The sequence below is a fragment of the Paraburkholderia sp. C35 genome (assembly GCF_003121405.1).
Classification (GTDB): domain Bacteria; phylum Pseudomonadota; class Gammaproteobacteria; order Burkholderiales; family Burkholderiaceae; genus Paraburkholderia.
On the sequence record NZ_QBUY01000006.1, the window covers coordinates 57,672 to 114,808 of the forward strand.

The 57,137-nt window shown below is 59.4% G+C and carries 55 protein-coding genes (2 of these 55 cut by a window edge); 33 read left to right on the plus strand and 22 right to left on the minus strand.

Going from position 1 to position 57,137, the window contains the following annotated elements; translation table 11 throughout:
* The 3 genes from DK391_RS05790 to DK391_RS05800 all read right to left on the minus strand — a co-directional run.
* Positions 1-1,467, minus strand: partial view of an ATP-binding protein gene (locus tag DK391_RS05790; RefSeq protein WP_109477037.1) — the 5' portion only. It extends 156 nt beyond the left edge of the window; only the first 1,467 of its 1,623 coding nucleotides appear in the window; the start codon lies at positions 1,465-1,467; its stop codon lies off the left edge, out of view.
* Positions 1,468-1,515: 48 nt separating this feature from the next.
* The gene (locus tag DK391_RS05795) at positions 1,516-2,193 is read right to left on the minus strand and encodes an esterase (protein ID WP_109477038.1); all 678 of its coding nucleotides are present in this window, start codon (positions 2,191-2,193) and stop codon (positions 1,516-1,518) included.
* Positions 2,194-2,401: 208 nt separating this feature from the next.
* Complete coding sequence (locus DK391_RS05800; RefSeq protein WP_109477039.1) at positions 2,402-3,598, minus strand: MFS transporter; 1,197 nt, start codon at positions 3,596-3,598, stop codon at positions 2,402-2,404.
* 369 nt (positions 3,599-3,967) lie between these two features.
* Here DK391_RS05800 and DK391_RS05805 point away from each other — a divergent pair, with 369 nt between their 5' ends.
* Entirely contained in the window at positions 3,968-4,879 is a 912-nt protein-coding gene (locus DK391_RS05805; RefSeq protein WP_162600694.1) for a LysR family transcriptional regulator, read from the plus strand.
* 247 nt (positions 4,880-5,126) lie between these two features.
* On the opposite strand, the gene DK391_RS05810 is transcribed toward DK391_RS05805, so the two are convergent.
* On the minus strand, positions 5,127-5,924 hold the full coding sequence (locus DK391_RS05810) for an SDR family oxidoreductase (protein ID WP_109477041.1): 798 nt from the start codon (positions 5,922-5,924) through the stop codon (positions 5,127-5,129).
* A gap of 113 nt (positions 5,925-6,037) precedes the next feature.
* On the opposite strand from DK391_RS05810, the gene DK391_RS05815 reads away from it, so the two are divergent.
* The 5 genes from DK391_RS05815 (at position 6,038) to DK391_RS05835 (ending at position 10,992) form a co-directional block, all read left to right on the plus strand.
* A complete protein-coding gene (locus DK391_RS05815) occupies positions 6,038-6,976 on the plus strand; it encodes a GlxA family transcriptional regulator (RefSeq protein ID WP_109477042.1) in 939 nt (312 codons plus the stop codon).
* A 500-nt stretch (positions 6,977-7,476) separates the two neighbouring features.
* Positions 7,477-8,181 (plus strand): isochorismatase family protein, encoded by a 705-nt coding sequence (locus tag DK391_RS05820; RefSeq protein ID WP_109477043.1) that lies wholly within the window; start codon positions 7,477-7,479, stop codon positions 8,179-8,181.
* Between the two features lie 42 nt (positions 8,182-8,223).
* Positions 8,224-8,961: a 3-oxoacyl-ACP reductase family protein gene (locus tag DK391_RS05825; protein ID WP_109477044.1), complete on the plus strand. Its 738-nt coding sequence runs from the start codon at positions 8,224-8,226 to the stop codon at positions 8,959-8,961.
* A 127-nt stretch (positions 8,962-9,088) separates the two neighbouring features.
* On the plus strand, positions 9,089-10,288 hold the full coding sequence (locus DK391_RS05830; RefSeq protein ID WP_109477045.1) for an MFS transporter: 1,200 nt from the start codon (positions 9,089-9,091) through the stop codon (positions 10,286-10,288).
* Between the two features lie 80 nt (positions 10,289-10,368).
* The gene (locus DK391_RS05835) at positions 10,369-10,992 is read left to right on the plus strand and encodes a TetR/AcrR family transcriptional regulator (protein ID WP_109477046.1); all 624 of its coding nucleotides are present in this window, start codon (positions 10,369-10,371) and stop codon (positions 10,990-10,992) included.
* Positions 10,993-11,026: 34 nt separating this feature from the next.
* Here DK391_RS05835 and DK391_RS05840 read toward each other — a convergent pair whose 3' ends face one another.
* The 4 genes from DK391_RS05840 to DK391_RS05855 form a co-directional block, all read right to left on the minus strand.
* Complete coding sequence (locus tag DK391_RS05840) at positions 11,027-11,683, minus strand: response regulator (protein WP_109477047.1); 657 nt, start codon at positions 11,681-11,683, stop codon at positions 11,027-11,029.
* A gap of 16 nt (positions 11,684-11,699) precedes the next feature.
* Positions 11,700-12,086, minus strand: coding sequence for a response regulator (locus DK391_RS05845; protein WP_109477048.1), 387 nt, complete (start codon positions 12,084-12,086; stop codon positions 11,700-11,702).
* Positions 12,087-12,215: 129 nt separating this feature from the next.
* Positions 12,216-14,342, minus strand: a complete 2,127-nt coding sequence (locus DK391_RS05850) for a PAS domain-containing sensor histidine kinase (protein ID WP_109477049.1) — start codon at positions 14,340-14,342, stop codon at positions 12,216-12,218.
* Between the two features lie 219 nt (positions 14,343-14,561).
* Positions 14,562-16,046, minus strand: a complete 1,485-nt coding sequence (locus DK391_RS05855; protein WP_109477169.1) for an NAD-dependent succinate-semialdehyde dehydrogenase — start codon at positions 16,044-16,046, stop codon at positions 14,562-14,564.
* 327 nt (positions 16,047-16,373) lie between these two features.
* Between DK391_RS05855 and DK391_RS05860 the strand changes: the two genes are divergently transcribed.
* Both DK391_RS05860 and DK391_RS05865 read left to right on the plus strand, forming a co-directional pair.
* Positions 16,374-17,285, plus strand: a complete 912-nt coding sequence (locus DK391_RS05860) for a LysR substrate-binding domain-containing protein (protein ID WP_109477050.1) — start codon at positions 16,374-16,376, stop codon at positions 17,283-17,285.
* 88 nt (positions 17,286-17,373) lie between these two features.
* Positions 17,374-17,922, plus strand: a complete 549-nt coding sequence (locus DK391_RS05865) for a methylated-DNA--[protein]-cysteine S-methyltransferase (protein WP_109477170.1) — start codon at positions 17,374-17,376, stop codon at positions 17,920-17,922.
* Positions 17,923-17,955: 33 nt separating this feature from the next.
* Here the strand turns inward: DK391_RS05865 and DK391_RS05870 are convergent, their stop codons facing one another.
* Positions 17,956-18,459 carry a DUF1993 domain-containing protein gene (locus DK391_RS05870; RefSeq protein ID WP_109477051.1) on the minus strand — a complete coding sequence of 168 codons (504 nt, stop codon included), beginning with the start codon at positions 18,457-18,459 and terminating at the stop codon, positions 17,956-17,958.
* A gap of 148 nt (positions 18,460-18,607) precedes the next feature.
* On the opposite strand from DK391_RS05870, the gene DK391_RS05875 reads away from it, so the two are divergent.
* Positions 18,608-19,303: an isochorismatase family protein gene (locus DK391_RS05875; protein ID WP_109477052.1), complete on the plus strand. Its 696-nt coding sequence runs from the start codon at positions 18,608-18,610 to the stop codon at positions 19,301-19,303.
* A gap of 64 nt (positions 19,304-19,367) precedes the next feature.
* Here the strand turns inward: DK391_RS05875 and DK391_RS05880 are convergent, their stop codons facing one another.
* Complete coding sequence (locus DK391_RS05880) at positions 19,368-20,018, minus strand: TetR/AcrR family transcriptional regulator (protein ID WP_109477053.1); 651 nt, start codon at positions 20,016-20,018, stop codon at positions 19,368-19,370.
* 327 nt (positions 20,019-20,345) lie between these two features.
* On the opposite strand from DK391_RS05880, the gene DK391_RS05885 reads away from it, so the two are divergent.
* Genes DK391_RS05885 through DK391_RS05895 form a run of 3 tightly spaced genes read left to right on the plus strand, consistent with a single transcriptional unit; the run spans position 20,346 to position 26,268 of the window.
* The gene (locus tag DK391_RS05885; protein ID WP_109477054.1) at positions 20,346-21,608 is read left to right on the plus strand and encodes an efflux RND transporter periplasmic adaptor subunit; all 1,263 of its coding nucleotides are present in this window, start codon (positions 20,346-20,348) and stop codon (positions 21,606-21,608) included.
* The gene (locus DK391_RS05890) at positions 21,605-24,796 is read left to right on the plus strand and encodes a multidrug efflux RND transporter permease subunit (RefSeq protein WP_109477055.1); all 3,192 of its coding nucleotides are present in this window, start codon (positions 21,605-21,607) and stop codon (positions 24,794-24,796) included. The genes DK391_RS05885 and DK391_RS05890 overlap by 4 nt, the downstream gene beginning before the upstream one ends.
* A complete protein-coding gene (locus DK391_RS05895) occupies positions 24,793-26,268 on the plus strand; it encodes an efflux transporter outer membrane subunit (RefSeq protein WP_109477056.1) in 1,476 nt (491 codons plus the stop codon). The genes DK391_RS05890 and DK391_RS05895 overlap by 4 nt, the downstream gene beginning before the upstream one ends.
* Positions 26,269-26,352: 84 nt before the next feature.
* Here the strand turns inward: DK391_RS05895 and DK391_RS05900 are convergent, their stop codons facing one another.
* Positions 26,353-26,712 (minus strand): hypothetical protein, encoded by a 360-nt coding sequence (locus tag DK391_RS05900; protein ID WP_239482716.1) that lies wholly within the window; start codon positions 26,710-26,712, stop codon positions 26,353-26,355.
* A gap of 371 nt (positions 26,713-27,083) precedes the next feature.
* Between DK391_RS05900 and DK391_RS05905 the strand changes: the two genes are divergently transcribed.
* The 6 genes from DK391_RS05905 to DK391_RS05930 all read left to right on the plus strand — a co-directional run bounded on the left by DK391_RS05905 (position 27,084) and on the right by DK391_RS05930 (position 32,173).
* Entirely contained in the window at positions 27,084-27,896 is an 813-nt protein-coding gene (locus DK391_RS05905) for an isocitrate lyase/phosphoenolpyruvate mutase family protein (protein WP_109477057.1), read from the plus strand.
* Between the two features lie 94 nt (positions 27,897-27,990).
* Positions 27,991-28,872, plus strand: coding sequence for an aldo/keto reductase (locus tag DK391_RS05910; protein WP_109477058.1), 882 nt, complete (start codon positions 27,991-27,993; stop codon positions 28,870-28,872).
* 45 nt (positions 28,873-28,917) lie between these two features.
* Positions 28,918-29,388 carry a MarR family winged helix-turn-helix transcriptional regulator gene (locus tag DK391_RS05915; protein WP_109477059.1) on the plus strand — a complete coding sequence of 157 codons (471 nt, stop codon included), beginning with the start codon at positions 28,918-28,920 and terminating at the stop codon, positions 29,386-29,388.
* A gap of 207 nt (positions 29,389-29,595) precedes the next feature.
* Entirely contained in the window at positions 29,596-30,183 is a 588-nt protein-coding gene (locus DK391_RS05920) for a TetR/AcrR family transcriptional regulator (RefSeq protein WP_109477060.1), read from the plus strand.
* Between the two features lie 456 nt (positions 30,184-30,639).
* Positions 30,640-31,821, plus strand: a complete 1,182-nt coding sequence (locus DK391_RS05925; RefSeq protein WP_204117299.1) for an MFS transporter — start codon at positions 30,640-30,642, stop codon at positions 31,819-31,821.
* A gap of 97 nt (positions 31,822-31,918) precedes the next feature.
* Positions 31,919-32,173, plus strand: a complete 255-nt coding sequence (locus DK391_RS05930) for a DUF1272 domain-containing protein (RefSeq protein WP_109477061.1) — start codon at positions 31,919-31,921, stop codon at positions 32,171-32,173.
* 27 nt (positions 32,174-32,200) lie between these two features.
* Here the strand turns inward: DK391_RS05930 and DK391_RS05935 are convergent, their stop codons facing one another.
* Entirely contained in the window at positions 32,201-32,689 is a 489-nt protein-coding gene (locus tag DK391_RS05935) for a helix-turn-helix domain-containing protein (RefSeq protein ID WP_343225295.1), read from the minus strand.
* Positions 32,690-33,067: 378 nt separating this feature from the next.
* Between DK391_RS05935 and DK391_RS05940 the strand changes: the two genes are divergently transcribed.
* Positions 33,068-33,931 carry an alpha/beta hydrolase gene (locus DK391_RS05940; protein WP_239482723.1) on the plus strand — a complete coding sequence of 288 codons (864 nt, stop codon included), beginning with the start codon at positions 33,068-33,070 and terminating at the stop codon, positions 33,929-33,931.
* Positions 33,932-34,021: 90 nt separating this feature from the next.
* Here DK391_RS05940 and DK391_RS05945 read toward each other — a convergent pair whose 3' ends face one another.
* Positions 34,022-34,312, minus strand: coding sequence for a cupredoxin domain-containing protein (locus DK391_RS05945; RefSeq protein WP_239482724.1), 291 nt, complete (start codon positions 34,310-34,312; stop codon positions 34,022-34,024).
* A gap of 92 nt (positions 34,313-34,404) precedes the next feature.
* Positions 34,405-35,343, minus strand: coding sequence for a metallophosphoesterase (locus DK391_RS05950; protein ID WP_109477063.1), 939 nt, complete (start codon positions 35,341-35,343; stop codon positions 34,405-34,407).
* 253 nt (positions 35,344-35,596) lie between these two features.
* Here DK391_RS05950 and DK391_RS05955 point away from each other — a divergent pair, with 253 nt between their 5' ends.
* Together DK391_RS05955 and DK391_RS05960 are read left to right on the plus strand one after the other, a co-directional pair.
* A complete protein-coding gene (locus tag DK391_RS05955; RefSeq protein WP_109477175.1) occupies positions 35,597-35,812 on the plus strand; it encodes a hypothetical protein in 216 nt (71 codons plus the stop codon).
* 89 nt (positions 35,813-35,901) lie between these two features.
* Complete coding sequence (locus tag DK391_RS05960; protein WP_109477176.1) at positions 35,902-36,597, plus strand: hypothetical protein; 696 nt, start codon at positions 35,902-35,904, stop codon at positions 36,595-36,597.
* A gap of 15 nt (positions 36,598-36,612) precedes the next feature.
* On the opposite strand, the gene DK391_RS05965 is transcribed toward DK391_RS05960, so the two are convergent.
* Positions 36,613-37,008: a DoxX family protein gene (locus DK391_RS05965; protein WP_109477064.1), complete on the minus strand. Its 396-nt coding sequence runs from the start codon at positions 37,006-37,008 to the stop codon at positions 36,613-36,615.
* 259 nt (positions 37,009-37,267) lie between these two features.
* Here DK391_RS05965 and DK391_RS44145 point away from each other — a divergent pair, with 259 nt between their 5' ends.
* From DK391_RS44145 to DK391_RS05990, 5 genes are all read left to right on the plus strand, one after another.
* The gene (locus DK391_RS44145) at positions 37,268-37,405 is read left to right on the plus strand and encodes a hypothetical protein (protein WP_162600695.1); all 138 of its coding nucleotides are present in this window, start codon (positions 37,268-37,270) and stop codon (positions 37,403-37,405) included.
* A 193-nt stretch (positions 37,406-37,598) separates the two neighbouring features.
* Positions 37,599-38,588 (plus strand): HEXXH motif-containing putative peptide modification protein, encoded by a 990-nt coding sequence (locus DK391_RS05975; RefSeq protein WP_162600696.1) that lies wholly within the window; start codon positions 37,599-37,601, stop codon positions 38,586-38,588.
* A complete protein-coding gene (locus DK391_RS05980) occupies positions 38,581-39,303 on the plus strand; it encodes a class I SAM-dependent methyltransferase (protein WP_162600697.1) in 723 nt (240 codons plus the stop codon). Before DK391_RS05975 ends, DK391_RS05980 begins: the two co-directional genes overlap by 8 nt.
* 12 nt (positions 39,304-39,315) lie before the next feature.
* On the plus strand, positions 39,316-40,653 hold the full coding sequence (locus DK391_RS05985) for an ATP-grasp domain-containing protein (RefSeq protein ID WP_109477068.1): 1,338 nt from the start codon (positions 39,316-39,318) through the stop codon (positions 40,651-40,653).
* Positions 40,650-41,747, plus strand: coding sequence for a hypothetical protein (locus DK391_RS05990; protein WP_109477069.1), 1,098 nt, complete (start codon positions 40,650-40,652; stop codon positions 41,745-41,747). The genes DK391_RS05985 and DK391_RS05990 overlap by 4 nt, the downstream gene beginning before the upstream one ends.
* A gap of 13 nt (positions 41,748-41,760) precedes the next feature.
* Here the strand turns inward: DK391_RS05990 and DK391_RS05995 are convergent, their stop codons facing one another.
* Both DK391_RS05995 and DK391_RS06000 read right to left on the minus strand, forming a co-directional pair.
* The gene (locus DK391_RS05995) at positions 41,761-42,231 is read right to left on the minus strand and encodes a hypothetical protein (protein WP_239482717.1); all 471 of its coding nucleotides are present in this window, start codon (positions 42,229-42,231) and stop codon (positions 41,761-41,763) included.
* 68 nt (positions 42,232-42,299) lie between these two features.
* Complete coding sequence (locus DK391_RS06000; protein ID WP_109477071.1) at positions 42,300-44,351, minus strand: alkyl sulfatase dimerization domain-containing protein; 2,052 nt, start codon at positions 44,349-44,351, stop codon at positions 42,300-42,302.
* Positions 44,352-44,773: 422 nt separating this feature from the next.
* Between DK391_RS06000 and DK391_RS06005 the strand changes: the two genes are divergently transcribed.
* Positions 44,774-46,186 carry a DUF2252 domain-containing protein gene (locus tag DK391_RS06005; RefSeq protein ID WP_109477072.1) on the plus strand — a complete coding sequence of 471 codons (1,413 nt, stop codon included), beginning with the start codon at positions 44,774-44,776 and terminating at the stop codon, positions 46,184-46,186.
* Positions 46,187-46,234: 48 nt separating this feature from the next.
* Entirely contained in the window at positions 46,235-47,332 is a 1,098-nt protein-coding gene (locus DK391_RS06010) for a transporter substrate-binding domain-containing protein (protein WP_162600698.1), read from the plus strand.
* A 43-nt stretch (positions 47,333-47,375) separates the two neighbouring features.
* Here the strand turns inward: DK391_RS06010 and DK391_RS06015 are convergent, their stop codons facing one another.
* A complete protein-coding gene (locus DK391_RS06015) occupies positions 47,376-48,188 on the minus strand; it encodes an alpha/beta hydrolase (RefSeq protein ID WP_109477074.1) in 813 nt (270 codons plus the stop codon).
* Between the two features lie 30 nt (positions 48,189-48,218).
* A complete protein-coding gene (locus DK391_RS06020) occupies positions 48,219-48,752 on the minus strand; it encodes a 2,4'-dihydroxyacetophenone dioxygenase family protein (RefSeq protein WP_109477075.1) in 534 nt (177 codons plus the stop codon).
* 229 nt (positions 48,753-48,981) lie between these two features.
* Here DK391_RS06020 and DK391_RS06025 point away from each other — a divergent pair, with 229 nt between their 5' ends.
* Together DK391_RS06025 and DK391_RS06030 are read left to right on the plus strand one after the other, a co-directional pair.
* Entirely contained in the window at positions 48,982-49,605 is a 624-nt protein-coding gene (locus DK391_RS06025; protein WP_109477076.1) for a TetR/AcrR family transcriptional regulator, read from the plus strand.
* 82 nt (positions 49,606-49,687) lie between these two features.
* Complete coding sequence (locus tag DK391_RS06030; RefSeq protein WP_109477077.1) at positions 49,688-50,410, plus strand: SDR family oxidoreductase; 723 nt, start codon at positions 49,688-49,690, stop codon at positions 50,408-50,410.
* Between the two features lie 26 nt (positions 50,411-50,436).
* Here DK391_RS06030 and DK391_RS06035 read toward each other — a convergent pair whose 3' ends face one another.
* The 3 genes from DK391_RS06035 to DK391_RS06045 all read right to left on the minus strand — a co-directional run bounded on the left by DK391_RS06035 (position 50,437) and on the right by DK391_RS06045 (position 54,667).
* Entirely contained in the window at positions 50,437-52,878 is a 2,442-nt protein-coding gene (locus DK391_RS06035) for a c-type cytochrome (protein ID WP_109477078.1), read from the minus strand.
* 7 nt (positions 52,879-52,885) lie between these two features.
* Positions 52,886-53,389: a (2Fe-2S)-binding protein gene (locus tag DK391_RS06040; protein ID WP_109477079.1), complete on the minus strand. Its 504-nt coding sequence runs from the start codon at positions 53,387-53,389 to the stop codon at positions 52,886-52,888.
* A gap of 114 nt (positions 53,390-53,503) precedes the next feature.
* Positions 53,504-54,667, minus strand: a complete 1,164-nt coding sequence (locus DK391_RS06045) for an FAD-dependent monooxygenase (protein ID WP_109477080.1) — start codon at positions 54,665-54,667, stop codon at positions 53,504-53,506.
* 306 nt (positions 54,668-54,973) lie between these two features.
* On the opposite strand from DK391_RS06045, the gene DK391_RS06050 reads away from it, so the two are divergent.
* The 3 genes in view from DK391_RS06050 to DK391_RS06060 are tightly spaced (at most 42 nt apart) and all read left to right on the plus strand, a layout consistent with a single transcriptional unit that may run on beyond the window.
* Entirely contained in the window at positions 54,974-55,726 is a 753-nt protein-coding gene (locus DK391_RS06050; protein ID WP_109477081.1) for an Asp/Glu racemase, read from the plus strand.
* Between the two features lie 42 nt (positions 55,727-55,768).
* On the plus strand, positions 55,769-56,623 hold the full coding sequence (locus tag DK391_RS06055) for an alpha/beta hydrolase (protein ID WP_109477082.1): 855 nt from the start codon (positions 55,769-55,771) through the stop codon (positions 56,621-56,623).
* Between the two features lie 27 nt (positions 56,624-56,650).
* Positions 56,651-57,137, plus strand: the 5' portion of a protein-coding gene (locus tag DK391_RS06060; RefSeq protein WP_109477083.1) for a 2,5-dihydroxypyridine 5,6-dioxygenase. 545 nt of this gene lie beyond the right edge of the window; only the first 487 of its 1,032 coding nucleotides appear in the window; the start codon lies at positions 56,651-56,653; its stop codon lies off the right edge, out of view.

Here is a 57,137-nt window from a genome sequence, read left to right on the forward strand (position 1 = left end):
GTCGTCGAGATCCGCGCCCAGTTGCACGGAAAGCAATTTCCACAAGCGGAGCGCGTCGGCTTTCGGCGGCGTCTCATAGTGAATCTTTGCAATGCAGCGCGACAGAATGGCATCGTCGACATCGTCGATGCGATTGGTCGTCATGAACAGCAAGCCGTTGAAGTATTCGAGCGTGCGCAGAAACTCCGCGACGATTGCGTTGTGTTCCAGATCGTTGTCGCGGCGGCGGATATAGACATCGGCTTCATCGAGCAACATGATCGCGTCCCAGCGCGTCGCGCGCTGCAGGATGCCCGATAGCGCCGCGCCGACCGATGCCGCCGTCGTGCCGAGTTGCCCCGAATGCACGCGATACAGCGGCTTGCCGACCACTTCCGAGTAGACCTCCGCAGTCAGTGTCTTGCCAAGGCCAGGTGCGCCCTGGCAGAGAATCGTCGTGCCGCCCGATTTGCCCGGCACGAAGTCCTGCACGAAGACATTGGTCTTCGACGTGAGAATGTCGATCAGATCGCGATGATGCGCGGGCAAGACCAACTTGTCGCGCAGTTCGGGCTGATAGCGATACGCGTTCATGTGCTGCACATGCACCCAGATATTGCGGTGCCACTCCAGATGAAACAGGCACACGTAACAATGCAACGGCACCTTGTCGAAGCCGCTCGCGAGGCCCGCACCACGCCAGAACTCTGCATCGGCCGTCATCTGGAAGCGGCGCTCGAGTGTCTCTTCGTCGTTCACGCACTTCGCGCTCACGCCGTCGGGAATACGGATTAACTCGGCACCCGCTTTTGCATCGACGATATAGGCAGCCTTCGACACGACGAACTGCGCACCAAACCGCGGCTGATAGTCGAGGAAACGCTGTGCATGCCGTTCGTATTCGAGCTTGAATTCAGGGCATTCCTTGTAAAAGCCGAACTCCGCGAGCAACTCGGGAATCGTGCGGTTCACGATGTCATGCCGGTTGATGACGAGCGAGGTCGTCATGCCGGAGAGCCGCATGTGATGCTCCGTGCGTTCCGAGTTGGCCGACTGCATCGTGTTGGCCAGCATATCGACGACGACATACGGCATGCCCTGGTCCGGCTCGACCACGCGCATGCGACGCACGAGCCACGGCAGGAGCGTGCCGTCTTTCGCGCGGCTATAGAGCCAGCCGTCGATCGCATCGCGCGACAGATACGCGATCAGGCCCGGCACGAGTTGATCGAGGCCCGGAATGCAGCGCGCTTGCGGCGCGTTGTAGATATTGTCGAGCGCGAGCATCTGGAACATCAGCGCGCGTTCGTTGTTCGCCTTGCTCAGCGAGTACAGCGTATTCAGCGAGCGCGAATCGAATAGCGCACTCGACACCACGAGGCTGCCGTGACATGTGCCGTGCTGATTGAGTTGCATGGCGAGCGGCGAACCGGATTCGATCATCGCGAGCAGAGGATGCACCAGTGATTCCGGTATTTCAAAGTCCATAGACGCACTCGTTGTCTGAAGGTGGCGCGGCTGACGGCAGAGCGCGCATCAGGCGAGAAAGAACTGCACCGCCATGCCGACGATGGCAGGCTGAATGGCATGCGGTCCATTGAATTCGACGTATTGCACGTCATAGCCCGCCGCTTTCAGCTTTGCCGCGTTCGCGCGGCCGCTGGTTTCGATGGGCAACTGCTCGTCGGCGAGGCCATGCGCGATCATCACCCTGGGCGCGCCTTCCTGCATGAAAACCGACATAAAGCCACCGGACATGGCGATCACATGGCTCGCAATATCGCCGTTCGTAATGCCGATGGACAGCGCGTAGCTCGCGCCGTCCGAAAAGCCGGCGAAGGCGAGATGCGCACTGTCGATGCGGTAGCGTGCGCTAACTTCGCCAAGTGCGCGAGCGAGTCGCTCCAGATCCGGCCCGCTACCGCCGATCACGATGTCCCATGTCGGATAGAGCGAATGTGGCGCGAGCACGAGAAAGCCGTCGCGCTCCGCGTGCTCTTCGAAGAAGGGTAGAACCTTTTCCGGAAAGCCGCCCGCGCCGTGGAACATCACCAGCAAGGGCACAGGCTTGCTCGTGTCGAGGTGCGTGGGAACGTAAAGGACAGCGTCGCGTTCGCCGGCGATGCCGAGCCGGTTGCGGCCGGGCGGCAACGGCGCTTTTGATACGTCGACGGGAACGAACGACAGCCGGCCAAGCAGCGATGGATCGAACATGGTGGAACCCGGATTGAGCGCGCACCGCGCGCACGAATGAACATTCCTGCCAGTTGCGCCTACGGTTCGCGCAGGCGGCAAACGTCCGCCGCCTGACTTGGTTACGGGGCGGTTAGCGCTTTGATATGCAATATATCATGACACGGCTGGGGAGCTGTCAAAGGGGGATGTAATCGCGTGTGTGGCGACGGGCTGATCCGCCCTGCTACTACTTCGCCTCCACGGCATCCATGCACCCCACGATGATCACCATCACCATGGCGAGGGCCAGGATCGACGAGCCGAGCCACATGGACGCGTGCAGATTGATGTGATCGACCACCACCGAACCCATCAGCGAACCCAGCGTGATCGAAAGCTGGAACACGGACGTGTTCATCGATTGCGCCGCTTCGGGCGCGTGTTTCGTGGCATTGAACAGCCACAGTTGGGTGCCCACGGGCGTCATGCCCCACGCCACTGCCCAGAGCATCAGGCTGATGGTTGCGATAAGCGGACTGTGCGCAAACGCAGACATCGCTAGCAGCGCACCCAGAAACAGTGCGACGTTGCCATAAACCGTTTTGTGAAGATCAAGCCCGGCGAGCGTGCCGCCAATGAAGTTGCCGACAACCGCCACCAGACCGTAAGCAAACAGCAGCACGCTGATCGTGGTCGTGTCGAACCTCCCAAGTTGCATGAGGTAAGGCGTCACGAAGGTATAGCCCGCGAACTGCCCCGACACGCAAAAAACAATCGCGAGATAGATCGCGACTATCCTGCGCGACTTCAGCAGGCTCAAAAAGTCGCGCGCTGCCACGCCGCGCTCCATTGCGATCCGGGGCAACGCAACCAGTTGCAGAAGGAACACCGCTATCGACAGCACGCTTGCCGCGATAAACCCAACTCGCCAGTCATAGTGAGTGGCAATGAACGAGCCCATTGGAACAGTCACGACCGTGGCAACGGAAATACCCGCGAATACCAATGAAGACGCTTTGTGCACTTTGTCCGTTGGCACCAGCCGTGCAGCAGCAGGAATCGAAATCGCCCAGAACCCGCCCACGCCGATACCGATAATCACACGTGCAAGTAACAGGAGCTCGAAGTTCGGCGCGAGCGCCGACAGCAAGCTTGAAATCACGACGAGCGATGACAGTCCGAGCAGAACGATACGACGATCCAACCTGCCGACGGACAGTGCGGTTACGGGCGCCGAGATAAACCCACAGGCCGCCGTGACGGTAACGGCCAGACCGGCTGTTCCCTCTGAAATGCCGAGGCCTTTCACCATTCCCGGCAACAAACCGATCGGAAGGAACTCTGTGACGACGAGAGCGAAAGCGCCCAACGCGATGGCCGCCACGCCAAGCCCCGAAGGTGCGGGGACAGCCTGTTCGCCGTTTCGCGTGGGTGATGTCGACATGCATTCTCCCGGGATTCTGCAAACGGAGCGTCGTCTTAGGCGGTGTGAACCGTTGAGATGACGAACTCAATTACTCCACGCGCCCAGTCAAATGACAATTGGACGAAAGTATTGAGCGTCATCGTGCATGCACGTTTTTAGATTCGGGCGCTTAGCGGCAACAAGAATTTCCTGGTTGGCACGTAGAATCGGTCTTGCAAAATTTCGCGCGCGACGCTTCTCAGATCGTTTTATACGAAGAATTGATGCAGCTTCTCAGCACGGGAGTCTCAATCGACACTCCTGATTAATGTATTTTCAATACATATTACAGCCCGACAACAAACCATTTACTATCAGAAATCTTCTGGAAGGCGACGGGAGGAGCAGGTGAAATTCAAGCTTCGGCAAATGGAAGTGTTCCGCGCCGTGATGCTGACTGGCACTGTCAGCGGGGCCGCGCGAATGCTGTATGTTTCACAGCCTGCGATCAGCCGCTTGCTCAATCACACTGAAACCAGCCTGGGAATCAAGCTCTTCGAGCGCACAGGAGGAAAGCTGTTGCCCACGCCCGCCGCGACAGCGCTATTCGAAGAAGTTCAGCCCGTCTACGATGCCGCATTAAACGTGGATCGCTTCGTTGAAAATCTTGCCAATCAGTCCACGATTGAAATAAGCGTGAGTTGCAGCCCCGCTCTTGGCCTGGATTTATTGCCTCGCGCGATCGAGATGTTTCATCGTCGCAATCCGAAAACGCGAGTCCGTTTCTACACCACGCTAACTATCGATGTTCCTACTGAGTTGCTCAGTAAAAAAACCGATCTTGCGATCACATTGCTTCCGCTAAGCAATCCAAACCTGACAGTCGAAACACTAGGTAAAAGCAGAATTGTTTGCGCAATGTTGGGAGACCATCCGCTTGCGTCCCGCAAAACAATTTCCTTTTCTGATCTGGTTGAGCACGAGACCATCTTTCCCTCGCTAAGCATTGCATTTGGCAGAATGGTCCGTTCTCTACTTGAGAGTTATGGAGTCGAGCTCACGCCGACATTTGAAGTTCCTCGCGCAGAACTCGCATGCGCTCTGGCCAAACGTTCGCTAGGCGTAGCACTGGTCGACGAATTCTGCGCCGGGAACGATCTCTGGGCGGGATTGATTATCAGGCCACTTTCCCAGCCCATCATTTACGACATCAATCTGATCTACCCGAAATTTACTGTCCGATCTCGTGCAGTCGAGCAGTTCATTCAGATTCTGAGGGATTGCATGCTGCTGCACGAGTCCGGAAAATTGTTCGTCTAGGTTTTTCATCGCGTCGCTCGCTTCATACTCCAGACACCGCTGGTCGCTTAACGCTTCTCGTGCAACTGCGCAAGGTTGGACATGAATAGTCGAAGTGACGCATGGATATACATTGGATCGAAAGGCGCTGCAATTGGCGGGCTGACGCCAAGAACCTCTGTCACTCGATGCAGCGTCATCAAAACGCTGCGAGAGTGACGATACGGCTTTGTCGCTGGCGAATTGCGCCAGCGACACGATTACCGCTTTATTGCACGTTGTAACGTGCGCCAGGCTTGGCCAGTGATACCTGCGGCACAAGCGCTGCACGCGCAGCTTCAAAGGCGTTCCAGCCATCCACTGTCGGAAGCGAAGGCACGGTCGCGAACTCGCCCTGGTCGAGGCCGGCGAGCGCAGCATCGACCAGGTTGTCCGCAGACATGATCATCTCGGCGGGCAGGCTGTCGACGGGAGTGCCCGCCGCGTCCCAGAACTCTGTGCGCGTAGCGCCCGGCAGAACAACCTGCACACGCACACCTTTGTCTGCGAGTTCATGCTTCAGTGACTGGCTCAACGCGAGCACGAACGCCTTTGATGCGCCATACACACCATTGAGGAACTCAGGCGCAATGGCCACGGCAGAAGCAATATTGACGATCGTACCGCCGCCGCGAGCCACGAAAGCCGGTCCCGCCGCGTAGGTAAGGCGCGTGAGGGCCGTGATGTTCAGATCGATCATCGACTCCATCTTGTCGACGTTCGCTTGCAGCAACGGCGCCGCGCTTCCAACGCCTGCGTTGTTGATCAGCATCGTCAGTCCCTGCTCATCACGAATCAGGTCTTCAACGCGACGCAGATCCTCGGCCTTCTCCAGATCGGCGACGACCGTGCGAACGTCACGGCCAGTCTCGGTCACGAGCCGCTTCGCAAGCTGATCGAGCCGTGTTTCATTGCGAGCGACCAGCACCAGGTCATAGCCGCGACGCGCAAGGCGATCTGCGTAAATCGCACCGAGACCCGACGACGCACCCGTAATCAGCGCTGTTCCCAACTTCGTTGCATTCATGTTCATTCTCCGAAAGAAGCCGGCCTGATCGCCGGGCACGGGTGCAATATTAAGCGTACACTCATACGCCAGAAATGTCGTACTTCCGTCTTTTCAGGTCATCGGGAACTGCCATGCTGCGAATCGGTGTTGTCCTGTATTCCGGGTTCTCTCTCATCAATCTCGGGGTCGTGTCGGTTTTCGAGTTCGCGAACATCAGTCATGGCGAACGGCTATATGACGTCTCGCTGCTATCCGAATCGGGCGGCCTCGTGATGTCCTCGTCGGGCGTCGAAGTCAATACGGTTGGATTCGGCGACGACGATTTCGACACGGTCATCGTGGTTGGCGACAACGACGCACTCGAACCCGCACCCGCTCTCGTTGCCTTTCTCAAGAAAGCATGCGTACGATCGAGGCGGATTTGCGCGACATGCACCGGCGCGTTCGCGCTTGCGCAAGCCGGCTTGCTGGAAGGCAAGCGTGCAACTACACACTGGTTTCACGCCGCCAAGCTCAGAAAGGACTATCCGGACGTGCGAGTCGAAGAGGACAGCATCTTCGTCAACGATGGCGCTGTCTGGACATCCGCCGGTGCGACTGCGTGCATCGACCTGGCTCTTACGTTTGTCGAACAGGACGTGAGCGGCGAGCTCGCGCGGCTGGTGGCGAAGAAACTCGTTGTCTATCACCGCCGGGCCGGCGGTCAGACCCAACACTCGGTGCTCCTCGACATTCGTCCCCGATCAGACAGGATCCAGAAAGCACTGACTTATGCAAGGCAACATCTCCACACCGGCTTGTCGGTCGAAGATCTCGCGCATGCTGTTCATCTGAGTCCCCGACAGTTCAGCCGCGCGTTTCATGAAGAAACCGGGCATACGCCCGCAAAAGCAATCGAACATCTTCGAACCGAAACGGCCCGTCTGATGCTCGAATCCGGCCGGCACTCAATGGAGACCATTGCACGCGATGTCGGCTTTGGCGACCCTGACCGCATGCGTCGAGCGTTCTTGCGCGCATATGGCCAACCGCCGCAGGTAATCCGCCGCGCCACGCGCGCTGCGATGTAACGCTTCCAACGACCTTCCATCGCACGCATTCATGTGCCTCGTTGGAGGCGCGTGAATCGCCCCTGAAGCATGCCGACGATCCGGACAATTTCTGGATTATCGTTGTATTCCAAAACGAGAATGACAATTTCGATGCGCACGTCAGGCGACTGTCTGAACCGCTTCACGATTCATTGACGCAGCGCTGAAAGCTTGCATGGACGGGCCTTTGACGGCTCTTCCGTACGCCCGTTCGTTCCCGACGGCATGCTCGCACCATGCACATCCGGCGTCTCTCCCACCTACCCGCCAGCAAATTCCCTTGACAACTTAGGAAAGAAAACTTAACTTTCCGTTTAGTGAAGTTCACTTATCTAAATGACGGCAAATCAACAGGACGCCGTCGGACGAGCAAGCGGACGGTTCACGGTGATGTAGTCGATTGCTCATCTGCCAGTTTCCGGCAGGCTTCGAAGTCAGATTGATTCGCTGTACTACTTTATTGAATGAGGATGCACAGAATGTTCACGTTCACCCATCGCAATCCCGAGATGCAGCTCGACAAGGGCCACACCGCCCTGGTACTGGCCGACATTCAGAACGAGTTCCTGTCGGAGAGCGGCAGCTACTATCCGATGATCGAGCACAGCCTGAAGGCCAACAACGTCCCGGATCACATCGAGGAACTGTTGCGAGCCGCCAAGGAATACGGCTTCCCTGTCATTCATTCCCCGCACTACTACTTTCCGACCGACGCTCAATGGGTGGCGCCGGGCGGTGCGATCTCGGACTATCTCGCGACACAGGTCAGCTTCGTTGGCCGTAAGGATCCTGTGGACCTGGAAGGCTTCGCAGGATCCGGCGCGGATTACCCGGAGCGTTACAAGAAGTACCTGCAGGACGGAAAAACAGCCAATACCTCGCCGCACAAAGGCGCGTCGGCGCGCACCAACGATCTGATCAAGCAGTTGCGCATGCGACGCATCGAGAAGGTGATCATGGCCGGCCCCGTCGGGAACATCTGCCTTGAAGGGCACATGCGCGACATCATCGAAGAAGGCATGGAAGTCGCCATGGTGCGGGATGCCATCGCAGGCGGCCGGAACGATGAAGGCGACGCCTATCTGGCGGCCATGATCAATTACCGCTATCTGGCCAACGCAGTGTGGACGACCGAAGAAACCGTCAAGCGGATGAAGGCGATTGCAAACGCCGAAACCGCCTGACATCAACAGAGTACGACTTTTTAATTCACTGGAGAAATCATCATGTTGCTTAAAGGAAAACGCGCACTGGTTACGGGTGCAAGCCGCGGGATTGGCGCTGCCATCGCATTGAAGCTCGCTCGCGAAGGCGCGGACGTGGTCATCACGTACGAAAAGAGCGCCGACAAGGCCAATGAACTCGTTCAGGAACTGACGGCAACCGGTCGAAACGCAAAGGCCATTCAGGCAGACAGTTCGAAGCTCGACGACGTCAAACGCTCGGTTGCAGAAGCAAAGGCATTTCTCGGCGGCCTCGACATTCTCGTGAACAATGCGGGCATCATCCGGGTGGCTCCTCTTGAGTCGATGTCGCAGGAAGATATCGATGCGCAACTCGGTGTGAACATTCGCGGCCCGATTGCGGCCAGTCAGGCAGCGATTCCGCATCTCGGCAAAGGCGGCCGCATCATCACGATCGGGAGCTTCTTCGCCAACAACGTCTATTGGCCCGGCCTCACCGTCTATTCGATGACGAAATCCGCGCTGATTTCCTTTACTAAAGGACTTTCCCGCGAACTCGGCGATCGCGGGATCACCGTCAATCTTGTCCAGCCTGGTGCAATCGATACCGATATGAATCCCGCAAGCGGCGACTTCGCAGCCATCACCAAGCCGTTTATCCCCACAGGCGAGTATGGCAAGGGCGATGACATTGCCAACGCTGTCGCGTTCCTCGCAAGCAGTGAAGCGAAGTATGTGAACGGCGCGACGTTGACCGTCGACGGTGGACTGACTGCTTAAGCGGTGCAGTTCTCAGCCGGACGGATGAACACCCGTCCGGCTCTCCCGCGAGAAGATGCTCGACTCCGAACAACGGTAGTGCAAAGCAGACGAATCGCCACAGACATTCAGATTGAAGGAAAGAGTCATGTCGACAACGTTGACTACCCGAGACGCGGCGAACACCACCACGTCGTCCTGGCCCGGCGTATGGGCCATTGCTCTGGGCGCATTTGCTCTGGTGGTGACAGAGTTCCTGCCCGTCGGCCTGCTGCCTGGCATCATTAAAGGATTGGGTGTTTCCGAAGGCACAGCGGGTCTGACGGTCACGGCAACGGCAGTGCTTGGCTTCATCGCAGCGCCCGTGACCGCACTCACGGTTCGGCGTCTCGATCGTCGCATTGTGCTGCTCGGTCTGACGGCGCTGGTGATCTTCTCCGGAGTCATGTCGGCGATGGCACCGAATTTTGCGGTACTCGTGATTGCACGGCTGATACTCGGCATCGGCGTAGGCGGCTTCTGGTCGATTTCTATTACCGCTGCTGCGCGACTCGTGCCCGAAGACCAGGTGCACAAGGCTTCATCGCTGGTGTTCTCGGGTATTTCCGTGGCATCGGTAGTGAGCGTGCCGATGGGTTCGTACATTGCAGCGCACTACGATTGGCGCATGGCATTCGTGGTAGCAAGTGTACTGTCCGTGATCGTATTCCTGATGCAGCTTTTCACACTGCCCAGAATCGACGTCGAACGCGGCGCAACTATCGGCGACTTTGCTGGTTTGCTGAAATCCCGCAAGGTGATCGCAATCTACCTGACGATCGTTTTCATCGTCGCAGGCCAGTTCTCCGGCTACACGTTTGTGACGCCATATCTTCGGGAGCTTGCCCGGTTCGAGCCGAATACGATCAGTGCATTGTTGCTTGCATACGGCGTTCTCGCTGTCGCCGGCAACTTTCTCGGTGGCTCACTCGCGGGACGCGATCTGCATAAGACGGTCTATGGAAATGCGGCGCTGTTCCTTGGTGCGCTGATTGCGCTGGCTGCGCTTCCAGGTCACCCCGTAGTCGCGATCGTCAGCCTGCTCGTATGGGCGCTTTCGTGGGGCATGGCACCCGTGGGCACACAACTCTGGCTCTTCAGCGAAACCCAGCATGCGCCGGAAGCCGCACAGAGCCTGAACACCTCGGTATTCCAGCTATCCATCAGCCTCGGTTCGTTGATTGGCGGCGTGGTAGTCGACCATGTCAATCTGCACGCATCGATGTGGACGGGTGCAGCAATTTTCGCGCTCGCAGTGATGATGGTGATCATCGTCGGCCGCATGGACGCGAAGGTAAAACAGGCTTGACGGTTTAGTTTAGTTTGATTTTCTAATTCATGTTAGTATCGAACGACTCAGGCAGCGCAATGCCTTGAAGGAGTACTGCAATGAGAAAGTCGAAGGCAGAGAAAGCGGAGACCCGCAAGCATATCGTCGAGGTCGCGTCGCAGATGTTCAAGAGTCAGGGCATTGGTGCGACGGGTGTGGGCGAGATCATGGTCGCCGCAGGTTTGACGCACAGCGCGTTTTACCGGCATTTCGAGTCCAAGGATGAACTGGTCGCCGAAGCCAGCACGGCAAGCATCAGCGTCTTCGTGGAAGCGGCCGAAGCCGCGCTGGCGAAAGGGCCCGATGCGTTCGTCAAGTATCTGCAAGACTATCTGTCGTCGAAGTATCGCGATGATGAAATGGGTGGATGTCCTGTCGCTCAGACAGGCAGCGAGCTGGCGCTCGCGGACGCGCCCATTCGTCAGGGTGTATCGGACGCACTGGAGCGGCTGATGGAAATGGCGTTGTCGCTGACGGATGGCAGCGCCGATGCCGAGGCGGAGACCATTTTCACGATGTCCGCACTCGTCGGTGCCATCACGGTCTCGCGCCTCATCAACAACCCGCGCCTTTCCGAACACATCATCGACGTCGTGCAACGTCGGGTCGCGAATCAGCCGGCCGCACCGAAAAAGGAGCCACGCGCTGTCAGCAAAACGCGGCGGCCGTTGGCGCGAGCATAGTTGCAACACGGCGCGGGCACCAACCGGTTATCGGCTAGATTTCTCCATCGCCGACCATATGTATCAATTCGGCAAGCGATTCCGCTTCCATTTTGCGCATGACCTGACCACGATGCGCCTTCACGGTAATCTCGCTGATTCCCAATTCGTCGCCGATTTCCCTGTTTAGCAGGCCTTGCGTAATCAGCGACAGTACTTCGCGCTCGCGCCGCGTGAGATCGCCATATCGTTCCCTGATCGCGGTCTTGCGGCGTTCGCGCAGCACCAGCCCTTCGCTTCGCTCGATCGCCGCGCGAATTGCATCGAGTAACGCGTCATCCCGGAACGGCTTGGTCAGGAACTCCACTGCGCCCGCTTTCATCGCCTGCACGATGGTGGGTGCATCTTCGCGACCGGTAATGAAGATAATTGGCATTGCCTGCCGCTCGACCGCAAGCGATTTTTGCAACTCGAGGCCAGTCACACCCGGCAACGTAATATCGAGCAGGATGCAACTGGGTCCCGATGTCACGGGATGTTCAAGAAAAGCGCTTGCGGTGACAAAGCTCTCCACCGCGAATCCTTCATGGCGAAGCAGTGACTCAACGGACTCGCGCACAGAAATATCGTCGTCGACAATGAAGACCATTGGAGACGGTATTGTTGCTCGCGACAACGTCACATTCCGGGTATCTGCGTATAGCGTGCTCATAAACTTCTCCAGAACCTCAAGGATGTTTTCCTCCCATGTTTTGTACAGCCGAAATCAGTGCTTCCGATAAGTCGACATCGCTAAACGGTTTGTAGAGACATGTAATTGCCTCGTTGTTCAGCATCTTCAGGCGTGCGCCGTGACTGTGATTCGCTGTTATGAATATGATCGGAATGCCGATGCCTCGCCCTCTCAGTTCGAGAGCCAGTTCCTGACCGCCCATCCCCGGCATCATCAGATCGAGAATGAGGCAATCTGTCTGCGCAATGTATCCGGAATGAAGGAATGCTTCTGCCGATTCAAACGCACGTGCCTCAAATCCAAGTTCCCGGATCAGGTCCGGAAGCGACTCGCGCACTGACTCGTCATCATCGACCACGGAAACCAGTAACGGTGTTTTCATTGTGCATTCTCACGCGACGCACTGGAGACGTTAGCAGTTCCAGAGATAACGCAAAAATGCTGCGTGGCTCAACCAGGAGACCGCTCTTCCGCAAGCAACGGACAACATAGCCCTCAGCATCCCGGGTGTCTATTGGACTATGGTGTTGAGTCTCGTGCTCTTCATGTCGTCCTCAACGACGCTGTCAGCGAAATCGCCACGGGCCGAATCTGGAATCGAAAACTCGAATATCGCGCCTCGCGGCTCATTGCTCGATGCCCGTAACGACCCGCCATGCGCCTCCACGATCCAGCGGCTGACTGACAGGCCAATACCCATTCCCTCGCGCTTGGTGGTGTAGAAAGTCTCGAATACTCTTGCTGCCGTCGATGTGTCTATACCGACGCCCGTATCCTTGACTCGGACGTTCGCGCAGCCTTTGCAATAACTGACGCTGACGATCACCTCGCGCGGACCATCGCACGTGGATTGCACCGCATCGATCGCATTGCGGATCAGGTTCAGAATGACCTGCTGCATCTGGATCCGATCCCCCATCACGAGTGGCAATCCTGAATCGTAGCGCTCCTCCAACCCAATACGATGCCGGCGAAGCTCGCTTTGCACCAGTTCGACAACCTCGCGCGTGGCGGCTCCGAGATCCCACCAGCTTGCGTTGATTTCCTTCTGACTGAACAGCGCTCTTAAACGCGAGATAACATCAGCCGCGCGATTGCCATCACGGATCGTTCGTCGCGCGGTTTCAATCGCACCTGCGATATTCGGCGGATCGCTGTTGAGCATGCGAAGACATGTGTTGGCATTCGTCACGATCCCCGACAACGGCTGATTCACCTCGTGTGCAATCGACGCCGTGAGCACACCGAGGCTGCTCGCCCTCGCGGCCTGCACCAGTTCACCGCGGGCCTGAGCGAGCGCTTCAGAAGCAAGGTGCCGCTCGGTGACGTCTTGCACCGTGCCGACGTATTCGACTTCGCCCGTCAATGCCGTCGTGGCATACGCGCAGTAGTGCAAGTACTTGACTGCGCCGTCAGGCATGACAATCCTGATCTGATCCTCGAAGTTGCCAGCACAATTGCCCGCGTGGTTAACAGGCTTTGCATCCTCGCCGAGCTTGTCGAAAAGGAACGGCGTATCGTCTGGATGCGCGCGTTTCGCAAGCATCGAGCGGGTAATCTGCGTCCCGCGCTCGAACCCGAACATGCTGTATAGCGTGTTCGACCATGTCATGGTGTCGGAGCCGGCACGCCACGAAAACGTGCCGAGCCCGGCCAGGCGCTGCGCTTCCGCCAGCAGGGCCTCGCTACGCCGTACAGCCTCTTCTGCGAGCTTGCGATCATGAACGTCGGTACAGGTGACGTACCAGCGCCTGATCACGCCAAGATCATCCCGCATCGCGTTGGCCCGCAACCAGAACCACCGATACTCGCCATCGCTTCGCTGGATTCGTACCTCGAATCCACCGTCGTCGCCGTCGTCCGTTGCGAGAATCGTGCGCCAGCGTTGCGTCGCACGTCGAAGATCATCCGGATGCAATGCCGTGGCCCAACCCCAGCCATCGCTCTGACTCGCTGAATATGCGGTATAGCGATACCACTGCTCATTGAAGAAATCAGCGTGGCCATCCGGCAAGCTCGACCAGATGAGCATCGGTATCGTATTGACGATCAGGCTGAATTGCTTCTGACTCGCCGACCAGTTTTCCTCTGCACGCTTGCGGTCTTCGATATCGGTTCCCGTTCCGTACCATCGGACGATGGCGCCGGCATGATCGCGATACGGTTCGATCCGCAGCAGAAACCAACGATAGACCCCATCGTGACGGCGCAATCGCACCTCGGCTTCACTGGCATGCCCTGTCGCCAGCGATTCCCGCCACGTTGCCATTCGACGCGCGAGATCGCGCGGATGAATAGCCTGTTGCCAGCCCCAATTGCACGACTCTTCTGCGGGTATGCCCGTGTACTCGGCGTGGGCACGATTGAGAAACTCGCACGTTCCGTCTGGAAAGCTGCTCCACGCCATGATCGGCATAAGATCGAAGAGTTCTCGCAAGCCTTGTTTTGCAGGTGGCTTCGCAATCAGATCCACGAGGCGGTCTAGCGCCGGGACGGGACCTTTCCTGACGTGCGGTTGCGGAACGCGATCAACAGTCTGATGATCGGACGCAAGGGCGCGTCCTGCCATGCTCCCACGAATGTCGGTTCGACCCTTCAACGAGAGCATTTCCAATTCGATGTCTTCTGGCCGTTTCATTCCTCGCTCCAGCAACGAGAATGCCTGTGACTGATTTTCCACTGCAGATATATAGATTTACGTGAGCCAGCAACGACGTCGCATAGCTCAACGTAGAAAGATCAAGTACTCAAAAAAATATCACGCGCTCATGTTCTGGATTAGATGCGCGCGCACTGCCATACCCTTAATTGTTGTTAACAGTCGGCCCTCGACATTGTCAAACACATCATGCTCCGCTCACGCAGTAGCATGCGATACGAACTTCGTCACCAGATAATCATCAATCGCTTCGGACCCGCCCTCCGAGCCATAACCGCTTTCCTTCACGCCACCATAAGGCGTTTCGGGTAATCCCAGCCCCAGATGGTTGATCGACAACATGCCCGTTTCGAGTTCCGACGACAGCAGACTCGCGGTCGCATTGCTGCGTGTGAACGCATACGATGCCAAACCATAAGGCGGCCGGTTCGCCTCCTCGATGGCTTCTTCGATCGTATCGAATACACCCAGAAGGGCGACGGGACCGAACGGCTCTTCGTTCATGATCTGCATGTCGGCCGTGACGTTGGTCAACACCGTGGGTGCAAGGAAATGCCCCGCATCGCCGATGCGGTGACCGCCTGTTTCGATTCGTGCTCCTCGCTCCACGGCATCGCCCACGAGCGCCTGCACTGCGCACAGACGCTTCGCGCTGAGTAGCGGCCCCATCGTCGTATCCGACAGCCTTCCGTTGCCGACACGAATGCGCTTTACCTCGGCAATGAACTTCTCCGTGAATGCCTTGTAGACACCACGCTGAATCAGAAAGCGGGTCGGCGACGCACATGCCTGTCCGCTATTGCGATACTTGGAATACGCCAGCAGTCTCGCTGCCGAATCAATATCGGCGTCGTCGAATATGAACGCGGGCGCATGGCCACCCAGTTCCATCGTGCAGCGCTTCATATGAATACCGGCAAGCGCCGCGATATTCTTACCCGCACGCGCCGAACCGGTGAACGAAACCTTCCGGATGAACGGGTGCGATATCAGATACTCCGAAACGGCGGCGGGATCGCCATAGACGAGATTGAGCACGCCCGGCGGCACGCCCGCGTCGTTGAAAATATCCGCGAGTGCCGAGGTCGTCTCGGGTGTTTCTTCCGCCGGTTTGATGACCATCGTGCATCCCGCAGCCAATGCAGCGCCGATCTTGCGAACGGCATGCGAGACAGGAAAGCTCGATGGCGTGAAAGCGGCCACGGGTCCGACCGGCTCGCGCAAAACCTGCTGGCTGATCCCCGGTCCGCGCGCAGGAATCAGCCGACCATACGCGCGCCGCCCCTCTTCCGCACACCAGTCGAGAAGCTCGGCGGCAAGATCGATTTCGATCGCCGCTTCCTTTAACGGCTTTCCCTGCTCGCGCGTCACCAGCGACGCAATGTGCGGCGCGCGCTCGCGAAGCAAATCGGCTGCCGACCGTATGATCCTGCATCGATTGAAGGCGGAACGCCTGCGCCATGCCGCAAAGCCTGCACGGCTCGCAGCGACGGCAGCAGCGAGATCGGCCTGTCCTGCATGAATGAGCCGGCCGCTGATGCGTCCGCTGACGGGATCATAGACATCGGTATGGCTGCTCCCCGTCGCTTCAACCCACTTGCCATCGATAAACAGGCGGTTATGCGTGTGTACGTGGGCCTCCGAAGCGCTTCCATCGTCTGCGCTACGAATTCTGTGCGCCATCTTGTCCATCACGTGTGGCCCGCCAATCATGCAATTCACGCTTTCATCCCCGGTCCGTGCGCCATGACACGCCGGCGTGAACAGTGGAACTGCCGCTGACGCATGACGAGTGTGCTGCTACTAAACATCATGGATTTCGTTCATAATCCTTTATACGGCTGAGCAAATGCCTGCGACAAGGCATGACCGAATGTTAGCAGCACCATTTCTGGATGCTTATGCCGTTATGTGGATACCCATGACTAAACGTTATACGTTCGAGGACGCGCAAAAACCCTCATCCGACGCCGGCCAGCACAGCCCCGTCAATGCGGTCGAGGGGCACCGATGAAGTTCAAGTTGCGGCAAATGGAGGCGTTTCGGGCTGTCATGCTCACGGGTACCGTGAGCGGCGCGGCGCGCATGTTATACGTCTCGCAGCCGGCAGTTAGCAGGTTGCTGAATCACACGGAGACCACCCTCGGTATCAAACTGTTCGAGCGCACGGGTGGCAAACTGCTGCCCACCTCGGCTGCCGTCGCACTGCTCGAAGAGGTGCAGCAGGTTTATGACGCTGCCATTAGCGTCGGACGCTTCGTTGAAGATCTGGCGAGTCAGTCGACTACGGAGATCAGCGTGAGTTGCAGTCCATGTCTTGGACTCATACTCCTGCCGCGAGTGATTGAATTGTTTAGTCAACGCAATCCGAAAGCGCGGATCCGCTTTCACACCACGCTCACGACAGACACACCGAACGAACTGCTGAGCAAGAAAACGGATCTCGCCGTCGTCGTGTCTCCCGTTACCAATCCGAATCTCGCCGTTGAGAATCTGGGTACGGGCCGGATGGTCTGCGTGATGCGGCCCGATCATCCGCTTGCAGCGCGCAAGGTTGTCGCGTTCGCCGATCTGGTGGATCACAAGACCATCTTTTGCACACCCAGCATCGACTTCGGCAGGCTCATCCGTTCGACATTCGAGGCCCATGGCTTCGACATCACGCCCAGCATCGAAGCGCCTCGCGCCGAGCTTGCCTGCGCGCTCGCCATGCGCGCCCTGGGTGTGGCGATCGTGGATGAATTTTCTGTCGCGAACGGCGTCTGGGCAGGACTCGCTATCAGGCCGCTACTCGAACCGATCAACTACAGCGTCAGCCTCGTGCTGCCGAAGTTCTCCGTTCGCTCTCGCATGGTCGAAGAGTTCACGGAGATCTTGCGGGACTGCATGCGCCTGCACGCCGCCGGGCAACCGTTCGCCTGATGTCGCGCACCGCAGAACACGTCCGGATGCTAACCTGCGAAGGAACAAGCGCGAATCCGCACCGAACTCCATGAACACGAATCAGCCTATGCAATACCTGTATAAATTCATGCCATCCCCAGTCGGAAGGCTCACACTGGTTGCCGAGCCTTCGGCGCTCGTCGCGATTCTCTGGGAAAAAGACCGTCCGGGTCGCGTTCGACTGGGTTCGATTCAGGAGCAAAACGACCATCCGACACTGCTCGAGGTGGACCGTCAGTTGAAGGAATACTTTGCCGGCAAACGCGACCGCTTCGATCTTCCACTCAATTTCCACGGAACAGAGTTTCAGAAGAAGGTCTGGAATGCGCTACTCGACATTCCGTACGGCGAAACGCGGACTTACGGCGAAATCGCCACAGCCATTGGAAACCCGACGGCTGTGCGGGCCGTAGGCGCTGCGAACGGACGTAATCCGATTTCGATTGTCGCGCCGTGCCATCGCGTCATTGGATCATCCGGCGAACTGACAGGCTTCGCTGGAGGACTCGCCGCCAAGGAAACGCTACTCGTACTCGAAGAAGCACGCTGGGGCGCCGCGCTGCGAAAAGCGCCGCAGCATAACGCGGGCAGCAGCGATCAGGGCAAGCTGTTCTGATTCCGCTGCCCTGTGGAGCGTGGCTTGCATGCGTCAGGCTTCGACTGAATGAATGGCACCGAGAAAATCCATCTTCCCTACGTCCACGCCGTTATTCCGAAGGATTGCGTAGGCCATCGCAACGTGAAAGTACACGTTCGGAATCACTATCTGCAGCAGATACTGTTCGCCAGGAATGAGTCCCGGCACCCACGACACCTTGACCATCTGCTCACTCGCAGCCGAGTAACGGTCGTCTGACACGCTTTCTGCGAACTCGACCGTCTTGCGAATGCGCGCGCGCACTTCTGCGATGGTGCGCTCGTTGTCTTCATGTTGCGGCGGCTTCTGCCCCGCCAGCCAGGCCGCACCACCCTTCAGATAATCACACGCGCTCTGTACCTGATAAATAAACGCGCCCATGTCGGGCGCGAGACGCGCCGACAGTAGCACGCTCACGTCGAAGCGCTTTGCATTCGCGAATTGCTCAGCCTTGTCGAGATAACGCTCGATGCCTTTGACTGCCTGCGTGCATTGCTCAATTGCCTGTGCGTACATCGTGTTCTCCGGATTTCGCAAATGATTCAGGATATAGATTACTTCTGGATTCGGTCACAACTTCTCGAATCAATACCTTAGTCCAATTGTGGCGGACCTTTCGGTGTGGCGTAATGCGCGTCATCGACCTGACTCGAGGAGGCTGGAAATGTTCACGTTCACGCATCGCAATCCGGAGATGCAGCTTGACCGGAATCACACCGCTCTCGTGCTGGCCGATATACAGAACGAGTTTCTGTCGGATACGGGCAGCTATTACCCCATGATCGAACATAGCCTCAAGGAACATAACGTTCATCAACACCTCGAGGAACTCCTGCGCACCGCGAAGGAATGTGGCCTGCCCGTCATTCATTCGCCACATTATTACAATCCGACCGATGGTCAGTGGGTTGCACCCGGCGGCGCGATTTCAGATTACCTCGCCACCCAGATCAGTTTTGTCGGACGCAAGGATCCCGTGGATCTCGAAGGTTTTGCAGGCTCCGGCGCCGACTATCCCGAGCGCTATAAGAAGTACCTTCAGGATGGCAAAACCGCCAACACGTCACCGCATAAGGGCGCCTCTGCGCGCACCAACGATGTGCTCAAGCAGTTGCGCATGCGGCGCATCGAGAAAGTCATCATGGCGGGGCCAGTTGCAAACATCTGCCTTGAAGGACACATGCGCGACATCATCGAAGAAGGCATGGAAGTGGCCATGGTGCGCGATGCGGTAGCCGGCGGCCGCAATGAAGAAGGCGATGCCTACCTTGCCGCGATGATCAATTACCGCTTTTTCGCCAACGCTGTCTGGACCACGGAAGAAGCCGTCAAGCGCATGAAAGCCATCGGATCGACATAGGACCTGCGCGCTCCTTTAGAGCGCGCAGCCGCCTCGAACATGTCGCGGGCAACCGACACTGATTCTATGAATCGACGGAGGCCGATATGTCGTCCATCCACTCAGTCGACTGGGCATCACCAGCACCATGCTGTGCGTCGCCCTTCGACGTATGCGGCGTTGGCCAGATTTCAGACACATGGTGTTTCGTCTCGTCGAGGATCCGGCCTGACAGTTCCGGGTCATCGACGATACGCGAGATGGTGAGCGCACCAAGAATTGCGGAGAAGGCAAAGATCGCTGCGCCTTCTTCCGATGTTCCCTGCCTCGCCATTCTGTCGATCAATTCCCGATATCCACGCGTTGCAGTCCGGCGAGTCTCGACGTCGGCGCGAGCGAGTTCACTGCCCATTGCGATCAAAGGACAGGCGACCAGACGCTCCCTGTAGCTTTTGTCCCAGATATAGGCTTCAAAATGGTCAAGAAACGCTTGTTCGCCCGATCGGGCCGAAGTATCCATGGCGTCGAGTGTGGACTCCATGCCAGCCGCGCACGCTTCCGCCACCAGATGATCCTTGGACGCGAAGTGCCGGTAAAAACCACCAGGTGTCAGTCCCGCTGCCGACATGATCTCCGCGACGCCCGTCGCGTGAATCCCGTTGCATCTGAATGCATCTGCAGCAGCCTGAACAATGCGTTTGCGGGTCTCTGCTGTCTCGGCTTTCGACTTCTTCATACCGTTACTCCTTGCGCCTGAGCGATCCGGTTTCTATCGAAACCATCATCAGTCGTTGCGGACATGTGGTCCGTTTCGATGGCATATCAAGGTGCGCACATGTGAATTTCAAAATCTTCAATCGCGGCGATTTCGCCACCAGGAGCGCACAACTGGCGCACATGCCCGTCTGCTGCCGCGGTATCCAGTGTCTTACTACGCCGCGTGCATTCTTGACATTGTGGATTATACCCATTATCTTGATCGCGGATAGTAAAGGTTCATCATCTAACGCAGGATTGGGCGATACGTGGATGTTTCCAGCCTGTTTACCTAATTGGGATTGTCATGAATGACCGTATGAATCAGGCCGAGGCAGGAGTGGTAGCGCCGAAAGGCTCGCCAAAAGGCTCGGCATCAGCTGGAAGCACGCGTTGGATCGGCAAGGCCGTCGCCCTCGCCGTGATAGTCGGCGTCGCTGCCACGGCATACCACCTGCACCAATCAGGCTCCGCACCCGTTGCGGCACCACCGCCGCCGCCCGTAGCCGTAAGCGCGCCGTTGCAGCGCGACATCGAAGGCCGGCTCGGTTTTCTCGGGCAGTTCTCGCCCGTCAATCGTGTCGAACTGCGCGCTCAGGTTGGCGGCACGCTCATGCAGATTCATTTCAAGGATGGCGATGTCGTTCACAAGGGCGACCTGCTGTTCGAGATCGACCCTGAGCCGTACCAGATCAAACTGAGCCAGGCGACGGCCGAACTCGAATCGGCGAAAGCCCGGCTCGACCTCGCAGTGCGCCAGCTTGCACGGGCACAGGAACTTCAGCGCGCTGAGGCAGGCACCGTGGAAAACGTCGATCAGAAGGTCGCGGAACTGCATGCTGCGCAGGCTGCCGTCGACAACGGCAACGCGCTGGTCCGCGATGCGAAGTTCGACCTGGATCGCTGCAAGGTCTATGCGCCGTTCACTGGGCGCATGGGCACTCACCTCGTATCGACGGGTAACCTGATCTCGGGTAGCCGCGCTGCGAGCAGCCCTACCACGCTGCTTGCCACCATCGTTTCGCTCGATCCCATCTGGCTTGATTTCGACATGAGCGAAAACGACTACGCTGCATTCCAGCACGCCCGCGAAGCCCAGAAAGGACCGTTGGCCGATACGGTAGCCATCTCGCCGACGGGAGAAGCCGGATTCGCACGCAAAGGCACGCTGAACTTCATCGACAACACGCTCGACCGTTCGAGCGGAACGATCCACGCCCGTGCCACGATCCCCAACAGCGACCTTGCGTTGACACCTGGCGGCTTCGCGCGCGTGCGGCTGGCAGTGTCGGCGCCGCAGCCTGCGTTGCTCGTTCCCGATGCCGCCGTGCTCGCGGATCAAACCGATCACATGGTGTATGTCGTCGGCCAGGATGATGTCGTGACGCCGAAGAAGGTCGAGATCGGCGATCTGCGCGATGGCCTGCGCGTGATCCGTTCGGGTCTCGCGCCGACCGACAAGGTGGTCATCGACGGGATTCCGACTGTCAGGCCGGGCGCGAAGGTGTCGCCGCATGCTGGCACCATCGAGTCCACGCCGGAGCAGCAAACTGAAGGAGCCAAGTCGTGAAACTGACTCACTTCTTCATCGAGCACCCGCGCTTTGCGGCAGTGCTCAATATATTCGCGGTACTGATCGGCCTGGCGACGATGTTCAAGCTGCCAGTCGCCCAGTACCCGAATATCGTTCCCACCACGATTCAGATTACGACGTCTTATCCGGGTGCATCGGCAGATGTGATTGCCCGCACGGTCGCAACGCCGCTTGAGCAGTCCATCAATGGCGTTGAGAACATGGACTACATATCGAGCCAGTCGACGAGTAATGGTCAATTGACTATTACCGTGATCTTCAAGGTTGGCACGAACCCGGACACCGCACTGCTGCTCACGCGCAGCCGCGTGGAAGACACCTTGTCGCGCTTGCCACAGGACGTCCAGTTACAAGGTGTGCAGGTGAAGAAGACCATTCAGGCGCTTCTTCTCGGCGTGCACGTCTATTCACCGGACGGTTCGCGCAGCCCGGAGTACATGTCCAACTATATGCTCAAGATTCGCGATCAGATTGCGCGTCTGCCGGGCGTATCGGACTTCCAGCTGTTCGGTGAGCGGCAGTACGCGATGCGGATCTGGATCGACTCGGACAAGGCCGCGTCGTACAACATCAGTGCCTCGGAAATCCTCGCAGCGCTGCGCGCTCAGAACGCACCGATTTCGGCGGGTGTACTGAATCAGCCGCCTATTTCGAATAAAGGCACGGGCGCCTATCAGATCAACATCGATGCACTTGGCCGTCTCAGCACACCGGAACAGTTCGGCGACGTCATCGTCAAGTCGGATTCGCAAGGTCGCGTCACACGTATTCGTGACATCGGCCGTGTCGAACTCGGCTCGGTGGATTACGGTTCCAAGGCCTATGCCGACCGCTATGCGTCGACACCGTGGTTCGTGATCGCCACACCTGACGCGAACGTGGTGCAAGTCGAGCATGCCGTCTGGGACAAGATGGCCGAGTTGAAGAAGAGCTTTCCGCCCGGCATCGATTACATCAAGATCTACGACCCGACTACGTTTGTCAGCCAGTCGATCGAAGAAGTGATCAAGACGATTGTTATCGCCGTGCTGCTGGTGGTGGGCGTGGTGTATCTGTTCCTGCAGAACTGGCGCGCCACGATCATTCCCGTGGTGGCCATCCCCGTTTCGCTGATTGGGACGTTCACGATTCTTTCGCTGTTCGGGGCGTCGATCAACAACCTGTCCTTATTCGGGCTGGTGCTCGCCGTCGGGATCGTGGTGGATGATGCGATCGTGGTGGTCGAGAACGTCGAGCGGAACATGGCGCTTGGCATGTCGCCACGCGAGGCAGCTCACCAGACCATGAACGAAGTGTCGACGGCCATCATCGCGATTGCACTGACCTTGTGTGCAGTGTTCGGTCCTACCGCGCTGATGTCCGGCATCTCCGGTCTGTTCTTCAAGCAGTTCGCCATCACCATCGCGGCATCGACAGTCATCTCGTGCTTCGTTTCGCTCACGCTTAGCCCGGCGCTGTGCGCAGTGCTGCTTAAGCCGCACGACATGGAAAAGACGCACGGCGGCACGACTGTGCTTGGCCGCCTTCACCACGCTGTGTTTGGTCGCTTCAACACGTCGTTCGACTGGCTGTCGACGAAGTACGGCAAGGTCACGGGCCGCTTCGTGCGCGCCACGACCGTCATGCTGATCGTCTACGCCGGCCTGATTGGCGCGACGGCACTGCAGATGTCGAGAATGCCGACTGGCTTCATTCCGGATCAGGACATCGGCTATCAGGCTGTGATCGCCTTCCTGCCGCCGGGTTCGAGCCTCGAACGCACGGACAAGGTAATCCGCGAGATCAACGACATCGTCCTGACCACGCCCGGCATGCAAGGTGTGACGCACACGTCTCCCGTGTCGGGCTTCGACGTGACGACGGGCACGCTTGCTCCGAACGTCGGCACGCTGTTCTACGGTCTGCCCTCGCTGTATGGCAAGCATGTTCCCGGTGTCAATGCAGCATCGATGCTGGTGACGCTCCGCAAGCGTGTGTCTGTCATCAAGGACGCAGTCGTGGTCGTGATCAACCCGCCGCCTGTGCAAGGTCTCGGTTCAGCCGGCGGCTTCAAGCTGATGCTGGAAGACCGTGGCGGACTTGGCCCTCAGGCGCTCGCGAAAGCGACCAACGACCTCGTTGCAGCAGCCAACAAGGACAAGGTGTTCGGTGGTGTGTTCACGCTGTATAACGCAGGCGCGCCGTCCGTCTATGCGGACATCGACCGCCTGAAGGCAGAAAAGGTTGGCCTCACGCCCTCCGACGTGTTCTCGACGATGGATCTCTATCTTGGCTCTCAGTACGTGAACGACTTCAACTATCTGGGCCGCACTTACCAGGTGCGCGTGCAGGGCGATGAAGCATTCCGTCAGACGCCGGAAGACATCGGCAGACTGAAGGTCCGCAATGCAACGGGCGACATGGTGCCTATCAGCAGCGTGGCGACCTTCAAGAACACGACGCAGCCGTATCGCGTGCCTCGCTACAACATGTATCCGGCAGCGGAAATCATGGGTGCAGCCGGCCCGGGGTATTCCTCCGGCGATGCAATCGAACGCATGGAAAAGCTCGCGGATCAGGTTCTGCCAAATGGGGTTTCGTACGAATGGACTGACCTCGCTCACCAGCAGAAAGAGCAGACCATGTCGCCGCTCGTGATCTTCGCGGCCTCCGCACTGTTCGTGTTCCTCGTGCTTGCCGCGCAGTACGAAAGCTGGAAAACACCGCTCGCGATCGTGCTGATCGTGCCGATGTGTCTGCTCGCTGCGGCAATCGGCCTGAACATGCGCGGCATGCCGATCGACATCCTTGCGCAGATCGGATTCGTGGTGCTCGTTGGACTGGCGGCGAAGAACGCGATTCTGATCGTGGAGTTCGCGAAGCAACGCGAGGAAGAAGATGGCGTCAGTGCAGAAGATGCCGCTGTACATGCCGCTCATGTGCGTCTGCGCCCGATCCTGATGACCTCGTTCGCGTTCATTGCCGGCGTGGCGCCGCTTGCCATCGCGAGTGGTGCGGGTTCGGAAATGCGGCAATCGCTCGGCACAACGGTGTTCTTCGGCATGCTCGGTGTGACGCTGTTCGGTCTCGCCTTCACGCCGGCCTTCTATGCCTTCGTTCGCAAGCTCGGTGTCCGGCACGCGAACCCTTTGCCCCGGCAGCTCGGTAGCGGAGATGCAAAATGAAGCACCTGATATTCAAGACCTCGAAAGCGGTCATCAGTAGTGTGATCGTGGCTGCGGCGCTCGCGGGTTGCGCCGTCGGTCCCGACTATGTCGCGCCGAAGGCCGACTACGTGCCCTTCCACAACACGGAAGCGGTCGCCAGCAGGCAGACCACGTTGGCCGCACCGAAGCTCGACGCATGGTGGACGGGCTTCAACGATCCCATGCTCGAAAAGGTCGTGCAGCGTGCGCTGGATCAGAACCTGAGCCTGCAGGCATCGATTGCACGCGTGACACAGGCACGCGCTGCCGCGCAGGCTGCAGGCGCGCAACTGCTGCCTACCGTCGATGCAGGTGCCTCCTATACAGCGGAGCACCAGAGCACGGAGGGTCCGCTCGGCGCACTGGCGAGTGCGTTCCCCAACTACAGCCGCGATCAGAAGGAGTATGTGGTCGGCGCGACGGCAAGCTGGGAAATCGACCTGGCAGGCGGCCTCAGACGCGCTCATGCCGCTGCACGCGACGAAGAGCAGGCCGCGGAAGCGGCGCAGCTCGGCACGCGCATCACGGTCGCCGCTGACGCGGCAGACGCTTATCTGCAAGTCCGAGGCTTGCAGGCACGCGTCGCCGTCACACAGGATCAGATCGACACCGACGCGCACCTGCTGGAACTGGTCAAGGCACGCAAGCAGGCAGGCGCGGCGGATGAGCGCGAAGTGGCGCAAGCCGAAGCGCTGCTTCGCCAAGCGCGTGCTGCGATGCCCGCATTGCGTATCTCGCTCGAAGCCCAGTTGAACCGCCTCGACGTGTTGATGGGCGCACAGCCCGGCACGTACGCTGCGGAACTCAACACCAACAGCGCAGTGATACCGGACATTCCCGCAATCGGCACGGGCGATCAGCCCGTCGACGTATTGCGCCGACGTCCGGACATCATTGCGGCCGAGCGTCATCTCGCTGCGTCCAATGAACAGATCGGCGCGGCACTCTCCGACTACTATCCGAAGATCTCGCTGTCAGGCGCGTTGGGCTTCGACAGCTTGTCGGCGAGTAAGCTGTTCAGTGCGAAGGCGTTTCAGCCAGTCGGCACAGGCGCGCTGCAATGGCGGCTGTTCGATTTCGGCAAGGTGGATGCTGAAGTGAAGAACGCGCGTGGTGCGCACGCTGAAGCACTCGCGCAGTACAAGGAAGCGGCGCTGAAAGCAACGGAAGACGTTGAAGATGCGTTCATCACGCTGTCGCAAACCGAACTGCGCGCGCAAGAGCTTCAGCAGGAAGTGGCGGCGCTCACGCGGTCGCGTGATCTGTCGGAGAAGGCATACCGGGCGGGTTCCATCACGCTCACCGATGTGCTCGATGCAGACCGTCTGCTGCTCGTGTCACGTGACGATCTCGACGCTACCCGAGCCGATGCGGCTCGCGCGGCGGTTAGAACGTTCCGTGCATTAGGGGGAGGATGGGACGCGCCGCAACAGGTTGCGCAGACCAACTGACTGACTGATTGATTGAAGCCTGGCCCGAACATGATGGTTGTCAAACCGCGATGTTCGGGCCGGCAATCAGAACCCGAATGTGATCTAGCTGAACCGCTGACTACGCAAGGCAGGAGGTAACGGATGCTTCGCCTCGGAGAACGAAGGGGTCATTGGCGTGTGCGTGCCGCTCGTGACTTTGCCCCAGCTCTTCAGTCCGTCGATGGGATCTGCACTTTCGACGATGTCGTATCCGGCACTGGTCAGGCGATACTCGGCGGGCGTCGTGCATTCTGTCACCAGTCCCATGTCCTTCAGGAGCGCCAGATGCAATCGAACTTCCGGCCAGCTGTGTTCCCCCGTTTTACCGACGCCCACTTCGATGTCCTTGCAACATTGCGTCGGATTTTCATGTTCCTGCATGAAAGAAAGTATGGTCTTGAGAAGTTCGGTGTTCCTGCGCATGTCGACCTCCGTGGTTGTCCCTATCTGTCTTCAAGATAGCAGTTTTGCAACGACGATGCATGACATTGACGGAAAAGTCACGGAAGCCCAGGGTATTCACTAGAGCATGAATATACGCCACATGATTGATGCAGCCGAAGCGATACCTTAGTCCAATTGAAAAGCACTGTGCGATGTGTCGTAATCGATGGTACCTGTCGCGAGACCGGCTAACACAAGCCTGCCAGTCCGCGAGCATCAGACCATCCATCGCGCTCGCCGTTTCTGATCTTTCTATGCCGGGACACGTCACCGCTTGCAACAGACGGCCATGTCTGCCGTCGCAACCGTGACCTGAATGTCCATCCATCTCTCGTAACGAGGAGCAATCTATGTCTACCGTCAGTCAGTTTCGTCAGCTACACGTGAATTCGACGCCCCTACGCTTGCCCAACGTCTGGGATGCCGGCAGCGCGCGGCTGGTCGAGTCACTCGGTGCGCAGGCCATTGCGACGACGAGTGCAGGTTTCGCATGGGCACTGGGCTATCCCGACGGACGCGTGCTGCCTTTCGACGAAGTCGTTGGCTCTGTACGCAGGATTGCGCGGGTTCTCAAGGCGCCCGTATCGATCGACATCGAGCACGGCTATTCCGATGATCCCGAGGCCGTTGCCAGCAACGTGATGCGACTGGTCGAACTCGGCATTGCCGGCATCAACATCGAAGACGGACACGACACGCCTGCGCTGCTCGCCGCGAAAATCGAGGCCATTCGCAGCGCAGTGGCCGCCGCAGGCGCGGACCTGTTCATCAACGCACGGTGTGACGTATTTCTGGCTGGCCTCGTCGACAAGCCGAAGCTGACCAGCGAATCGATTGCACGAGGCAAGGCCTATGCAGCAGCGGGCGCCGACGGTCTCTTCCTTCCCGCGCTTGCCAACCCATCCGATATTGAAGAAGTCGTCGGCGCCATTCAATTGCCGTTGAACGTGATGGCCGTGCCGGGTCTCGCAGATGCTGAAGCGCTCGGCAAGCTCGGCGTCAAGCGCCTGAGTGCAGGTGGCGGCCTATCGCAGGTCGTGCTCGGCAAGGCCAAGATGCTTGCACAAGATTTTCTGCAGACGGGCCGCTCTGACACGCTCAACGAAAACCCGCTGCCCTATGGAGAGATCCAGAAGCTCTTCACCGATCTGCCGGCGAAATAGAACACCCGCCAGCATCCTTGCTCGCGCGCGCAGCGTGACGGTGTCGCGATGATGCGTGCGGGCGGCCCACACCATTCAACAGAAAGGTAAAGCGATGTCTCACTCCATTTCCGCTTCTGCCGCCGGCACGTTCGCGATTGGCGGCGACCTGCAGGTCAATCGGCTCGGCTTCGGTGCAATGCGAATTACCGGCCCCGGCATCTGGGGACCGCCCGCGAATCATGACGCCGCCATCGCAACGCTCAAGCGTCTGCCCGAGCTGGACGTCAACTTCATCGACACGGCTGACGCGTACGGTCCCTACGACAGCGAATGTCTGATCAAGGAAGCGCTGTACCCCTACACAGGTCTCGTGGTCACGACGAAAGGCGGTTTGACGCGGCATGGCCCGGAAATATGGGCACCCCTCGGCCGCCCCGAATACCTGCGGCAATGTGTGCTCACGAGTCTCCGGCGTCTTGGCGTCGAACGCTTCGATCTCTGGCAGTTGCATCGCGTCGATCCGAAAGTGCCACGCGATGAACAGTTCGATGCCATCGCGGCCATGCAACGCGAAGGGCTGATCAGACATGTCGGTCTCAGCGAAGTGCCCGTCGACGACATCGAAGCCGCGCAGAAATACTTCAAGGTCGCAACCGTTCAGAACCAGTACAACCTCGTCGACAGAAAGAGCGAAGATGTACTCGACTTCTGCGAGAAGCACGGCATCGGATTCATTCCATGGTTTCCGCTTGCTGCCGGTGAACTGGCCAAGCCCGGCTCGATCGTCAATACGATCGCGAAGGAACACGGCGTGACCACCGGCGCGATTGCGCTCGCATGGTTGCTGAAGCGCTCCAGGGTCATGCTTCCGATCCCCGGCACAGGTAGCGTCGATCATCTGATCGAAAACGTGGCCGGCGCGAGCGTGAAGCTGAGCGACGCGCAGTTTCAGGAACTCGACCGTCAGGGTCGCGAAGCGGCCAGGGCGAATTGACGATGCTGCGCTCTCGCAAGTTGCAACTGGATACCGTGGTAGCCCATGCTGAATCGTGATCGAAACGGCAAGGCCTTGATGCGAGCCGCGCGCTACGCGGCTCGCGTGTACAACCAGCACCTGATGAGCGTCTCGCTCAGCGCCAGCCAGCACGCGATTCTGGAAGCGATCGGCATGTTTGGCCCCGTCACCCTTCAGGAACTCGCCCATGAGCTGGTCATCGAGCGCTCTGCGTTACAGCGCACGCTGCAACCGCTGAAGAAAGCCAACCTCGTTCAAGCGACGCGAGACCCGGCTCATGCGAAGCGCTCGGTCTATCAGATTACGGCTGAAGGCAAAGCGCGGCTTGAATCGTCGATTGCCCTCATTCAGGCGGCTGAAGTCGAAATAGCGAAGTTTTTTGTTCTGCCGGCCACGGCGGCATTGGCAGCGACTCGCGACAGTGTCCAGACGGGCACCGACGGGCCGCGTCAAACCGCAGACCCGATCAGCCAGCGTACCCACTCGTTGCCCTGATCCCGCGCGGCGCGCAATAGCAGACCAGACCGCTTGCGCGCACCCGCTTCGCCCATATATCTCCTGCAGTTATCCCGTGTTGGCTGGCCGAGCAGTTGTCTCCGCGACGATCCTTGACGTTTGTACGTTTGCGCAATATACAAACCAAACGCCATCACGTGGATTATGATGCTTCTCTAGACCAATCTTTGCCCAGGAGAACGGATTATGGGATATTCCCAAGCAGAAAAGGCCGAGACCCATCACCGGATCGTCGATGTCGCGTCACGGCGCTTTCGCGAACTCGGCCTCGACGGTATCAGCGTGGCTGACATCATGAAGGAAGCGGGCTTGACCGTCGGCGGCTTCTACAAGCACTTCGACTCGCGCGACGAACTCGTGGCCGAGGCGCTGGCAGCGGCATGCGAGCAGATGGAAGAGTCGGGCCTGACGAGTCAGCCGACCTTGAAGAAAAGCATTCAGACGTATCTTTCTGAAGCGCATCGCGACGACATCACCAGCGGCTGCCCGATTTCGGCATTGGTGAACGATACGGCGCGCAGTACCGACGACGCACGCGAGGTCTATACCGAACGTGTCGAAGCGAGCCTTGCGCTGCTTGAAAGCCAGATGCCCGAAGGCACGGAAGGCAATCGCAGAGCCAAGGCCATGCTGATCTACAGCGCCTATGTCGGTGCACTCGGCCTTTCGCGAGCGGTGGCGGATCCCAAACTGTCGCGCCAGATCCTCAACTCGGTTTCGTCGGAACTGATCTCGCTCTTCCCGACGAAAAAAGCGCAGGCGGCGGCTGCCTAGCCGATCACCGATATGCGGCCAATTGCGTCCCGTATTCTGTGCAGCTACACAGTAGATTGCATGGGAGCGGGACAGATAGCTTTGCCATTCACCATCTCTATCGCCGCGCACTGAAATCGCCGAGATAGTCCGGTTCTTGCGCGCACGGCATCCGGCCTTCAACCACGTCTACGCCGTTTGCTGATCTCACCGGCGTCGGATCAGCCATCTCCACAAAGGTCGCCGCCGTATTCATCGGTTCAAACCCGTCACGGCGCCCGCGCGCACCACTTCCTGAGCAGTTCTCTCCGGCACGTCCTTGCTGATCCCTAGCACATTTTCATCAAGCGCTTCATTACGCCACTTCCTCGAATTCCGACGAACTGCTTCTCGATTTGAATAGTAGCGTGAGAAAACTGATCTACGTATAGTTTCGTCACGCAACTTTACTGAGATCCATTTTTCCAAGGGAATATCATGGACCGCCGTCTTCTCACACTTGCCCTGGGCATGTTTGCACTAGGCACCGACAGCTTCGTGTTCGGAGGCATCCTGCCTCAGATTGCGAAGTCCTTTCACGTCAGCATCGGCGCAGCCGGACAGATGATCACGGTCTATGCGCTCACGTTCGCGCTGCTGGCACCGACGATCGCCGCCCTCGCAGCGGGCATCTCGCGCAAGCGTCTGCTGCTGACGGGCATGGGCCTTTTCATTGTCGCCAACATCGGCACGGCGCTCGCACCGACCTTCGCTCTCGCACTCGCCACGCGGGCATTGGCAGGCGTTGGCGCGGCGATGTTCTCGCCCACGGCAAGCGGAACGGGCACGATGCTCGTGGCGCCCGAGCGCCGCGGCTTCGCGCTGTCGATCATCGTTGCGGGACTCACTACCGCGACGGCCCTCGGCACGCCGCTTGGCGCCGTCATCGGTGGCCTTGCCGACTGGCGCTGGACGTTAGCCTTCGTCGCCGCGCTCGGCGCAGCAGGCTTTGTCGGTGTCTGGGCACTGCTGCCCGAAGTGCCGCTGCCGCCAGCCATTTCGTTGCGCAAGCGTCTCGCGCCGCTCACCGACTCTCGCGTCGGCCTGATTCTCGTCACCACCGTGCTTGCGCAGATCGGCACCTTCATCATCTACAACTATTTTTCCGTCGTGTTCGATCGCGCCACTGGCGGCAATCCGACCGTGCTCGGCATGCTGCTGGTCCTCTGGGGCCTTGCTGGCACCTTCTCGAACCTGATGACGGGCCGTATTATCGACAAGATCGGTTCACGCAAGGTAGTCATCGTGATGCTGATTGCCGTGATGACCGTGATTCTCACGATGCCGCTTTCTGGCCGGCATTTGTGGAGTGCAGCCCTTGCGATTACGGTCTGGGGTGGCTGCGCCTGGGGTGTGCTCGTGCCGCAGCAGTTTCGTCTGGTGAGCCTCAATCCGCCGATGGCCGCCGTGCTGGTTGGTCTCAATACATCGGCGACGTATATCGGCGTGTCGATCGCCGGTGTGATCGGCGCGGGCGCGATCCCTGTGATCGGCAGCCATAACCTCGGTTATCTCGCCAGTTCGATTGTCGTGGTCGCTCTGGTCTTCTCCGAGCTCGCGACGCTGCGGATCGCGGCCGTCGAGAACGCGAAGGTCGTCACGAATGGTGCGACTGTCTGACGCCCTGACGCTTTAAAGAGAACCCATTCATCGATACGAGCGCGACGCACGCAAGTGCGCCCGCTCGATTTACGCTTGATAGCCAAGGAGAAAGGAGATGCTACAACTGCGCCCGACTTGCGAATGTTGCGACAAAGATCTGCCGCCCGATTCGCCCGATGCACGCATTTGTTCGTTCGAATGTACCTTCTGCCGCGACTGCACTGACAACGTGCTGCACGGAAGCTGTCCGAACTGCGGTGGCGAACTGGTGGCGCGCCCGCGACGCCCTGCAGCCAAGCTGGCAAAGTTCCCGGCATCCACGGAGCGGGTTTTCAATGCTGCGTGCAAGGAGCAGCACAGTCAGGTCTAACGCACGCTGTGCGCAAATGACTTGACGCTACTCGTCGCTATCGCCCAACACGCGCCAGTTGCGATGTTCGATCACAGCGTGAGTCGTTTTGGTCGCACCGGGACCCGGTGCAAAACGCACGTCATGGAAGCTCAGCTTGCGGCCGTTCTTTCCATGCACGCCGACAGGTTGCACCGGCTTTCCGCTTGCATTGTCGATCAGTTCGACAGATGCTTTGCCATTGGGTGAAAGCCACCGGTCGCCCCATTGCATCAGCGCGACCAGCACGGGATACAACTCCGTGCCTTTCTCGGTCAACCGATACCCGAAGGTATTCGCGCGCTCGGCAAGCGGATAGCGCTCCAGAATGTCCAGCTCGATCAGGCGTTCGAGACGTGCCGTGAGCACGTTGCGCGCGATGCCAAGCTCGCTTTGAAATTCATCGAAACGCGTCGTGCCCTGCGTGCACTCCCGCACGATCAGCAGGCTCCACCACTCGCCGACCTCATCGAGGGCGCGAGCGATAGAACAGTTCATTCCGTCAAAGCGTTTTCGGTACATGCGTTTCTTATAGCACATCGAGTTTCGTGACGCAACTTACCGATCCAACGTATCGATCCGTGCCCGGATTGAGCGGCATCTGACCGCGTGAGGGTGAAGCATGTGCATTCGACGAAATTTGTAACCGCACAAACAAGTTTAATGAGGTTACACTATACTTGCCTTCAGACGGACGCGCGACGCTTGCGCTGCCTGCGTCCATTCGCTCTCGTAGACTGTCCGTGATCCGGACGTCGTATCAAGGAGTCTCCCGTGTTCAAACTGCGCGCGCTTGCTTCGTTGCTTGTCGGTATCGGCATGATGATGACCTCACCGTCTCCCGCGCTAGCGGACACTGGAACGACTACACAGGACATGCCGGTTCAGTATCGAACGGTAAAGGTGGATGGGCTATCGATCTTCTATCGCGAAGCCGGCAATCCCGATGCGCCCACTATTCTGCTGCTGCACGGCTTTCCGTCTTCGTCGCGCATGTACGATCCGCTGCTGTCGCGTCTGGCGGACAAATATCATCTGGTGGCGCTGGACTATCCGGGCTTTGGCCACAGCGATGCACCCGATGCAAAAGACTTCTCGTACACCTTCGATCATCTGACGGAAGTGACCGAACGCTTTATCGAAACACTCGGGATGAAGCATTACGTGCTGTATGTGCAGGACTACGGTGGCCCTATCGGCATGCGGCTTGCCGTCCAGCATCCGGAGCGCATCGACGCTCTGATCATTCAGAATGCCGTCTCGCATGAAGATGGTCTTGGACCGCTCTGGGCAACGCGTCGTGCTTTCTGGAAAGATCGCGCCGCACACGAAGCCGCGCTACGCGAGAACTTTCTGTCGCTCGCATCGACGCGTCAGCGGCATGTCGGATCGAATCCGCATCCGGAGACGATCAACCCCGATCTGTGGACTGACGAATTCGCCTTCCTGAGCCGACCCGGCGAAGCCGATATTCAATCGGACCTGTTCTATTCCTACCAGACGAATGTCGCGAGTTATCCCGCGTGGCAGGCATGGTTGCAGAAGCATCAACCCAGAACATTGATCGTGTGGGGCAAATACGATCCATCGTTTCAGGTTGCAGAGGTAGCGGCCTATCAGCGCGATCTCCCCAATGCAGAAGTACACGTGCTCGATGCGGGTCACTTCGCACTCGATGAGAAACCCAACGAAATTGCCGCGATCATGCGGCGTTTTCTCGCGCGCCTGCCGGGTGCGTGACGCTTCACGCAATGCGACCGCGTAGCGTTGGTCGCGCAAAGAAGCGATCGGCAGCTAAGCAGCGTCTGCCGATCGTTCGCGCGGCGCTCGCTACTGCACGGTGATAGTCGCTTTCATGTTCGGATGTATGCCGCAAAAGATCTTGTAGATGCCCGGTTTATCGAACTTGTACTGATACGTGTCGTTCTGGTCGAGTGCGGCGGAATGAAAAATCCCGGCATCGTTGACCACGGTATGCGGTTCACCGTCCAGATTCTTCCAGGTCACGGTCGAACCTGCCTTGACCGTGAGATCCATCGGCGAAAACATAAAGTTCTTGATGACGACAGCATTGGTCTCCTGCGCCTGCGCAACCGTCGACACGGACGTCAGCGCCGCCATGGCGATCCCCGCCCCGATAAAGACAGCCAACGCGCGTTTGAAAATGGTGAATAGCATGATGTGGGTCTCTTGTAAGTGATCGATGTGTGCAATCAGACGAGCGTCGTATCGGAAAGGGTTGCCTTGAGCGGGTGCTGCGAGATCTTGATGCTGGTCACGCCAAGCATTTTTGCAAGCTGATCACTCGGCACCTTGAGCGGCATCGGTCCAGGGCCATTGCCCGCCGTCGGTTGCGGATAGGCCGTCGAGCGCGCGGTGTGGAACGTGATATTGCCTTCCACCTTGGACACGATCTGGTGGATATGCCCATTGAGCACCGTGACCGAGCCGAAGCGCTTCAGATAATCCATTGCCTTGCCCGCGTCGCCCGTACCCCATCCCCACGGTTCGTAAATCGTCCACATGGGCATATGTGCAAACACAACGATCGGCGTGCTGGCGGAGCGTCCTTTCAGATCGTTTTCGAGCCACTCGAGCTGTTCGTCGCCGAGACCGCCCAGGCCGTTGGGCTTGAAATGCATCACATTGACCAGTCCGATGAAATGCACACCGTTGTGGTCGAAGCTGTAATACCCCTTGTTGTCCGAGGCGGCGCCGAACCGTTTGAAGTATTCCGTGCCCGGCCCGTCTGTCACATCGTGCTCGCCGGGCACCGTGTGCAATTCGGTGATGTTCAGTCCAGACATCAGCTGGGCTGCGAGGTCGAATTCTTCCGCCTTCGAAAGATGCGTGATGTCGCCCGTGTGTATCGTCAGGGCCGGCTTGACGGGCATCGCGTTGACGAAGTCGATCGTCTGTTTGAGTGTGCCCGCAACATCCGGATTGGCCTCTTTGTTGAACCCGATATGTGTATCGCTGATCTGCAGGAATAGCGGCACGCCCGAGGACTTGCCGGACATGCTGGCCGCCGAAGCCAATTCCATCGGCGTGAGAACGCCGCCGGACAGGACAAACAGCGTACCTGCGCCACCGAAGGCGAGACATTTCAATGCATTGCGGCGGGACAGACTGGAAGGATTATCTGACGACATGATTACCTCTCGACTGGGATTCAGAAGGCAGGCCACCGGATGGTCAGGTGGTCTACCGCGCTTGGCTACAAGCGCTAGACCGAGGCACCGTCACTTTTATTCCACGATCTGAATTCCCGCTGCTGGCAATCAATTATTTGCGTTTTCCTTTCAAAGCCGATTAACCGCCGGGTATACATCTGAAAGCCGTCAGGGAATAACCAGCGCACCCGCGAGGTTCTGCAGGCAGAGCACACGAAATGGGGAAATGGAAATGAATATCGTCGACATGGCACGCGCATCGGGATTGACCGTGATTCTCGATGGCAGAATCGGGCAGCAGGAATATCAGAGCGTATGCGGTTCGATGTCCGCATTACAGCGATTCGCCGAAGCGCTTTGCCAGCACGCGGTGAATCAGAACGACGCTGCGCGGCATCGCACGGCGGCAATCAGTCCACGCACCCAATTACGCCGGGGGTTCAAGTGAAGAGCGCGACGACCAGTCCGCCCTATCCGCGAATCGAGGCATCGTGGCAATCCGTTTTGCGCCAGTGCCAGTTCGGATCGGGCGTGGTGATGCTGACTTATCTTTTTCTGCATCTCGTCAATCACGCGCTCGGCATCTGGTCGATGGATCTCGCCGGGCGCGGCCTGCTGGTGGCGCTGCGCGTCTGGCGCAGTGCACCCGGCACAGTCGCGCTCTACGGCGCAGCGACACTGCATTTTTCGCTCGCGTTGCACACGATCTACCGGCGCCGTCACTGGACGCTGCCGCCCGCCGAATGGGTTCGCCTCTGGGCAGGACTCAGCCTGCCGCTCTTGCTCATGCGCCATGCCGTGACCACGCGGCTGGCCTCCACGCTCTATGGGTTCGAGCCGAACTACGAGCGAGTGGTCATCATGCTGCTGACGAGTGGAACGCAGGGGCTGCAACTTGCGCTGCTCGCCCCTGGCTGGATACATGGATGTCTCGGACTATGGTTCCGGTTTCGCCACTACCCACTGGCGCAGCGCATGAAACCCGCTTTGCTCGCATTTGCCGCGCTGTTGCCGCTTCTCTCCGCAGGCGGCTTTATCCGGATGATGCAATTCGTCGAAACAAAGCGTCCGCTGCTACACGCTGCCGATCCGAAACTCATCGCGCACCAGCCTGCCCTCGATGCCTGGCGTCACAGTCTTGTCGGGTTGTATCTTGGGCTGATCATTGGCGCATTTATCGCGGGACAAGTGCGCAACAGACTCGAACAACGACGCCTGGAAAAAGCCCGCTGACGTGCGACGCGCGACTCACGCCGTGAGCGGCAAGACACGCCTCAGGTGAGCATTGCGCAGGTACAACCCACCCCACAGCAACACGCCCAATACCAGACAGACAATCTGCGGCGGCGAGCCGATCTCACCCAGCCGGAAGTGCGTACAGATCGCCCCGCCGAGAAATCCCGTCACCGCAATTGCGCCAATCACGGCCGTTCGCGGCAACGCGTACAGAAGCGTGCACACCAGCAAAATCGCGCCAAGAGCGGGCGCGAGGCTGTCCGGAAAGCCCGTCGCGGCGAATTTGGCTTGCATGCTCGACGGAAACATCAAAATGCTGGCGGCGTCGGCAAGCAATGCAAACACGACTGCCGCGCTGACGATTCGTCCCGCCCAGGGCGAACTCTTCTGACTCAGGTTCACATCCATTGCTCAGTCCTCGAACAGGTTGATGGACCCGACGATAACCGGGCCGAATGAGTTGAGAATTAATCCCGATTCGCGGCATCTCGACCGCTTGCTTCGCGTGGCGTCGCAATCAGAAGATCAGTTTCATATCGCCCAGATTAAATTCTCCGCCGCGCTTCATAACTTTCTGCTAACAGACCCGGCATACATTGATCTCCGGACACTGATTTTCATTCGAGAAAACAGATTGCTCCATTTCACCTTTTCCACGGAGATACACATGAATACCACCGTTCAACTCAATGCCGAGCAAAGCATCAACGATCTGATCGTCCCGCAACACGCTTCGTTCACGTTACCCGAGGGCATCGTAGCCGACGGCATGGATCTCGTCCCGACGGTTCAGGATCTGATCTGATCGTTCGCGGGGGGGCGCAACACCGATAGGTCTGCCTCCCCGCATTTCTTCCATTCGATAGCGACGTATCCGACGTCCCCCAGCCTCCATGAAGATCACTTCCGAATTTCTCAGTGCTCCCGACGCATGGCGAGAACTCGTGCTTCCAGCGGCGGGACTCAGTACATGCATGCGTACCGAACTGCAGGAGAACATGAAAAGCTCTCTGCACAAGGTCATGCAACAGATCGCATACGTGCTGCCGGATTCCACCGCGGGTATCGATGACGAAATCAGCGGACTGGACCAGAACCGGCGCTATTCACCGCGACTCTACTTCAACTACTTCGCCCTGCTTCAAGGCATGGCGCGCTCCGACGCGCAAGCGGTCGCCGCGCGCTGCGCCTCGTTGCGAGCGTGTCTGCATTCGCCCTATGCAGACAGCTTCGAAGTGCGCGAGCAGATCGACGACATTGCGCAAGCCTTCTTGCGTGCGCAATATGTCGCAACGAAATCCGATGCGAACTTCCAGAACTTCGATGCCGGCGCAGACGATGTCGATTCGCAAATTGCAATCGCGCGTTGCGTCGCGACGTCCGCGCGCCGGCATATTGCCGAACTCGAAACCGCGCTTGCCACCACCGAGCCGCATCTCGCCGACGAACTCGCCAGTCTCGTCTCAGTCGTCCAGTTGATGCCGGATTCCTTTCACGCCGAAGCCGCGTCGAGTCTCTCGGCATTCGGCATGGTGGTCGTGCGGCCACCGCAACAGAACCTGCGCGAGGCGCATCAACGCTTCTTCTACTTCGACCGCGTGATTCACGAGTCCGCGCACATTTACCTCAACATGCTGATGACCTTCGATCCGCTCGTGACGAATGGTGCAACGCTCGCCTTGTCGCCGGCACGACAGACGTTGAGGCCCGTCAAAGGCGTATTGCACGCGCATTTCGTGTTCTTCCGCCTGCTGCATGCTTATCGGCACGCGCCGGAGTCTATTCGCAACACGGATGCTCCCTGTCCGTCGCCGCGCGACATCGCCCAACTGAGTCTGGCGGGATTGCCGCTGTCATTCGCCGTCAGAGAAAACGTGTACTTCGACAAGTTCATGCAAGGCGATGCCATCCTGCGCTCGTCCGCGCACTTTACGCAGCGCGGCGCGTGCATGCTCGATTCGATGCGGGAGGCCGTCTGTCATGTGTGATATCGCCTTGCGCTCGCTCGATCAACGACTGGTCGATCGCCTTCTGCATCTGCGCCCCGTGCCTCGCACGCTGCTCGAAATGGGCTGCGGTGAAGGCCACAAGCTGATCGCGCTCAAAAGCGCGCACGACATTGCCGTATGTGGCGTCGATACCTATGAGCCATCGCTAGCGTTGTTGAAAGACGCGGGTATCGACACGAGAGCCTGTGATATGCGCAGACTCCCTTTCGACGACAACACCATCGACTGGGTGCTGATCGCCAATTCGCTGCATCACGTGACCAATCCCCGCGATGCGATCAGGGAAGGCGCACGCGTCGCACGCCACGGCATCGTGATCTGCGAACCCTGGCTGGATCAAACCATCGCCTCGCAACGCACTACCCACGCGCTGTGCGAATGGTCGAATGCGTTATTGCAGAGCCTTGGCTATTTTCATCGCCCCGGTCTTTCTGCAGGAGAAATTCTGGAACTGATCGACTTCGATGCGGTGTCCGCAGAGATCGACTATGAACTCGACGTCGTGCGCTGGGATGTGCAGCAGTGGCTCACGGATATGGCGCCACGGATCGCGAAACTATCGCGTGATCATTACTTGCGCTGGCGTCTGAACCAGTTGCTCAGCACCTTGCCTTCAGGCTCGGCCACACAGCCCGGTCAGGTGGTGGTGGTCGTCAGGAAAGCGCAATTCACCGCAGTCGCATTATCTTCGTAAAAGGAATCCGCCATGAAACTTCAGAGACAGGTCATTGTGATCGTGGGTGCGGACCGCAAGGGCTTTTATATTGGGCCGACCCTGCATGGCCGAGGGTATCAGTGTGTCCATGTGACGATGGGCGAACCCAAGGGCACCGACACCAGCTTTCAGGCCTGGTGCAGCCACGAATATCGCCTGAAGTCGCACGACGACGCGGCAATACGCGAACTCGCAGCCGAGTTGAAGCGCTATCGCGTCAAGGCTATCGTTGCGGCCGGCGACAGCGGCGTGATACCCGCCAACAAGCTCGCGCAGTTCTTCGACGTGCCTCGCAATCCCGCTGGAAGCGCGCAATTGCACCGACACAAATACCATATGGTCGATGCTCTGCGAATCAACGGCGTTCCGTGCGCGGCGCAATCTCATTCGAGCAACCTCGACGACATTCTCGCCTGGTACAACACATCCGGCTTTACACGTGTCGTGATGAAACCTGCGCTCGGCGCGTTCTGCGACGGCGTGGGCATCTGCGAGAACGAAGCGCAGATTTCAGCCGTATTCGAACGCAATATCGGGCGCGTCAATGTAGTCGGCGAGATCAAGGACGAGTACGTCATTCAGGAATATCTGGAAGGCCGGCACTTCGTCGTCAATACCGTGTCCGTTGAGGGAAAACACGTCGTTACGGACATCTGGCATGAAGTCAACCACTACGAAGGCACGCAACTGATCGACGAGTACTCGGACTCCGTGCGCCGCGACGCGCCCGAATTCTCCGTTCTGACGGCGTACGTCCACGATGTGCTCGACGCGCTGCAGATCCGCAACGGCCCGGCCCATCATGAAGTCATGCTGACGCAAAACGGCCCGCGCCTGATCGAAACGGGCGCACGGCTCGCGGGTGGTATCGATTATTCGGTAGTCGAGGAATGCAACGGATACAGCCAGGTATCGGTACTCGCGGACAGTCTGGTTGCGCCGCAAACCTTTCCACGCAGAAACGTACTACAAGACAGTGCGCCCGCGCGCTTCGCGCGCTTTATCTATATGTTCTCGCCAGCGGCAGGCACGGTGATCGAGCAACCCGACCTTTCGCCCTTTATGACCGTGCCGGGTCTCATGAGCATCAAGCTGACTTTCGAGCAAGGCACACGGCTCGAAGCAACGGGAGACACGTTCGGACATCCTGGCTACGCGATGCTGCTCGCCAGCAGCCAGGAAGAACTCGAACGCGATTACGCATGCTTCCGTGCAATCGAGCGATCGTTCTTTCGTGCTGTGCTCGGCGTCGACGTGGGATCGCAATGCGAGACGATGCCAACGCTTCGTCCAGTTAGCGAACACCGTGAAATGGAGCATGCGGCATGAACCCGACGCTATGGCTGCGCGCCGAGTCCCGACCTCACGAACGCAGAACGCCGCTTATTCCCGTCCACGCCGGCATTCTAGTCAAGAATGGATTTCGCGTGTATGTGGAATCTTCGGAGCAGCGCATCTTTCCCGATTCGGCCTACCGCGATGAAGGATGCACACTCGTCGCCAACGGCAGCTGGCGCTTCTGTCGCGACGACGTGCTGATTCTTGGCCTCAAGGAGTTGCCCAATGCGATGTTTCCGCTTCGGCATCGGCACATGTACTTTGCTCATGCGTATGAACGCCAGCAGGGATCGCTCGAACTACTCGAAAGATTCAAACGTGGCGGCGGCTTTCTATACGATCTCGAACAACTCAAAGACCGCTTTGGCGCTCAACTCGTCACAGGCGGTGCGGGTTATCTCGCCGGCCTAGCGGCTGCAACGGCGTGTCTCGACATCTGGAAACAGAAGCAGCAAGACGACGCCGCCCCGCATTCCATACCCGATCAATTCGCGAGTGTAAAAGCCCTCTTTGCCTATGCGCGTTCACTGGCAGGCGGCGGATTCCAGGCGCCACGCACGCGCGTGATCGGACATCGCGGCAAGTCCGGCAGCGGCGTCACGCGCCTGCGCGACGAAGTAGGCATGGAATACGACTGCTCACCGAACATCACGCAAGACCGCTGCGACCTTCGTGAACTGTTGCACGACTATGAACTGGTGTTCAACTGCATCAAGCTGTCTGCCGACACACCGCTCTTTCTAAGCGATGCGATGATCGGCGCGCATACGAAGATCCGGCTAATCGGCGATGTTAGCTGCGAAGCGACGCATCCACGCAATCCGCTCCCGCTGTATTCACGCCCAACCACTTTCGATGCACCCACCTCGCGCACGAACACGGGCATCGACATCATGGCCATCGACAACATCACGGCGATGCTGCCCGTGGAATGCAGCGAGATACTCAGCGAGCAGATCTTTCCGTACCTGTGTTATTTCATGCTCGCGCGTGGCGTGCATGACGCGTCGCCATTTCGACGCGTGGTCGAATCGTTCCATTCCGCATGTGCCGACGTACGGATTGAATCGACCACGGCCGCCTGACGGCCTGTCCGCTTCAACCTGCCTCGACGGTGACCGGTTCGGCGTGGACCAGCATCTGCGTCAGCGCCTCTTTCGCAACACCAGAAGGCGCATCGACATGAACCAGCGTGTCCTGCAATGCGGCGTGTGTTCCCACCTGTCCTTTGAGCCACGCACGCAGCCCTGCTTCCGATGTCACGACGATATTGCTGCGTCGCTCAGGGTCATCCGTTGTCACGTCGGGCATCTCTGGCACGATGTCGGGATCGAAACCTGCCGTGGTGGCATGAAAGAAGGCCCATGTGTCGTTCTCGATGAGAAACACATAGAAGTCCGGCAACGCGAGCAATACGTCCTCGCTATACGTGCTTTCGATACGCGCCTGCAGCAGGTTCAATGCCTCCACGGCCGACATCCGGTTGCGCGCCGCGGATAGCGCGCCCTGCGCGAAGTCGATCGGCTCGACAAGACCGGCTTCAATGGCCTTGCGGGTTGCGACTGCCACCGTGAGTGTCGATGGGTGGCCAACACCAAATTCAATCTTGAAGTTGCAGATTGCGCACATGGCGGCCCTCACGGCGGGACGATGGGGAACCAGAAATCGAAGTTGTCCAGCCACCCCAGAAAGTCGCCGAGCTTCTGGCTATTGCCATCCACCTTCGCCGTGCCCGACATGATGAGCTTTTGCATGTTGGTCGAACCAAGCATGATGTTGTTGAGATCTTCACGCGTCATCGTGACGGACGCATCGGCTGTGTTCGAAGTTTTGCCTTTCGAGTAGTGCAATGCGCTGTTCTCTACCGCCAGTACGTAGATATCCTTGGTGTCCGTCAATGACAGGTTGAAGACGGCGGTCTTTCCGGCAGCACGCTCGCCATTGAGCCGGATGCCGAGAAAATCGAGGAACATGTCGAGCGGCATCGCGCGGATCGTGTCAGGACTTTGCGGCTGCGGCGCCGGAAGTTTCTTGATGCCATTACGCAATTCCATCGCGCCCGTCAGATAGAAGTTACGCCACGGCGCCGACTCCGCCTGATAGCCCAACTGTTCGTAGGCGTCCGCCAGCAACTGCTTTGCCGCGACGTTTTGCGGATCGGCGAATACCACATGATTGACGACTTCCGCGACCCACCGGTAATCGCCCTTGTCGTACGACGCGTGCGCCTTTCGCAATACCGTCGCCGCGCCGCCCATAAACTCGACGTAGCGTTTGCCATTCTCAGTCGGCGGCAAACGATGCAGGTTCGCAGGCACCCCATCGAAAAAGCCCAGCCGCAAGTTGTATTGCGCAACAGCATCGTGATAGACCGTGCCGTAGTAACTGCGGCAATACCAGTGCTTCGCGAGGCTGTCCGGCAAACGGATCGCTTCGCCGATTTCCAGCGGTGTCATGCCCATGTTCGCCATCCGTAACGTCTGATCGTGCAGATAGCGATACATGTCCCGCTGCGCGCTCAGGAAAGAAACGATCCGTTCATTTCCCCACGTCGGCCAATAGTGCGACGCGAACAGAACCTGTGCATCGCCACCGAACATTTCGATTGAAGACTGCAGATACTTGGACCATAGCAGGCCGTCGCGAACCTTTGCGCCGCGCAGCGTGTACAGATTGTGCAGCGTGTGAGTGGCGTCTTCCGCTGCGCAGAATGCCTTCAACTTCGGAAGATAGAACATGAACTCAGAAGGCGCCTCCGATTCCGGCGCCATCAGGATCACCAGATCGACGCCGTCGAGCGTCATCTTCTGTCCTGTCTTTTCGGCAAACATCGACGGGAATGCCAGCGTGATCGTACCGACGGAAGTCGTCTTTCCCAGCCCGCCATCGACGATGCCGGACGGGCTGCGCGGCAACAGCGAGCCATACATATAACTTGCCCTGCGTCCCATCGCATTGCCCGCAATCACGTTTTCACCTACCGCGGCCTCCGTGAATCCAACGGGCGCGACGATTTTCACCTTGCCCGATTGCAGATCCTGATCGCTGACGAGTCCGCGCACGCCACCATAGTGGTCGACGTGGCTGTGGGTATAAATCACATGCGTAATCGGCTTGTCGCCCAGATGCGGAATGACGAGTTCCTTCCAGACGGTCGACGCCACCTCTGTCGTGATGAATGGATCGACGACGAGATAGCCCTTGTCGCCTCGAATGATGCTCATCACCGACAGGTCGTAGCCGCGCACCTGCCAGATGCCATCCACCACAGTGAACAACCCGTGATTCATATTGAGTTTGGCATTGCGCCAAAGACTCGGATTCACCGTGGGCGGGGAATTGTTCTCCGGTCCGCCGCTTACGAACGCGAACTGCTGCAGGTTCCATGCAGGAATGTCACCCTGCCCCTTGATGATCACGGGCTCTGGAAGTGTGGCGATCAGTCCGCGCCGCGCGTCTTCGAAGTCCTGACTGTCGGCGAAGCTGAGGTAGTCGGCGTATTGCTGGTTCAACGACAGCGTTGAGCGCGTCGCCGGTTTCGATGCTGCACCTGTCGATCCAGGGTCGCCCGTCTGAGCGAGTGCCTCGCCAACCGATCCTGACAATCCTGTCGCCATGCCGGCGACTGCCACGTTCTTCAGAAATGCTCTGCGTCCCTCGCCCTTCGCTGCATCGTCTGCCTGACTCATGGCCTTCTCTCCGGTTTTTGAACGTTGTGTATCGTCGCTCGCCTGTGAGTGTTTTATATGAGTTATGAAAGCGCGTCGCAAACATGGGTCGTCTTCGCGCGAGACAACGCAGTTCAGGACTCCACGTGTTATAGCAACTTTTCACGTGAGTTGTCCTTCATGATCTTCATTGTCTCGATCCGCGAAACGATCTCTTTCTGCGTTGCGAAAATTGCATCTGGCGACAGCGCTTCGACTGCCGCAAGTTGTGATTACCCGAAACGTGAGGGCTGCATTCGAGCCTTCGAAATGAAGCATGGCGATACTTAGGTTCAGTGCTAGACTGGTTTTTGAGCTGTTGAACGGAAAGGCAGCATGCTTTCCGAAAGTTCTGTTCCCGCAGCTCGCGCGTCAATGTAGTGAACCATAAGAGGGGCGCAGCCATGGAGACACAAACCTTGTCAGTGCGGCAAGCGGCGGGGCGCGATGCGCGCCAGCACGCGAAACGCTCGTCGCATGCCGCGATCGGCAATACCGATCGCGATCCGGTTCATCTGCTCAAGGAAAACAGCGAGGGACGTGTCGCCGCGCTGGTTCCATTGCGATACGGCCGAATGTCGGTATCGCCGTTCACGTTCTATCGCGGCAGTGCCATTCTTCAGGCTCATGACCTGATGGGCACCGCCAACATGGGCGTTACCTTTCCAATCTGCGGCGACGCGCATCTGATGAATTTCGGCGGCTTTGCGACGCCTGAACGGCAGCTGGTTTTCGATCTCAACGATTTCGATGAAGTCGCGCAAGGCCCGTGGGAGTGGGATGTCAAACGCCTCGCCGCGAGTTTTGCGGTTGCCGGCGAGCATATGGGTATTCACCGTGGCGCGATCGAAGACGTGGTGTCGACGGCCATCTACGAGTATCGGAGCCGCATGCATCGCTACGCGGAATGCAGCACGCTCGAGCTCTGGCATGACATCGTCACGTTCGAAAGGATGATGCAGGCTGCCGCCACGTCCGAAGGACGTCAGCTGATCAGCCGTGCAATGGAAAAAGCAGCCGGCCGCACCCATGAAAGCGTATTGGGCAAAATGGCCGTGCTACGTGATGGCCGCTGGACCATCCAGGACTCGCCGCCGGCCCTGTTCCATCCCGGTGGCCCCAATTCGCTGCTTGGCGAGGAAGCAAAGAAGTGGGCCGACACCGAAGAGTGGAAAGGCAAACTGTCCATCGCATTCGACGCCTATCTGAAAACGCTGTCGTCCGAGCGGCGCAAGCTGATCGAACAGTTCGAGTTGCACGATATCGCATTCAAGGTGGTCGGCGTCGGCAGTGTCGGTACGTCCTGCCTCGTCATGCTGATGATGGACAGCCACGGCAAGCCACTTTTTCTGCAGGTCAAGGAGGCACGTCAATCCGTCATCGCGCGCTTCTTCAAGGGCGACGATCCTGCGCATCAGGGCGAACGCGTTGTGGCGGGACAGCGACTGCTTCAGGCCGCAAGCGATTCTTTCCTCGGCTGGACAACAGGCCCGGCCGGACGCGAGTTCTATTTCCGCCAGTTGCGCGACATGAAAGTATCGGCCGAAGTCGAGCGTATGAGCGGCACGATCCTGCAAGGCTACGCGCGCATCTGCGGCTGGGCGCTGGCCCGCGCGCACGCGAAGGCGAGCGGCAAGGCGGTTGAAATCGCCGCCTATCTCGGCAGCGGGCATCGCTTCGCCGAAGCACTCGTTCAGTATGCGTTCGCTTACTCGAAGCAGAATCAGCAAGACTACGACACCTTCATGAAGGCGTGCCGGACAGGCAAGCTCGAAGCACGCAGCGATGAGGATATGGCCGCCGATTTCCGCGTCTGAGCGCAACCACGCACGACAACAACGATGCCCAATGCGCGTGGAGACGCGATGGACGCTCCTTTTCGGTTATTAGCCGCGCTCATCTGGCTGATCGTGTCGGCGTTCGCGGGTGCGCCTGCGTTTGCCGCGTCGGCGAACGCTGCGCCAGGCACTGTATTGCGCGTGGCGATTGCACCCGTCGCACCGTTCGTATTGCCCAATACGCCGGACCCGCAGGGCTTCAGCATCGATATCTGGAAAGAAGTCGCGCGGCGTATCAATGCGCAATTCACGTGGTCCAACATTCCGGCGCGGGCAGACCTTCTGTCCGCCGTGCAGCACGGCGACGCCGACTTAGCGATCGCGGCAGTCACGATGACACCTGAGCGGGAGAAGCAGGTCGACTTCTCCCTGCCTTATTTCGACTCCGGCTTGCGAATCATCGTGCGCGCACAGAACGACAGCGCACTGATGTCGGCGCTGCGCTCGATTCCGTGGCTGGCCATCGCCCAGTTAACGGGCATTGCGATCGCAATCGTGTTCGTGCTCGCCAACCTTGTCTGGCTGACCGAACGCGCAAAAGACCCGCAATTCCAGAAGCCGTACTTCCGTGCGATCGGCGAAGGGCTGTGGGTGACCATGCTCATCATTGCAACCGGTGAACATGGCGAACGGGATGCGGGCAGCGTTTGGAAACGCATGCTCGTGCCTGCGATGTGGCTGATCGGCGTCATCCTGATTGCGCAACTCACTGCCACCGTGACGTCATCGCAAACCGTTGCGCGTTTGCAGTCCGACATTCGCGGGCCCGATGATCTGCCTGGCAAGACCATCGGCACGGTGCCCGGCACGACGGCGGCCGATTATCTGACCCAGCGCGGCCTGCCGTTCATCCCTATCACGACCGCCGACGAAGGCTTCCGCATGCTCACGCATGGCGATGTTCAGGCGATCGTCTACGATGCACCGACGCTCGAGTACTGGGCTGCGCGTCGCGGCAATGGCGTGCTGGCTGTCGTCGGCCCGACATTCCGTCCCGAGAAGTACGGCATTGCGGTGGCGAATGGCAGCCCGCTGCGCAAATCGATCAATGAGGCATTGCTCGCCATGTACGAGGATGGCACCTACGAGCAGATCTATGGGAAATGGTTCGTGCCGGCAAGATAAGCAGGCGCAGGCCGCATGAAGGCCTGCGCGGTCGCTTACATCCTTATCTGAAGAACCCGATCATCGCCTGCGCGACGGCGGCTGCATCGTTTTCCGTCGGGATGTGTCCGGCCTTCGCGATCCGCACGAGCTTCGACTGCGGAATCTGCGACACGAAATGCTCGGCGTTCTGCACCACCTGGAAGGTGTCGTCTTCGCCCCATATCAGCAATTTCGGCGTCTGCGATGCCCGCAGCTGCGGCACCAGTTCCATCGTATAGCGGTTATACGCAGCACCAGCCAGCGCGAGCCACGAACGTGCGACGCGCGGGTCTTGCCACGGGTCGAGATAGTCGACGATTTCGCTCTCGGTTGCCGGTCGGCCAAGTGCCGTCACCACCGACTTGCGGCGCGCAGCCAGCACGTCTTCATGCGTGGTCGAGGCAGCGACGACGGGATCGCGAAAGCGGGCCACACCTGGCACGGGCCACGAATCGAACACCACGGCGTTCATGAGCACGAGTTTCTCGACGCGCACTTTCCCATCGACGAGCACATGTTGCGCGACGCCGCCGCCGATATCGTGTCCCGCCAGCAAGACCGGCTCGTCGATATTCAACGCACGAAGGAACGCGACAAGCCAGTCGGCAAGTGCGGGAATGGACGCCTGTTCGACCGTCAGTTCACCCGCCGAGCGGCCCAGCCCCGGAAAATCAACGGCTATTGCGCGAAAACCGGCTTGCGCGAGTGGGTCCATCACGGGCTGCCACACGCGGCTCCAATACGTGCCATGCAACATGAGCACCACGGGACCGCTTTCGCCCGCAGCAAGATAGCTGATCTGTGTGCCCGCTACATCGACAGTCAATCGTTTCATTTCACTCACTCCTTTCTGCGCGCTCATGCTTTAGCGGATAAAGCGCTTCACATAGTCCGCACCAAGACCGATCGCGTCGTAGTGCTTGCGCGCGGCCTCGATCTTGGTGAACACGTCTTCGTAGCCGACTGCGACGCCTTGCGGATCGACATACGTATAGCCTCCCGTCACATGAAACCAGGTGATCATTTCCGTGACATCTTCGGGCACGTAAAGCGTGTGGGTCTCGCCCGCCGGTTCGTGCGCATAGCTGCCCTGCTCCGCAATCCAGTCATGCTCGAGGTAGTACCACCTGCCCTTGAGCACGAGCGCGTGTACCGGCCCCGTATGCCGATGTCGCGACAGCACGCCCGACTGGCGCACGCGCAGCAGGTTGACGTAATAGCCCTGACTGGCACTCAGTAAAAGCGGCTTGAAAGAAACGGTCGATGTCGCGGGCACCCACAGCTTGTCGTCCTCCAGATACTGGTCGAGCACGCCGGGATGGACGATATCCGCCGTCATGTCCTGCGGCTGCGGAAGCTGGTAAGGAATTGCGTTTTCGTCGGGTTTTCGTGGGGTCATTGCAGTGTTGCCTCTGTTCGATACGTTTGCCCTGACGCGTTAAACGCGCCATTCCGTGGAAGATTGACATGTCAGTCAATATTGACACACATGACAAGCATAGACCGATTTCCAGCTTCGTGCAGCGAATGTGACGCAGCGGATTCCGCGCAAGCACGTTTTGTATCACTCGATATATAATCCGCAAAAATCACACATGCAGGTCATTCGCATACGCGGGAGCATCACGATGGCAAGGCCAAGAGAGTTCGATGAAGAGCGCGTGCTCGAAGCGGCACGCGACGCGTTCTGGGAGCACGGCTATGAAGGCACCTCCACACGCGATCTGGTGAAGTACACGGGCATGACGCAGCCCAGCCTCTACAACGCATTCGGCGACAAGCGCGCGTTGTTTCGCCGCGCGCTCGAACACTATCTCGATCACACATTGAGGAGCCGGCTTGCAAGGCTGAAACGTGATTTCACACCTGCGTTGGCAATCACCGCGTATTTCGCGGAAGTGATTCAGCGCAGCAGTTCGGATATCGGCCAACGCGGCTGCATGCTGGTCAATGCCGTGCTCGAAAAAGACCAGCATGCCGATGGCTTGCAGGAAGCCATCGCCAGTGAACTGGCTGAGATACGCGGCTTTTTTCGCGCGAGCATCGTGGCTGCGCGAAAGCACGGTGAGATGCCGAAAGGGGTCGGCGCCAGCGATGCATCTGCGCATCTTCTCACCGTGCTGCTAGGCATGCGCGTGCTGGCGCGCATGAGTCCCGATCCCAAACTGTTGCGCGCAGCCGTTGAAGTTTCGCTGGCAACGCTGGGTCTGCCTCCTCTGCATGAAGCGGAGCACCACCAGACTAGCCGTTGATTTTTACGCTGCACGGTCCGATGCACCGCTACGAAACGGCTACCTGACCGTGCAATTCCACTCTGTCTTTTGAAGAAGCATCATGACTCAACGTACTTTCCTCATCACCGGCGCAAGCAAAGGCATTGGCCGCGCGCTGTCCGAGCGGCTCGCCCGCGCAGGCCATCAGGTTATCGGCATTGCACGCCGCACGGATGATCCGACCTTTCCCGGCACGCTGGTCAGCATCGATCTCGCCGACCGCGCCGCAACCGACAAAGGCTTGCGCGAACTGACTTCGCGTTACTCCTTCGACGGCGTCGTAAACAATATGGGCTTCGTCAAGCTCGCGCGGCTCGGCGACATCGAACTCGACGATCTCGATCGCACCTTCAGCACGAACCTTGCGCCCGCCGTGCAAACGGTTCAGGCCTTGCTGCCCAACATGAAGGAACAGGGCTGGGGACGTGTCGTGAACCTGTCGAGTCTGGTCGTGCTCGGCGTGGCTCAGCGCAGCACCTATGCCGCGGCGAAAAGCGCGATGATCAGCTTCACGCGCACCTGGGCGCTCGAACTCGCCGACCCGGGCATCACCGTCAACTCGGTTGCGCCCGGACCGACCGAAACGGAAATGTTCCGCGAGAACACGCCCGTTGGCAGCGAGGCCGAAAAGCGCTTCCTGTCGCTCGTACCGATGAAGCGTCTCGGCAAGCCAGACGAACTCGCTGCGAGCATCGAGTTCTTCCTGTCCGAGCCTGCGGGGTTCATCACCGGCCAGACGCTTTACGTCGATGGCGGCGCCTCTATCGGCAAAGCCGCGATCTGAAGCCGATCCGCGCCGATCGTCTCGCGTCAATGCGCTGCTGCGCGCATGCGGGCAGCCGTCGACGCCAGATCGCGCCACGCAGGCTGTCCCGGCGCGTAGCGCGCGCGAATGTAGCCGGCCAGTTCGGCGAGTTGCTGATCGTCGAAACTGTCCTTGAAGCCCGGCATGTAGCCGAGGCCCTCGGTAGCGGGTTGATCGATGCCGTGCATCATGACGTGCAACAGGTTCTCGGGACTCGCCTGGCTCACGCTGGTGTTCAGGCCCATCAGCGGCCGCACGCCGAAGTGGCCGACACCGCCCGATTCCGCATGACAGACGGCACAGGCCGCCTCGAACATGCGGCGCCCATTCTGGAAGCCCGCTACCGTCAGCGCATCGGCGTTCGCGCCTGCCGTGCGCTGCGCGGCTGCATGCGCGGCGACGGCTGCATCGACGGGTGGCGATAGCGAGGCGATGTAATGTGCAATCGCGCGCACGTCCGCTTCGGGCAAGCTCGCGAGACCCGCGACGACAGGCGCCATCGGCCCGGCCGCTACGCCGTGCTCGGTGGAGAATCCCGTGCGCAGATAGGAGAACAGCGCGTCCTCCGTCCACGGCACAGGCGCAGCGTGCGAGGCGACGAGAGCAGGCGCATCCCAACCTTCCGCGCTGCCGCCGCCCAGATACGCGAAGCCGCCCTTCTCCGCACCCAGTGCGTTGCGCGGCGTATGGCACGCGCCGCAATGCCCCGCGCCGTCCACCAGATACTTGCCACGATTCCATTGCGCCGACTGCTGCGGATCCGGCTGATATTCCCGCTCGTCATGGAACATCCAGTTCCAGCCCGCCACGAGCCGCCGCTGGTTGAGCGGGAACGGCAGCTTCGTTTCGGGCGCAGCCTGTTTGACCGCCGGCTCCGACATCAGATACGCGTACAGCGCCATCATGTCGGACTCGCTCATGCGCGCGAACGCCGTGTACGGAAATGCCGGGTACAGATGATGTCCGTCGCGAGAAATGCCCTTGCGCATCGCACGCGCGAACGCTTCGTAAGACCATGCGCCGATACCTGTCTCGCGATCGGGCGTGATGTTGGTCGACCATACCGTGCCGAACGGCGTGTCGAGTGCGAGGCCGCCCGCATTCACTTTACCGCCCGGCGCCGTATGACACACCGCGCAATCGCCTGCTATCGCGATCTGTCGACCGCGTTCGAGCATCGCCGCGCTCCACATCGACGCATCGGCGCCAGCGCCCGCAGGCAGCGGCGCAATCGGCGCCGGGCCGGGCAGGATCGAGCACGCCAGCCCGATCAACCCGCCCGCCACACCGCCGATGCCACCGCCCGCGAGCCAGCGACGCCAGCGCGAAGGACGCCGCGCGGCGGCGGGCGCTTCAAGCATGGCCGCAGGGCTGGCGTCGGCGAGTGCACGGCGAATCAGTTCGGGGTCGAACGGCGGCGCACGAAAACGCACGCCCGTCGCGTCATGCAAGGCATTGGCGATGGCAGCGGCAACTGGCGCCGCAGCTTGTTCGATGCGTCTGTCGTCGGATTCGGAGCGCGTCGCGACGTTCGACGCATGGTCGCTTGTCGCGTCGATCAGATCATGCGACACGGGCGTAGCTGCGCCCGCCGTGAATTCCGTTTCATCGTGCGACGCGCGCGCGATGCGGCGCACGCCTGTCGCGCGTGCAATCGCTGCTTCGATCTGCCATGCGGGCAGCCCTTGCAGCGCAGCGGCATCGGGTGTTCCCGCGCCCTGGCCTGCGACCACACGGCGCACGGCGATGTCGCCCGTCGTGCGATTGACGTCGAGATCGACGACCCATGCGGACCAGCTTGCCGCTTGCGGCTCGGCGGAGTGCGTCTGTGCGTGTCCGGCCGAATAGTCGGGCAGCGTATCGGCGGGTGCGCTTTCGATACGCGCCTGACCATCGAATGCGAAGCCACGGCCGCGCAACCACGGCGACGCGGGTTCCTGCGCGGCTGGCGGCACGGCGCCCCACGCCGCACGCTCGCTCACCATGCGGATAATTTCACGTGCACCGGCGTCGCGCGCAGCGTCGAGATGATCGAGCCGCAACGCGACGGGATCGCGCCGCGCCTCATGCGCCACTTCGTCGATGAACGACTCGCGCGCAAAGGCATGCGCCTGTGCGGGAATGGCCTGAGAAGGATCGTCGATTGCGACGCTGGCCTGCGCATGCCGATACAGCAACGGCGGCAGCGATGCCTGCGAGCCTTGCCATTGCGCGTCGCCGGACACATGGCCGTCGATGCGTGCACGATAGCGCCACTTTGCCATCGTGCCGTCAGCCGCGACATTCGCTTCGACAGCAAGTTGCGCCTGTGCATCCACCACGTCCAGCGGCCACGCGTATTGCATATGGCGGCGCGCAGCCGCATCGTCGTCTTCGTGCAGGCGCAGAGCGTCCGACGCGCTTTCTTCTTCATCCAGCCGCAATGCTTGCGGATCGCTCTCGCTCATCGCAGCCTCATTCGCCATCTTGCTGCCGCAGATACAATGCCGCGCGCTTCACGGCGCGCACGATCTCGAGATGCGTGCCGCAGCGGCACAGATTGAAGCGCAGCGCGTCGCGGATCGCATCGTCATCGGGCGATGGATTGCGCGCCAGCAGCGCCGTCGTGCTCATGATCATGCCGTTCAGACAATAGCCGCACTGCGCCGCCTGTTCGTCGATGAACGCGCGCTGCACGGGATGCAGCGAGTCGGGCGTGCCGAGTCCTTCCAGTGTCGTCACCTCACGCGCACGTGCCGCTGCAACGGGCACCACGCACGAACGCGTGGGCTGGCCATCGACCAGTACCGTGCACGCACCGCATTGCCCGAGACCGCAACCATACTTCGGGCCGTTCAACTCGCAGTCGTTGCGCAGGATGTAAAGCAGCGGCGTATCCGGCGTCGCGCCTTCGATGGTGTGCGTCTCGCCGTTCACAGTGAGCGTGAGCGGCTGCGCGTGGGAAGCGGAATGCAACATGGACTGACTCGTGATGAAAGGGCGCGTGCGGCATGCATCGCGCGAAGACTCGCGCACGGCACACCGCACAGCACCTTATAACCCGCCGAAATTCCGCCTGCTTTCTGGCTTGCGTTATGCCGTAGCGGCTTCTTTCGCGCCAGCCGCTTGCGGCGCGACGAGCGGCACGTTGAACACGTCGTACGCGAACACCCACGCCGGGTCTTCGTTCGTGCGCAGCCACGTGTTGTTGTGCGACACCAGTTGCACCTTCGAGGCCCGCGCCGCGCGATTGGCTTCGTACAGCGCGAACGCACCTGCGTAATCAGTTGCGCCCGTTTCGTCGAGGCAGCGCGCCAGCATCGCGGCGTCTTCGATCGCCATGGCCGCGCCTTGCGCCATGTGCGGCTTCATCGGGTGACAGGCATCGCCGAGCAGCACCAGACGGCCACGGCTCCACAGCGGCAGCGGATCGCGTTCGAGCAGCGGCCACTTCGTAATGGACGGCGACACATCGATCAGGTTCTGCACATCGGGATGGAAACCTTCGAACGCTTCGCGCATTTCTTCGCGGCTGCTGTCCATCATCGACACGCCCGTGGGCCATTCCGCCTGCGGCACGCCCGTGACGTAGTAATACTCGTCGCGCTTCTCGGTCACGTAATACACCATCATGTGACGGTCTTCCGACCACCACTTCACGCACATATCGTACGGACGGTTGCCGAGCAACGATGCCGGAAATACCGCGCGATGCGCGACATAACCCGTGTAACGCGGCGGTTCCGCACCCAGCAGATGCTCGCGGATTTTCGAATTCACGCCGTCCGCGCCGATCACAAGATCGGCCACTTCCACGCTGCCGTCCGTGAACGTGAGGCGCACGTCATTGCCCGTATCTTCGACCGACTGCAGGCACTTGCCGAATTCGATCGTGCCCGGCGTGACGGCTTGCGTCATCAGCGCGTGGAAGTCGCCGCGATGCACGGTGAGGTAGCTCGCGCCATACGTCTTCAACGCGTAATCGCCGAGCGGAATCTGCGAGATTGCTTCCGCCGTTTTCCAGTCGCGGCTGTACCAGTAGTCGGGATGTGAACCCATGACATTGAGCGCATCTTCGCACCCCATGCGGCGCATGATCTTCATCACGTTCGGGCCGAGGTGAATGCCCGCGCCGAGACGCGAGAACGCAGGCGCCTGCTCATACATGCGCACGTCGTGACCGGCGCGTTGCAACAGGGCAGCGGCTGCCACGCCGCCAAGGCCGGCGCCGATGATGGCGATACGGGGTTTGCTCATGGGTTCTCCAGATGGTGCGCCCGCGCCGCAATGTGTTCGGTTGCGCGTCGGCGGGCCGGGTTGAGTCGAATGTTGCCGGATTGGAATATAGCGTACACATTAGAAAATAAATCGGCAAGCATATTGTTCTTCGGTGTAACCACTACGTCGTTTCGTGCATTTTTGGCTATATATGATGCAGGCATTGCGACACAGTTCTTTTCCCCGTTGTGCATTTAAAATGTACACGCTAGACTTTGCTCAAATTTCCGACGATGCCCACACAGCCGGGCTTCGTCGCCGCCCAACTGCAATGGAGTGCGCGTCATGAGCAAGACTTACCGGATCGGCCAGATCGTGCCGAGCTCGAATACCACGATGGAAACGGAAATCCCGGCGATGCTGCGCCTGCGCGAAGCGATTCGCCCCGAGCGTTTCACGTTTCATTCGAGCCGCATGCGCATGAAAAAGGTCGTGAAGGAAGAACTGGCTGCGATGGATGCGGAATCGGACCGTTGCGCGGTCGAACTGTCGGACGCACGCGTCGATGTGCTCGGCTATGCATGTCTCGTCGCCATCATGGCGATGGGTCGCGGCTATCACCGCGTGTCGCAGGCGCGCCTGTCGAAGCACACGGCGGAAAACGGCGCGGCAGCGCCCGTGCTGACGAGTGCAGGCGCACTCGTCGATGCGCTCAAGGTGATCGGCGCGAAGCGTATCGTCGTGGTCGCGCCTTACATGAAGCCGCTGACGGAACTGGTGGTCGATTACATCCGTCACGAAGGCTATGAGGTGCTCGACTATCGCGCGCTCGAAATCCCCGACAACCTCGAAGTCGGTCGGCATGATCCCGCGCGCCTGCCGGAGATCGTCAAGACGCTCGACTACAAGGATGCGGACGCCATCGTGCTGTCCGCTTGCGTGCAGATGCCGTCGCTGGCAGCCGTCGCGAAGGTCGAGGCCATGACGGGCAAGCCCGTGATTACAGCGGCGATTGCCACGACTTACGCGATGCTGCGTGAACTCGATCTCGAACCGATCGTTCCCGGCGCAGGCGCGCTGCTGTCGGGCGCTTACTAAGCGTTGACGAACCGCCTTCATCGCCATTCATCGGAGCAATTCATGTCGAGCACTTTTCTCTATGGCGCGAATATCGCTGCCAACGGTATCCGTCAGCATTACCTGCGCTATGGCGGCGCGGGCGGTGAACGCGCGAAGCGGGCCGCCGTCATCGTGATTCCGGGCATCACGAGTCCTGCCGTTACATGGGGTTTCGTCGGCGAAGTGTTCGGCGCGAGCTTCGACACGTATGTGATCGACGTGCGCGGACGCGGACTTTCCGAAGCCTCCGGCACGCTCGATTACAGCCTCGATGCGCAAGCCGACGATGTCGTCGCGCTGGCAGCCGCGCTCGGTCTCGAACGTTTCGCACTGGTCGGTCATTCGATGGGCGCGCGCATCGCCGCACGCGCCGCGCTGCGTGCGCCGCGTGGACTCGCATCCGTGGTGCTGGTCGATCCACCCGTGTCCGGCCCTGGGCGCCGCGAATATCCCGGCAAGCTGCCCTGGTACATCGATTCGATGGCGCTCGCACGCCAAGGCACCGACGCCGAAGGCATGCGCGCGTTTTGCCCGACGTGGACCGAAGAAGAACTGCAGCTGCGCGCGGAATGGCTGCATACATGTGACGAACGCGCGATCCTCGCCTCGTACGAAGGCTTCCACACCGACGATTTCCACGCCGACGCCGCAAAGCTGCACGTGCCGTCGCTGCTGATCACAGCAGAACGCGGCGACGTGGTGCGCGACGAAGACGTCGCCGAACTGCAACGCGCGACGCCCGCGATGCAGCACGTGCGCGTGCCGAACGCAGGCCACATGATTCCGTGGGACAACGCCGCCGGTTTCTACGAAGCGTTCGGCGCGTTCCTCGGCGCGCCGCTGTCGCAGCGATCTGCCGAAGCGGCAATCATCTGACGCATCGCATCCATTGGAGAACACACGATGTCCATCAGCGACTATCAACTGATCGAAGCATGGAAGGAAGTGCTCACGCTGTCGCGTCTCGAAGCGGGTCAGACGGTCACGATTCTCACCAGCACGTCAACGCATCCACAGACGCTCGCGTGTGCGCTGATCGCCACGCAGTCGATGGGCGCGATCGTCAACCGGCTGGATCTGCCGCCCGTCAATGGCGAGAAGGCGTTTAGCCGCGATTCGCTCGCCTATCTCGGCACCACGCCGTTGACAGGCAACCGCGCGGCCATCGCGGCGCTCAAGGAAAGCGATCTCGTGCTGGACCTGATGACCCTGCTGTTCTCGCCCGAGCAGCACGACATCCTGAAGTCCGGCACGAAGATTTTGCTCGCCGTCGAGCCGCCCGAAGTACTCGCGCGCCTCGTGCCGACCATGCAGGACCGCGAGCGCGTGCTCGCTGCGACGAAGAAGATCGGCGCGGCGCGCGAGATGCGCGTGTCGTCGCCGGCTGGCA

Bases quoted from the DNA above. Each gene is read 5' to 3' on its own strand.
- DK391_RS05795 (WP_109477038.1), bottom strand. From the start codon at position 2,193: ATGTTCGATCCATCGCTGCTTGGCCGGCTGTCGTTCGTTCCCGTCGAC.
- DK391_RS05800 (WP_109477039.1), bottom strand. From the start codon at position 3,598: ATGTCGACATCACCCACGCGAAACGGCGAACAGGCTGTCCCCGCACCT.
- DK391_RS05810 (WP_109477041.1), bottom strand. From the start codon at position 5,924: ATGAATGCAACGAAGTTGGGAACAGCGCTGATTACGGGTGCGTCGTCG.
- DK391_RS05815 (WP_109477042.1), top strand. From the start codon at position 6,038: ATGCTGCGAATCGGTGTTGTCCTGTATTCCGGGTTCTCTCTCATCAAT.
- DK391_RS05820 (WP_109477043.1), top strand. From the start codon at position 7,477: ATGTTCACGTTCACCCATCGCAATCCCGAGATGCAGCTCGACAAGGGC.
- DK391_RS05825 (WP_109477044.1), top strand. From the start codon at position 8,224: ATGTTGCTTAAAGGAAAACGCGCACTGGTTACGGGTGCAAGCCGCGGG.
- DK391_RS05830 (WP_109477045.1), top strand. From the start codon at position 9,089: ATGTCGACAACGTTGACTACCCGAGACGCGGCGAACACCACCACGTCG.
- DK391_RS05835 (WP_109477046.1), top strand. From the start codon at position 10,369: ATGAGAAAGTCGAAGGCAGAGAAAGCGGAGACCCGCAAGCATATCGTC.
- DK391_RS05840 (WP_109477047.1), bottom strand. From the start codon at position 11,683: ATGAGCACGCTATACGCAGATACCCGGAATGTGACGTTGTCGCGAGCA.
- DK391_RS05845 (WP_109477048.1), bottom strand. From the start codon at position 12,086: ATGAAAACACCGTTACTGGTTTCCGTGGTCGATGATGACGAGTCAGTG.
- DK391_RS05850 (WP_109477049.1), bottom strand. From the start codon at position 14,342: ATGAAACGGCCAGAAGACATCGAATTGGAAATGCTCTCGTTGAAGGGT.
- DK391_RS05855 (WP_109477169.1), bottom strand. From the start codon at position 16,046: ATGGCGCACAGAATTCGTAGCGCAGACGATGGAAGCGCTTCGGAGGCC.
- DK391_RS05860 (WP_109477050.1), top strand. From the start codon at position 16,374: ATGAAGTTCAAGTTGCGGCAAATGGAGGCGTTTCGGGCTGTCATGCTC.
- DK391_RS05865 (WP_109477170.1), top strand. From the start codon at position 17,374: ATGCAATACCTGTATAAATTCATGCCATCCCCAGTCGGAAGGCTCACA.
- DK391_RS05870 (WP_109477051.1), bottom strand. From the start codon at position 18,459: ATGTACGCACAGGCAATTGAGCAATGCACGCAGGCAGTCAAAGGCATC.
- DK391_RS05875 (WP_109477052.1), top strand. From the start codon at position 18,608: ATGTTCACGTTCACGCATCGCAATCCGGAGATGCAGCTTGACCGGAAT.
- DK391_RS05880 (WP_109477053.1), bottom strand. From the start codon at position 20,018: ATGAAGAAGTCGAAAGCCGAGACAGCAGAGACCCGCAAACGCATTGTT.
- DK391_RS05885 (WP_109477054.1), top strand. From the start codon at position 20,346: ATGAATGACCGTATGAATCAGGCCGAGGCAGGAGTGGTAGCGCCGAAA.
- DK391_RS05895 (WP_109477056.1), top strand. From the start codon at position 24,793: ATGAAGCACCTGATATTCAAGACCTCGAAAGCGGTCATCAGTAGTGTG.
- DK391_RS05900 (WP_239482716.1), bottom strand. From the start codon at position 26,712: ATGCGCAGGAACACCGAACTTCTCAAGACCATACTTTCTTTCATGCAG.
- DK391_RS05905 (WP_109477057.1), top strand. From the start codon at position 27,084: ATGTCTACCGTCAGTCAGTTTCGTCAGCTACACGTGAATTCGACGCCC.
- DK391_RS05910 (WP_109477058.1), top strand. From the start codon at position 27,991: ATGTCTCACTCCATTTCCGCTTCTGCCGCCGGCACGTTCGCGATTGGC.
- DK391_RS05915 (WP_109477059.1), top strand. From the start codon at position 28,918: ATGCTGAATCGTGATCGAAACGGCAAGGCCTTGATGCGAGCCGCGCGC.
- DK391_RS05920 (WP_109477060.1), top strand. From the start codon at position 29,596: ATGGGATATTCCCAAGCAGAAAAGGCCGAGACCCATCACCGGATCGTC.
- DK391_RS05925 (WP_204117299.1), top strand. From the start codon at position 30,640: ATGGACCGCCGTCTTCTCACACTTGCCCTGGGCATGTTTGCACTAGGC.
- DK391_RS05930 (WP_109477061.1), top strand. From the start codon at position 31,919: ATGCTACAACTGCGCCCGACTTGCGAATGTTGCGACAAAGATCTGCCG.
- DK391_RS05935 (WP_343225295.1), bottom strand. From the start codon at position 32,689: ATGAACTGTTCTATCGCTCGCGCCCTCGATGAGGTCGGCGAGTGGTGG.
- DK391_RS05940 (WP_239482723.1), top strand. From the start codon at position 33,068: ATGCCGGTTCAGTATCGAACGGTAAAGGTGGATGGGCTATCGATCTTC.
- DK391_RS05945 (WP_239482724.1), bottom strand. From the start codon at position 34,312: ATGGCGGCGCTGACGTCCGTGTCGACGGTTGCGCAGGCGCAGGAGACC.
- DK391_RS05950 (WP_109477063.1), bottom strand. From the start codon at position 35,343: ATGTCGTCAGATAATCCTTCCAGTCTGTCCCGCCGCAATGCATTGAAA.
- DK391_RS05955 (WP_109477175.1), top strand. From the start codon at position 35,597: ATGAATATCGTCGACATGGCACGCGCATCGGGATTGACCGTGATTCTC.
- DK391_RS05960 (WP_109477176.1), top strand. From the start codon at position 35,902: ATGCTGACTTATCTTTTTCTGCATCTCGTCAATCACGCGCTCGGCATC.
- DK391_RS05965 (WP_109477064.1), bottom strand. From the start codon at position 37,008: ATGGATGTGAACCTGAGTCAGAAGAGTTCGCCCTGGGCGGGACGAATC.
- DK391_RS44145 (WP_162600695.1), top strand. From the start codon at position 37,268: ATGAATACCACCGTTCAACTCAATGCCGAGCAAAGCATCAACGATCTG.
- DK391_RS05975 (WP_162600696.1), top strand. From the start codon at position 37,599: ATGAAAAGCTCTCTGCACAAGGTCATGCAACAGATCGCATACGTGCTG.
- DK391_RS05980 (WP_162600697.1), top strand. From the start codon at position 38,581: ATGTGTGATATCGCCTTGCGCTCGCTCGATCAACGACTGGTCGATCGC.
- DK391_RS05985 (WP_109477068.1), top strand. From the start codon at position 39,316: ATGAAACTTCAGAGACAGGTCATTGTGATCGTGGGTGCGGACCGCAAG.
- DK391_RS05990 (WP_109477069.1), top strand. From the start codon at position 40,650: ATGAACCCGACGCTATGGCTGCGCGCCGAGTCCCGACCTCACGAACGC.
- DK391_RS06000 (WP_109477071.1), bottom strand. From the start codon at position 44,351: ATGAGTCAGGCAGACGATGCAGCGAAGGGCGAGGGACGCAGAGCATTT.
- DK391_RS06005 (WP_109477072.1), top strand. From the start codon at position 44,774: ATGGAGACACAAACCTTGTCAGTGCGGCAAGCGGCGGGGCGCGATGCG.
- DK391_RS06010 (WP_162600698.1), top strand. From the start codon at position 46,235: ATGGACGCTCCTTTTCGGTTATTAGCCGCGCTCATCTGGCTGATCGTG.
- DK391_RS06015 (WP_109477074.1), bottom strand. From the start codon at position 48,188: ATGAAACGATTGACTGTCGATGTAGCGGGCACACAGATCAGCTATCTT.
- DK391_RS06020 (WP_109477075.1), bottom strand. From the start codon at position 48,752: ATGACCCCACGAAAACCCGACGAAAACGCAATTCCTTACCAGCTTCCG.
- DK391_RS06025 (WP_109477076.1), top strand. From the start codon at position 48,982: ATGGCAAGGCCAAGAGAGTTCGATGAAGAGCGCGTGCTCGAAGCGGCA.
- DK391_RS06030 (WP_109477077.1), top strand. From the start codon at position 49,688: ATGACTCAACGTACTTTCCTCATCACCGGCGCAAGCAAAGGCATTGGC.
- DK391_RS06035 (WP_109477078.1), bottom strand. From the start codon at position 52,878: ATGAGCGAGAGCGATCCGCAAGCATTGCGGCTGGATGAAGAAGAAAGC.
- DK391_RS06040 (WP_109477079.1), bottom strand. From the start codon at position 53,389: ATGTTGCATTCCGCTTCCCACGCGCAGCCGCTCACGCTCACTGTGAAC.
- DK391_RS06045 (WP_109477080.1), bottom strand. From the start codon at position 54,667: ATGAGCAAACCCCGTATCGCCATCATCGGCGCCGGCCTTGGCGGCGTG.
- DK391_RS06050 (WP_109477081.1), top strand. From the start codon at position 54,974: ATGAGCAAGACTTACCGGATCGGCCAGATCGTGCCGAGCTCGAATACC.
- DK391_RS06055 (WP_109477082.1), top strand. From the start codon at position 55,769: ATGTCGAGCACTTTTCTCTATGGCGCGAATATCGCTGCCAACGGTATC.